Origin of the sequence: Neobacillus drentensis NBRC 102427, assembly GCF_001591445.1 — a bacterium.
In the GTDB taxonomy this organism is placed as follows: domain Bacteria; phylum Bacillota; class Bacilli; order Bacillales; family Cytobacillaceae; genus Neobacillus; species Neobacillus drentensis.
On record NZ_BCUX01000022.1, the window covers coordinates 57,672 to 102,774 of the forward strand.

The following is a 45,103-nucleotide window of genomic DNA, read 5'->3' on the forward strand; positions in this document are numbered from 1 at the left end:
GACGATGGCACGATTTGTGTCGCAGGCAATCATCTGGTTAAGGACGGGGCCTATGCTAAACCGCAGGAGATTAAAGAGATCAACGCAAAAATGGGCATGGTCTTTCAGCATTTTAACCTCTTCCCGCATCTCACAGTGAAAGAAAATTTAGAACTTGCTCCAAAAATGCTGAAGGAAGAATCACCCGCTCAAATTCAACAAAGAAGCAGTGAACTTCTCAAGAAAATCGGGCTTACCGACCGAGCAACTGCCTATCCGGCCAAGCTCTCAGGCGGACAAAAACAGCGAGTTGCCATTGCCAGGGCACTGATGTTAAACCCAGAAATTCTATTGTTCGATGAGCCCACCTCTGCTTTAGACCCGGAATTAACCGGTGAAGTATTAAATGTTATGAAGGATCTGGCGGAAGAACACATGACAATGATTGTAGTGACACATGAGATGGGATTCGCCAAGGAAGTAGCCAACCGGGTTATTTTTATGGATAATGGGGAAATTGTTGAATCCGGTTCGCCCGCCGAGCTGTTTACAAATCCTAAGAATGAACGAACAAAGACTTTCTTGAAACGTAGTTTAAAATAATATCGAACAAATAAAACGGCTGATTCCTCAGCCGTTTTTTATATGCACTTTTCTAGTTTATTTTTCCACAGACTCATCTTTCGGAGCAATCCAGAACGCCACGGCTATAGAGGCAAGCATTACAAGAAATGGTGCATAGAAAAGTAAGAAATCATCCAAAACGTTCATCCCCCCTAAGCATGTTCATCATTCCTATTCCCTTGCACATATTCCTTGTTGAACAGGAACAATTTTAACAGCAGATACAATGAAGGGAGGAGCAATCCCAGCCCTGCAATGAAGGCTACAATCAGGGCAAGCGCCATCGATTTATTGGTAAAACTGTCGTAAAGAGTGAGATAGGGATATAGTAAATAGGGATAATGGGAGGCCCCATAAGCCAAAAAAGCTAGCGCAAATTGCCCTACCAACAGTCCAAATGCCAGCCCATAGGCACGTCGCGTCCAGATCAAATAGACGGTTCCAACAAAAAACAAAACAGACAAGCCGAACAACCACCAGAGGTCGACTAAGCGCTGATAATGTTCTGGATTGTGCGTTCTCATTTCAAAAATAATCCCCGTAGCGGTGATTATGGCTGGTCCTGCCCAACTAAGTGAATATCTTCGCAGGAGGTTGGTTGCCGCCTCATCGTTTGCATGGTGGGCATACCATGTTAAAAATACTGCAGAAATATATAACACCGCTGTCAGACTAAGGACGACAATACTCCATGATAACGGACTGGTAAACAATGCCCAATAATCGAGTACAGGGGCTGAATTTTCCATTGTCACAAAACCGCCCTCTGAAATTGTCAGGACACTCGATAAGGCTGCTGGAATAAGCAGTCCCGTCAAGCCATACAAGATAGTGTAGCGTTTATGCTTAAGTCCCCCGTAGGTCGTAAAGGCATAATACGCCCCTCGAATCGCCAGCAAAATAATCGCAATGCTTGCAGGCACCAGTAAGGTCGTCCCGTAGTAATAGGCCGTTTTTGGAAAAAAACCAACCATGCCGACAAAGAAAAACACTAAAAAGACATTGGTGACTTCCCAAACCGGCGATAGATAGCGTTGAATAATTTTTGTTAAAATATGCTGTTTGGCCGTTATGGTACTATATGCATTAAAGAATCCTGCCCCAAAATCAATCGATGCAATGATAATATATCCAAACAGAAACAGCCCCAGAGCTGAAATTCCGATGATTTCAAGTGTCATAGAGCATCACCCGCTTTCTCAGAAGCCCGATCGGCCAATTCCTGTTCCACAGTGTTCTTCCGGAACATTCGCCAAAGGACAACTACACTGCCAACCCCGAGAACAAGATAAAGTCCCGCAAATAAAACCAACATGAGATCCACTTGACCGCTTGTCGTCGCTGCATCTTTTGTTCGCAAAATCCCACGCAGGACCCAGGGTTGACGGCCGACCTCGTCCAGCCACCACCCAGCCTCGATCGCAAGGATAGAAAGAGGACCGCCGAGCACTAGCAGCCAGCGGAACCATTGCGACAAAACGAAACGCCATTGGCGCCAGGTTCCAATTATGTACAGCAAAGACAAGACGGTCATCCACATCCCAATCGTCACCATTGTATCGAATAAATAGTGGATATACAGGGGTGGCACTTCATCCTTTGGAAACTGATCAAGTCCAATCACTTCGGCATTAGGAACTTCATGAGCAAGAATGCTGAGTGCAAACGGAATCTTTAGCGCATATTTGACTTCTCCATTCTCAAGGACACCATAAAGAATAAGCGGCACACCTTTCCCAGTTTCAAAGTGCCACTCAGCCGCGGCTAATTTTTCTGGTTGATATTCTGCCAAATACTTTCCGGAGAAATCCCCTAATAGGGTGGTTGAGACAGAAAAGACGAATCCAAGTTTCATCGTTAAGAATAAAGCCTTTTTATGATAGATATGGTTTGAACCTTTAAGTAACCGGAAGGCACCAATAGCCGCGAGGACAAACGCCGAAGTCATATAAGCGGTGACAACGACATGGGCCACTTTAGTCGGCATCGCCGGATTAAACATCGCCAAGATCGGACTGACATCCACGAGTTGACCATTGACCACATCAAAGCCCTGCGGTGCATTCATAAATGCATTAACAATCGTAATAAAGACAGCCGAAAATGAGGCGCCTAATGCAACTGGTATCAGCAAGAGCAAATGTTTTTTCTGATTTTCAAATCGATCCCATGTATATATGTATATCCCTAAAAAAATCGCTTCAAAGAAAAAGGCAAAGGTCTCCATAAATAATGGCAAGGCAATCACATTACCGGCCAACTGCATAAAATTGGGCCAGAGAAGTGAAAGCTGTAACCCGATCGCGGTCCCGGTCACAACACCGACAGCCACGGTAATCACATATCCCCTTGTCCATCTTCGCGCTAGTAAAATATAGTGTTCATCCTGTTTCTTGATCCCGACCCATTGGGCAATCATAATCATCAGTGGAATTCCGACCCCAATGGTTGCATAAATAATATGAAAGGACAAAGTCAATTCTGTTAAGACACGACTAAAAAATACTGCTTCCTCATTACCCATTTAATTCCCCCCTTTCTTACCCAGAAAAAAGCCGTCCAATGATCGACAAACCCATGATTGATGCAACAATAAAAGCTAGCCAAATGAGCTTCCGCTCTTGTTTTTTGTAAATAAAAAATCCTCCTAGTTTAATAATTCAGCCACTCTTAGATACCATTCCCAAAATTATCACGGAATATATTGAACCAGATTGGAAAGTTCCTGCATTTTTACACAGAAATAAGGGGAATGGTGATTAATCAACCATTCCCACAACAGTCCCACTATTAACTTTTTTTCCAAGACGCACCGTCAGGATTAATCCAAATTTATGCATTCCGAGCATAAGGATTCCCGCAAACATTTGGTCAAGCCTAGTATTAAATGGTGCAGGCAGGAGATTGAGGGAATCTATTTGGGAGGGTGAGATACAAAGGTTTGCAGTTAATTCGGTAAGAAGAGGATTATTCATTCCACCAATCAAGCCAGTTAGGATGAAAAGCAAACAGGCAGGCATTAAGACAAGACCGCTCAAAAATAGATACCGTTTATTCTGCCTTGTTGAACCATTATGGTTCAACTCAGGCGCTGCGATTGGCCCCCACATCCGAATAGACAGGAGTAATAGCACTAATAAATATCCATTATGGACCACCGTGTTTTGCGAAATAGTCGTTAACACTACTGGGAAATGGTACATCAAGAACAGCACTCCAAATGCATAAAGTGCAGCAATCGGCGCTAAAAAAAACTTGCTCACTCGAACAAATAGGGTGAGATTCTGAATATGATGGAGAAACGAGTCAGGAATTCCTAATAAAAACAGAGGTGGGATAATAAAGTATAAAATGCTCAATTGCAGCATGTGCAAACTAAATGACAGATGACTAATCTTTTCAAATGGACTGCCAAAGGCTAAATACATGATGACTATACTGAGGAAAAATAACAGGGGTTGTTTTTGGTTAAGCTTTATTTCTGTAAAAGAAAGTACTAAGACTACATATAAGAGCGCTATACAAATGAGGAAAGCTAATAATGGTACATTCCACAACGATTGACCTTCAAGGAACATAGCATAGAACATGAAATCCTCCTTCCACTCAGGACACCTAGACTTCAGAAAATTACCCTTGCAACCCATTAAACTAACTTTAAATTTTATGTAAGAATATGTGGAATTATTACAAAAAAAGAGCCCTACTGAAGTTTCGGAGAATGGATTAACGTATCTCACCCACCCTCCAAAATCCTTTCAATAAAAGCTCGAATCACGTTTATATCTTCTTGTAAATCTGCATCGATGGACACGACACAATCTGATTGTTCATTGGCTGTCTTAAGACCCGCAATAAGTGCGTTCTGACGTCCCATATTGGCCGACAGCTTAAGGCCGGTAACAAAAAGATTGTTCTCACTTTCAGCCTCGATTATCCCCCAAGTTCGATCCTTGCTGCCATCATCTACAAATAGTAGTTTACTCTCCTTTGAGACGTGAGCCTCTTCCATTAGCTCGTCTAACACTTTTGACAATTTGAAGATCGTATCCTTCAATACCTCTTCTTCATTGAAGCATGGTACGACTATGGTTAGTACAGGTTTGCTCATCTGGAATTCCCCCGTCCGTTTAGTTCCTATCTTTTTCTAACTAGATGGGTCTTTTTTAATAAATTACTCTCAATTTTCTCATAGTACTCAATGAACCAGATGATCACCTTGTTTATTTCCTTGAATCGATAGAGTATGAAATGGATAGCAAAAGCCACACCTGCACCAATAAGCATCCCTGCGATCACATCTAAAGGATAATGTACCCCTGTCCAAACACGGGATAGAGCAATGCCTGCAGCCAAAACCAACCACATCCAGCCGTCACGTTTTTTCCAAATCCAAATGGCTGTTGCAATCACAAATGCCGCAGTTGCATGGTCACTTGGAAACGAGGCATTTTTCACATGAGGGATTAACCAGTTCACATGATGGGCGACAAACGGACGATTCCGGTAAAAAAAGTGACCTATTTCTCCATTTATACTTAGCGCCACACAAGCGGCCAGAATGGCCTCAACAACCATTTTTCGGTGTTGTGATTTATGGAAAAACCAATAAAAAATGATTCCTGCAAAAAATAGATACTCTGCTTTTTCTGCTAATAATATCATCAAAGGGTTTAAAAACCGTTCACTTACTGCAAAGTGATTGATGATTTGAAAAATATCATAGTCTAGGTGTGACATCTTCGCTAACCTCCAAATTCATGTAGTCCAACAATATTAAATTCTCAAAGGAGATGAATACCTAACCAATCTTGACTGCCTGCTACTTGTTTTTTGGTCAAGAATGGATTCAATCAAATCCACGATTTTTTCAGGCTTCTCAAGCTCCATTCCCCTCTGATATGAATCGATCGCATGCTCCCAGTCATTCATTTTTTTCTGATCCGTTAATACACTGAGCAACTGACTTTCCAAAGGTGTCGTCTGATTCAGTTCAAATACTAGTTTTTGACTCTTTAAGTAGCGAAGATTTATTTTTTCCTGTCCTGGAAGGGCGGAATGAACAAAGATTGGCAGTCTTTTCTGTATCGCTTCACTGATTGTGACCCCGCCTGGTTTTGAGATAATGGCATCCACTTCTTCATAAAGCTGATTCATTTCTGATCTAGATGAAAGATAAGTTAGTGGTTTGATATGATCTAAACCCCATGAATGGATTTCATCATAAAGTTTCTTATTGTTACCACACAATATTAGGAAGTCTAAGCTGGTAGACAGCTTTAACTCTTCCGCTAGTTTCAAAATCCCGCCTAGACCACTATTTCCTCCAGATAATAAGATTTTGAGCCGATTGGTATGTTTTTTTCGAGTGACGGTTTTCGTCATTTCTTGATGAACGGGAATTCCCGTCACAATCAACTGTTGATTCGGTAGTTTTCGGCTGAGCTTTGCTTTAACCTCTTGACTTGGTAGTAAATGGAGATCAATTCCCTCTCTTCCCCAAACGCTATTAATAAAGAAATCCGTGTATACGTTAATAATCGGCAGGTCGCATTTCCCCTTCATTTTTAACTTACTAAGAAGATAAGAAGGGAACCCATGGGTACAAACAAGTAAATCTGGTTGTTCCTCCGCTATCAATTGCTCCATTTTCTTCAAAAAGAGTGGTTCATACCATTTAAAGGAATGTTTTTTAGTTGGCGGTACGTAGAAAAAGCTCTTATAGGCAAAATTATAGGTTTCTGGCGCATAACGAATCCAATTAAGATAGCCATTTGTAATCACCTTTTCTAACGATTTATTTGTATAGCTTAGCAAGTCTATTTTTTTTAAAGAAAGATCGTTTGTATGATTTTTTAAAAGATCCATTAATGCCTCAGCGACTTGATGATGTCCCGACTGCATTTGTAAGAGTGGTAAAAACAAAATTTTCTTCACTTATTCCATCTCCTATTCGAATAGAAATCGTCCCCTGAAAAATGATTTCTAAATTACTCTATCAATGTATCACTCATTTCTTTAAAAACTGGGTTTTTAATCGATTTTTAATCTTACCTTCAGCCTTTTTTTAGCTTGGTATAAAAAAACAAAACCCGAAAAGATGTCTATTCAGGTTTTGTTTTTATCCAATTCGGTTGATTCCTTTTTTCTCTTTTTTATAGACATAAAGAGGACATAGAGCAAAAAAAGAATGAAAAATACCAGTCCTGCATATGGAATATAGTCTGGATTTATATGAAATACCTTTCCTGCATAATATCCACCTACAATAAAAGGGATGGTCCATAGTACAGTGCCTAGCAAGGAAAATAGGAAAAACATTCGAAAAGAAATGTTATTAATCCCAGCAAAGTAGGGGCTTATCTGCCGAATACCTGGTAGATAAAAACCGAAAACGATTGTTTTACGTACGTTTTTCGCATAGATGCGACTTACCTTTTCCCAACGGTCATCCGTAATCCCGATATACTTACCATATTTTTTAATAAATGGGGACCCTACATATTTCCCGACTGAATAGGCAGTCTGCATGCCAAGAAATGCGCCGAGACTGGAACACAGCATGGTTAGCCCCATGGAGAGCTGATGATGAAAACTCAGCACGCCAATTAAAAAGAGCAGCGATTCTTCAGGAGCAGGAATGCCAATAATTCCAAAGAATAAAAAGAGAAAAATAACGAAGTAACCGTATATATTAATATAATTTATGATCGTTTCTACATTCATAGTTCCCTCTAAAAGTTCACATCATTTAATGTGATAAATTTTGTGCCCTTATTTATGTTTTCCTGTAAATAAATTTCTAAACTCTGCAACATATAACGCGGCGCAAGCCGATCGGCACCCCATGTTTCCCCACAATCATGAAGCAGCAGCACAGAGCCTGCTTCTGTCGCTTGGAGAAATTGTTCCAGCAGGCCGTTCTTACCTTTTGCTACCTTCCAATCACCAAAAATGTCCGACCATATGATCACTTTAAATTGTTTACTCAAAAATAGGCTGGCGATATTAAAGCTTCCCCATGGCGGCCGGTAAAAGGTCACTTTTTCATGGGTGATCTCGCTGATTGCCTGTTCTGTCATTTTCAGCTGTTTCTTTAATTGAAAGGGCGAGAGAATCCAGCTCGAAATATGGTCATAATGATGAATGCCAATCGTATGACCCTCCTGACTCATCCGTTTAATAATAGCAGGATTGGCTTTCACTTTACTGCCCACCACAAAAAAAGAAGCCTTTACACCGTACTTTTGCAAAAGATCTAGCAATTGCGGTGTGTATTCAGGATTGGGACCATCATCAAACGTTAATGCGATCGCCGGGGCATTGATTCGTTTGATAATGCCCCGACCGCTCATCCGTATAATTAGTGTTGGTAGTATGGCATAGATCAGAAAAAAAATGAATAAAAGTATAACGCTCTCGATCACTATTTTAATCACTCAAAAACCTTTCCTTTCTGCTTGGGTAAGAATAGCTCCACCTCTGTTCCCACCCCTTCCGTACTTTTTACAATAATTTCACCATGATGCTGCTTCATGATATTCTTTGCAATCGATAATCCCAGTCCTGTCCCGCCTGTCTCCCTGCTCCTCGCCTTGTCCACTCGGTAAAAACGCTCAAAAATATTTTCTATTTCACACGCTGGTATGCCGATCCCGTAATCTTTTACCGTGATGATGGTCAATTGTTCATTTTCCGTTAAATACACATCGATCGTATCTGTACTGTATTTGATGGCGTTATCGATTAAGATAATAATCGCTTGCTTTAGCTTGACTTCATCCGCTAAAACCGAAATAGCCTGTTTTTGGTAATGGAGGTTAATCTCTCGCTTATAGGCACTTTTTATTTGCTTGAATAAATTCTCACACAAGGATACCAAATTGATTGATTTTGTTTCCAAACGATTTCCTGATTCAGTATCAGCCAAATCCAGAAACCTTTCAGTCATTTTTTGAATCCTCGTTGCTTCTGAATGAATCGATTCAATCGCATCATGGGCAACCTCTTCATTTTTTAATCCCCGTCTTAGCAGTAGGTCTGCATAACTCTTGATCACAGTAAGCGGGGTCTTTAATTCATGTGAAGCATCAGAAATAAATTGCCTCTGTTTTTCGAGGTTTGCTTCTAATCTGCCAATCATCCGATTAAACGTCACCGCCAATTTTTGCAGTTCATCCTTTGTCTCATCTTGGATGATGATCTTTTTCGGAATCCCACTTTGTTCAATATCCTCCATGGTGTTAATCATATTGGAGATCGGTTTCATAATCAGATTCGATAGCCATCTTCCCCCGAGAAGCGATAAAACTGCTCCGAGTATCGTGCAAAAAATTAGAATGGAAAGTAATAGGTCTTTTCCAGTTTCCAATCCGACTAATTTCTCCCCGAACTCAAGGGTTCTGACTACCTGTCCATTGGATTGGATTGGCACCCTGACAATGGCAATTTGCTCTTCTTGATGTTTAAGTCGAATGGTTCGTCTTTGGGTAGTTTTTTCAACAGCGAATTGCGGCTTTATTTTGGCCGCCAATTGCTGGTCGTTCGTAACTTGGTTAACGATTTTCGAATTTGATTGAACGATTCTTATAAAAGAATGGTTCGTTAGGTAGGGGGTTAATTTTTCTTTAACTACAGCTGGGGAATCTTCCTTGTTTATTTGCTTTATCAAATAATTTGCCTTTTGTAATAGTTCACCATCTTCCATATTGACAGTAATCTTCATGAACGAAAAAAAGACAACCGCATTGACAGCTATTAATACACACAGGATCCAGGCCGTTGTAATTAAATTTATTTTTGTGGTAATCTTCATTGGTTTAATTCTCCCTTACGGTATAACCGATTCCCCTCACCGTCTGAATAATCGTTGGCTCTGAAAAACCTTCTTCAATTTTCTTTCGTAAATGTCTGATAAACACATCGATGACGTTCGTTTCCCCTTCATATTCATAGCCCCACACATGCAGGAGGATACCCTCCCTTGTGACAATTTTATTTTTATTGGATAGCAAATAAACGAGTAAATCAAATTCCTTAGGAGTTAACGTGATGGAAGTCTCCCCCCTTATTACTTCTCTCGTATCAAGATTAACGGTTAAATCCCTTAATTCTAATAGAGAGTCATCTTCTTGTGAAGTCTTGACTGCATTGGTAATTTGCCGAAGACAAGAGCGAATTCTTGCTAATAGTTCCTCAATTTCAAATGGCTTGGTGATATAATCATTCGCTCCCTGATCGAGTCCTGCCACCTTGTCAATTGTCATGTTGCGGGCTGTAAGTAAAATAACGGGCAGGAGGTCATTCTCTTTTCGTATTCTCCTTAAAACCTCTATGCCATTCATCTCAGGTAACATAACATCCAATAAAATCAAATCCAACTTTTCATCTAAGGCTGCCTGTAATCCCGATTTCCCATCATAAGCAACCATTACTTCGTATCCCTCATACTCTAGTTCGAGCTTTAATATCTTGGCAATTTGTTTTTCATCCTCTACCACCAAAATCCGCTGTGTCATTGTCAGCCCTCCTTTTTTTGTTCTAACTCGGGTCTAAAATCTTTTATAAAAATGAGCTTATATATCTAGGAATTATCTTATCAATTTAGCATGATTTCTGCTTAGTTTTCTATTTTTCATTGAATTTTAATCTTTTAGACTAACTATAGCATCACGCTAAGTTAAAAAAAAAGAACCACACGGGTTCTTCTTCATTTTTATATGATGTCATTCTTTTGGTGTCAGGCACCTATTGAATTGGATTCGTTGGTTCATCGGTAATAAGATCCTGTAAGGAATGTTTCCTGATGGCTAAGACGAGGTCGGCCAGGAAGTATAATCCTACAGCTGACCAAATCCATGCCCAATAAGGTTCAATGTCTCCGTACATCGATACAATGGCAGGATGGATCCATTTTATGCAAAGTAGCGAGAGAATACTCCAGCAGACAGAAAAAGGCAGACAAATATGACCATGAAGCTGCAGAGGTGAATCAGAATAATCCCACCATTGCCGGTTAAATAGCTTCTGTAATAATGACCCCGTCAGATATTCCACCATGGAAGGGATCAAGGAGCAAAGCAGAATCACCACTCCCCAATTGGTTTCCGGTGAAATCAAATATACCAAGAGGACAGGAGTAATGCCGTACATCGGTTTAAAGGGCCCGAATAAAAAATTCGGCTTAAAGAACTCTCGCTTTGTGAAGAAATTATAACTGTTTTCCAGCAGCCAGCCTATCAACGAATATGTGGTGAAATAGAAAATAATCGCTGCTGCTCCTTCAAGATTAAAAATATCCATATTTTTAAACTCAATACCATTCAGCAAGTTAATGATCATGGCTAAACCACCTTTCATGGATAAGAATTTCCCACATTAGGATTAACAGCGGGGCTGCCAAATATACAAAAAAATTCCTATTTGTGATTCAACTGAATTTGACAGCGGCCGGGATGGATTCCGCCAATTTGGGCCGGGATTCCGCCAACTTTCGGAGTTATTCCGCCAAACTAGGCCGGGATTCCGCCGAACTTCTGAATGATTCCGCCGAATTCCCTATTAATTCCGCCAAACCCCTTTTGATTACCTTTTTTAATAGGGGCACGAGCCTGTTCACTGTCGAACCAGTCGACGATAAACAACACATTGTTGCTTTTTGTATATTGCTAATCTCCCACTGAGTTGTAAAATAAAATTATAACCGCGTCAACAATCCTAGGGGGAATGATTGATGGACTCAACCATTAAAGTGGAACAAGTAAGCAAAAGCTTTGGAAAAAAAACAGTTTTAAATAATGTCAACTTAACGATCGAGAAAGGGCAATTATTTGGCTTAATTGGTCCTTCGGGGGCTGGGAAAACCACCCTTGTCAAAATGATTGTTGGGATGGAAAAGGCAGATACAGGAGCCATTCATGTCTTAAATGAGAAAATGCCGAACCTTGCTTTACTTCAAGAAATTGGCTATATGGCCCAAGCCGATGCCCTGTATGGCGAGTTAACAGGGGAAGAGAATCTGAAATTTTTCGCTTCTCTCTTCGGGTTAACTAAAGAAGCACAGAAACAGCGGCTTACTTATGTGGCCAATTTAGTAAACCTGACAGACGACTTAAAAAAACGGGTCGCTGCTTATTCCGGTGGGATGAAACGACGCTTATCCTTAGCGATTGCACTAATCCAAGATCCTAAAATATTAATCTTAGATGAACCAACTGTCGGCATCGATCCCGAATTAAAGTTATCCATTTGGAAAGAATTTTTACGATTGAAAAATGAAGAGCAAAAAACTATCATTGTCACCACCCATGTCATGGATGAAGCGGTGAAATGCGATTATGTAGCCATGGTTCGTGATGGCCGCATTTTAACGAGTGGAACGCCAACCGAATTAAAGGCGTTATACAAAACAGACGATTTTGATGAGGTATTTTTGAAGGCAGGGGTGAAACATCCATGAGAGTGATTGCGCTAATTAAAAGAATTTGTCAGCAGATGTTTCGGGACAAACGCACCTTAGCCTTGTTATTTGTAGCACCCCTACTAATTCTGACCCTGATGTACTTTTTGTTCAACGGCAATACCGTCGACCCAAAATTAGGGGTTTCAGGTGTAGATAGTGATTTAGCAACGGCCTTTAAAAAGGCAGACATTCAGGTGAAAGAATACAAATCAGTAACAAATCATACCATTCTAGACGATGATCTTGACGGGCTGCTGCAGCTGGAGAATGGCAAAATAAAACTGACACTTCGGAATGATGATCCTACAAAAGCAAAAGCACTGCAAATGAAGGTAAACCAGGTAACTGCGGCACAGTTCCAAGCACAGATGATGATGCAAAGCGCGGGAAAAGCACCAGCTATGACGCCGAAAAGTATCGATATTAGCTACGTTTATGGTGATTCGGACACCGTCTTTTTTGATGTATTAAGTCCGATATTAGTTGGTTTCTTTGTATTCTTTTTCGTATTTATTATTTCAGGAATTGGTTTATTACGTGAGCGGACAACAGGCACCTTGGAGCGGTTAATGTCTACCCCGATTCGGAGATGGGAAATCGTTACTGCCTACTTGGTGGGTTATGGACTATTCGCGGTGATTCAAACGATAATTGTTGTTTTCTATGCTATTAATGTATTAGATATCGTCCTTGTCGGGTCGATATGGAGTGTGCTCCTGACGAACTTACTATTAGCTTTAGTGGCACTCTCGCTAGGAATCCTGTTGTCGACCTTTGCAGCTTCCGAGTTCCAAATGATTCAATTTATCCCGATTGCCGTCATACCGCAAATCTTTTTTGCAGGAATTTTCCCGCTAGAAGGGATGGCCGATTGGTTACAAGCAGTAGCGAAGGTGATGCCAATGTATTATGCAGGAGACGCATTAAAAGGTGTGATGTATAAAGGGTTTAGTTTAAGCGATATAAGCGGAGACCTTCTCGCCTTAGTAATCTTCGCTGCCCTTTTCATTGTTTTGAATATCTTCTCATTGAAAAAATATAGAAATTTATAGGTAAATAAAAATGGGAGCGATGATTGATTAATCATCGCTCCCTATTTTCATTTTATCGAATTGTTTTTAATGCACCGCTCCATGAAACCACTTCATCAAGCATTGCATTTACATTTGTAAGGTGTAATTCAGCTGGTTTGAACTCGCTGCCGTTTACAAAGTCTGTGAATAATGACAATGTTGGATGTGTACGAACGTCTGCAATTTTTAATTCACCCATGATGCCGCGTAAATGTTCAGCTGCACGAGCACCGCCTGTTGAACCATAGCTTACGATTCCTGCTGCTTTGTCATTCCAAGCTTCACGCGCAAAATCAAGAGCATTTTTTAATGCACCAGTGATGCTGTGGTTGTATTCTTGAGTAATGAATACAAAACCATCTAAGTTGGCAAGTTTGCTATTCCATTCTGCAATCCCTGGCTCTGAACCATCAGTTGTTCCTAAGAATGGTAAATTGAAGTCTGCGATATCAACGATTTCATAATTTGCATCGCCGCGTTTATCCGCAATCCCTTTTACCCATTCCCCAACTTGTGGGCTTACTCGTCCTTGACGTGTGCTTCCTAAAATAATACCGATGTTTAATTTTGTCATTGTTTTTTCCTCCCTTGTGTTTGAATCACCAAATAGTCTACCTAAAAAACCCAACTTCAACACCACCTATAAAAAAGTTTTTTATCTAAAAAAGTTACGTAGTGTTCATGAATTAACAAAACACATTTTGGCAGGATTTTCTCCTACACAATATTACGAATTAGTCTTGAATTAAAATATTATAAATTTATATATCTTTAATTCAAAGTAATCTTATAATATTAAAAGCATTTTGTCAACGAAATAATCTTTTATTTTTTACATAATTAGATTGCCCAAGATGGATAATAAAAAACCACTCAGCAAATTTTTTTCTGAGTGGTTTTTTTGATGGTGTCAGGCACCAAGGTTATCCTATTTTCTCATCGTATTTGCGGTCATCCTGGACAAAAAGAATGCCTAGTTCGTGGTGGTCTCCTTCGTAAAGAGCACGTTGGACGAAGCGGATTTCTCCATTGGTATCGAGAACCTCGAGCTTGCAGTGGGCACGGTTTTTTTGAAGTGCTTCGTAAAACACCTTTTCGTCACGAACCAACACGCCATTCACTTTTGAAACAATCTCACCGACCTGCAGACCCATTTTACTTGCCGGTGATTCGGGAATCACTCCAATAATCATCAGACCCTGATTCTTTTTTGAAAAATAAAATGGAAGATTATCGTCTTTTATCGTTGCCATTAATGAAATCATTTCACGGCCTAGAATCGCCAGTGCAGCTACCACAACCGAACTAAGCGGGAACCAATAGCCTGCAATAGCAAGAAGTGACACGAATACGCCAAGGGTGATGACCTTGCGTCCATGAAGCTGAATAGCGACTTTAGGCAGCATTCCTTTGATTTGCTGATGAAATCCAATCGCAAATGGCACGAGAATCAATGAATACTCTTTTGAGCCCAAATGAAATACCGGCCACCAGTCAAATGGAAGCTGCAGCGCATTTCCTGGAATAAGAAGGAACAACGGAACCATCCAAAGGCGCCTTCCTTCATGCAATCCAATGTTTTGACCACGTTTGCTTTTAGCCAGTTTAGGTGAGGTTCCTTTGCTGCCATTTTTTAAAATTAGCGTTCCTTCTGCTATTAACATAAATCCAAGCATAACCACCACCGAAGGATAAATCTTATCACCTAATGACTGAAGCGATTTTGAAAACAGTGGGATCGACCAATTATTTTCAGCAATCAAGATCATTGTGAAAAAAGCGGCCCCAATCGTATATGCGGGTGAAATCCATCGTACATTTGTGGTCAATGACCATAAAACCGTAAATAGAGCAATAAGTAGAATCGTCGCAAACGGAACTGCGATTCCTGCAGCAATAATAATAATAGAAAAAACCAGTCCAATTAGTATTCCTTGCGGAAATAACTGGCGAAGTTCATAGTAAGCATCATGTGCTCGAATATGAAAGTTTTTTCGCTCGCGTTTCACTCTTGTAACGCCCAAAATCGCTGTTAGGAAAACAAGATAGTATAAAACAGGATGAAGAAATAACTTGCCTGTCCCTTTTAGAAGTTCTACAAGCCATATTTGCACCAATTCCTGCCACCTGCCTCTATCAAAATTTCTAGTAATCTATTATGGAAAAGTCTCCTAAAGAGTATTTTACCAAATTGGAACCATAAAACATATTGCTAGTTTTTAGAAAAGGGTAAAAATGTTGAAACATTTCAAGAAACGAGAAGAAAAACAGAGGCATGATGCCCCTGTTTTAATCTTTCGTAATTAACCTCAATGCCGTTTGCAGCTGAAGGTCGTTTTTCTCCTTTTTCATTTCAGCAATTGCTGCTTCTTCTAGTTTGGCCGCTGTTTTGGGGCCAACTTTTCCTGATGGTTCCATGTTCACATGGAGTTGGAAGCCCTTTACGGCCATTGTCGTTTCCTTACTGAAGTATCCGTCCGTTCGGCCTGGAGCAAATCCTAAACCAGCTAGTACTTCTTGCACATTCTTAACCTGCTCATTGTTCATATCCTCTTCCAGAGGCTTTTCGACTTGAATCGGATGGGTGGCAAAGATGGCTGGTTGTTTGACGGCCACATCTGGCTGGATTCCTTTTTTGTGGATCCAATTTCCATCTGGAGTGAGCCATTTAAATAAAGTTAGCTTGATATTGCTGCCATCCCCCATTGGTACAGCTTGCTGAACCGTGCCTTTTCCAAACGTGGTTTCACCAACAAGCTTGTAACCAACCGCCTCTTGCAGGGAGCCCGCAAGAATTTCCGATGCGGAGGCACTGCCTTTGTTGACCAGCACAAGCACGGGATAATCCTTTTTCTCGGATAACGATGAGAAATAACGTTTTTTCTTACCGTTCCGCTGCTCAATTTGAACGTATGGTTTATCCTTTGGAACAAATTCTTTTAATATTTCACCCACACTATCTAAAAGACCGCCAGGGTTTCCACGTACATCAATAATTAACCCTTTAATATCATCGTTTTCTAACGCAGTTAATTCCTTTTCAAAATCAGCTGCCGTATCTTCTGAGAACGAGGTTAGTTCAATATAACCAATATTTTTGCCATCCTGCTTCTTCACCTGAGCATGGACTGTCTCCAGTGGAATTTCATCCCGTGTGACATCAATCGCTAATGGGTCTCTTAAGCCTTTTCTTGCAATTAATAACTCCACCTTTGTCCCTTTTTTGCCGCGAATTTTTAGCGTGGCTTTATTCAAGTCTAGCCCCTCTATACTTTTTCCATTTACCTTTAAAATTTGATCATTCGGCTTGATGCCTGCTTTTTCAGCTGGGGAATTTTTGAATGGTGAAACGATAACTATTTTCCCATCAACCATTCCTACTTCGGCTCCAATCCCTTCAAACGACGATTGCAGGGTCTGGGTAAATTGTTGAGCGGTTTCCTTATCCATATAGACCGAATAGGGATCCTTTAAAACGGAAAGCATTCCTTGGATTGCGCCTTCTACCAACTTTTTATCATCCACTTTTTCTACATACCTGCTTAAAATAAGATCATAGGCCTGCTCTACTTTTTCAAGATGTGCTGTATTTTCTTCTTTCGCAGATTGCATGAGTTCAAGTTTCTTGTTTCCATCCTTTTTATCCATTAACTGCATTCCTGCATAGGTGCCCCCCGCTCCTGTCAAAAGCGAACCCGTCATCAACAGGGCAATCCATCTACGATTCATCTCAGGTCCTGGTTACTAAAATCTATAAAAATCTACCCTTCGTCTCCGAACCAAGAAAAGAGACATACCGTGACGATTCTCACGTCATTCCATCAGGAAAGGAATTGAACCCTTGTCATGAACCTATTTGTTCAAGACACCCCGCGGTGCTCTGTTAGAGCCGGCGTTTTGCAACAGACCATTCCTTCCATTGGTCAGCCTGCCGCAAAGATTGGATTTTAGTACCAGGACTTCACCTCCTTAAATTGTAATTCCTGGTTCTTTATTATTAATGTTTGATGGATCACGTTCCATAGCTTCCAACTATGGTTTTCTTTGAATGTTTCTATATTTCTTAACAACATCCCCATATACTTCCGTCTATGCTTGCCGTTTTTTGACCTTTTCTCGGATTCTTCCATTGACCCAAGAATGGAAATCAGTTTTGGCTTTACTAGTGTACGGACCTGGTTTAGGATTTCTTGCGGTATTCTTTCATCAAAACCAAGACCTCTTCTTCCAATAACAAAAGCAGCCGCTTCATGAACGGATAAGCCATATTTTTTACTATATTTAAACCGTCCAATGACAGATGTGTAAGCCGGGTTAACTTTTTTTATTTTAAACCCGAATTTAATTCCTCTTGAGATGATGGATTTTTGTATCTTTGTTTTTGCAAACGAATGGACAAGGCGATTGAATCGTTTATTTGTGTCATGATCTTGTTTTAATGTGATATCTTCTATGACCATAGCTCCCACGTTCCAATTCAAGAGATACTGAATGATGTCTTTAGCGATTTCTCCTGAAATATTGGATCGGCGGTTGCTTTTTACATATTCCATTTCATGACAATAAAAGGTTTTGGATTCTAGTAAATTTCCCTGTTTCGTTAAAATAGACACCGCTATTCGATCAATATTCACATCAATCCCCGCCACTAGATCAGACAGAATAATTTCATTCCCATTCCGTATTGAACCATGTACAACCTCACCGTAAGTGATATGTACATAGACCTTATTATTTTTCCGCTTTAACTCAATAGAATAGGGGCTATATTCCTCGAGAGTTTTTTTCTTTGAGGTAACACCAACTTCATTGGGGAACACGATCTCGACTATTTCATTGAAAAATTTGTCCGGAATTAGAAGTTTTAATCGTAATCTTGGACTTTTTTTTCGCCCCTCAACTTGCAGTGGATTTGCCACTTCCAGATAAAATTGCTGCTCCTCATCATCGAATACGATTCGGGTATTCAAATTCCCCTTTTTAGACTTGTCACCACGAGAATAAAGAGTATTCGAACGTAAATCCCTCCATTCATCTCTCGAAATGTTGCCTTTCAATCGCTCATAAAAGTTCCTTTTTCCACCAAAGATGACGGTCGGAATCGTCTGATCATTCTGTTGTTTTAATAAAATAGATTTCTTTATTTGAAGCTTTTCTAAGCGGGCACTCAACCCTTTTAAACAGATCTCAAGTGGGACTTTTTTCGGTCTTTTCCTACCTGACTGATAATCTTCTATTTTCTTGCAGGTTTTTTTAATTTTTCCTTGTATGCCTTCGATTCTTAAGGGGAGAAGTTCTTTTTGACTTGAAATGATGGCTTGGGCTTGCATCACGGCATCTTCAGCATATCTTTTGTTCAAATGAAAGAGGGCACTTACCGATTTAATTAATCTACCTGACTGTTCACCCTCTAATAGGCGATTAAAGGAATACCGCCATGCAGCACAAAAAATAGCCATTAATCGATTTAGTTTTTCAAGTTCTTCGGCATTCTCATCATCAATAAGGCAAATTTTCGTTACCTTCATTCCATCAACCCCTTAAGAACAAATGTTCTATATTAATTAAAGGGTTTTACTGGAAGTAAAGCAAGAAGTTAGTCGCTTATATTTGGTAGATTTTGTAGTTTCTACTAGATAATGTTAAGCAGTTGCAACCTCCTTAGTTAAAAAATGCCTGTCCTATCTATTTACATAAAAAGGATCCAAATACCTCCCCGATTATTAACATATATGTTCGAAGTGGACGAGTTATGATAAGAAAAGCGGAAGCGCCCGTTCAGCGGCGTATGGACTCCTCGAAAAAGCTAACGCTTTTTCTTCGTGCGATGCATATGCTGACGAAGCGTTCCTTGTGGAGCACTTTGACTGAGATAAAGGAAACACGGAGAGCGTTAGCGCATCCGTGCTTGACTTATCGTAGGGAAAAGGGCGAAGTACACTAGCCGCTGGGCGCTGGAGCTAGACAATTATCTAAGTTCAAAGTTTTATACTTTTTTATTCGATAAAAAAATGGAAGAAGCAAAAAGCTTCTCCCATTTTTATGGTAGTGGTACGATCCCGACTGGATTAATGGCATAACGCTTATCCGGTGTCCATGGACCCTTATGAAGTTCAAAATGTAAATGCTGCCCTCTTGAGGCTCCGGTATTCCCCATAAGACCAATCTTTTGACCCTTTTTCACAGTAGCTCCACTGCCGACATAACGTGCGGTCATATGGGCATAGATAGTTGTGTACACTTTTCCATTAATCGAGTGAGAAACAAAAATACAGTTTCCATAACTACTAGAATAATAGGATCTATTGACGACCCCATCTGCCGCAGCAACAATTGGCACCTTGATCCCGTTGGCAATGTCAACTCCGTAGTGATTTCCATCCCCACGGCCGCCAAAACCAGAGCTACGATATCCAGTCGTAGGCTGGGTCCAATACCCACTTGAAACGTTTGGTGTTGCATCCGAACGAGGAGCAGAATTATTGTTAGAACCGCTATTACTACTGTTTGATGACGTATTTCTTTTCGCCTCTGCAGCTGCTCTAGCTTGAGCCTCTTTCTCCATTTGAATGGCCTTTTGAATCGCCGCTTCTTGACCGGCAAGAATCTGCTCCTCCTCTTGCATATCCATCATACCCTCATGGACTTCTTCTTCTTTATCTTTTAAGCTTGCTAAAAGTTTATCTTTTTCCTTCTTTTGTGAACTTAATTGCTGATTCATATTTTTTAAATCTGCTAGCATTTTCTGGAGATTAGAAAGATCTTTTTCTACTTTGGCTTGTTTCATCGCAAGCTCATTTTTATCGGCCTCATGCTGCTTAATAATATCTTGGTCCGCCTGCACGATCGTTGCAACCGCATTGGCCCTGTCAATAAAATCATTAAAGCTCGTTGATCCTATTAGCACATCTAAATAATTGACCATGCCGCCATTTTCCTGATAACTGCGGGCCCGGTCTTTTAAGAGTACGTTTCGCTTATTAATGCGCTCTTTGATAACCTTGGTTTCCGCTTGGAGTTTTGTAACCTCTGCTTTTGTATCTTTTACCTTTTCCGTTTTATCATTTATTTTCGTGGTTGTATCTTCAATCGCAAAGTCAATGCGTTTTATTTCGCTCTGTACGCCCGCCTGCTGATTTTTTAATGAATTTATCAGACCGTTTGCTTGATTAATGTCCTCTTTTAAATTGGAACGTTTGTCGTGAATTTTACTTTGTTCACCTTTCAAACTGGAAATCGATTCAGCCTCTGTTTTAATTGTGACACCGCCAAATGTTGTTCCTAGCCCAACCGTCAGTGCAACGGCAACTGTTATTACTGTTTTTTTCATTTTCCGATTTCTCCTCCCATTCTCTCTATGTACAGGTAAAATCGTTCGTTAGCTTTGTGTGAACGAATGTTGTTGTGTACGAAACTTTTGATCTATTCTAGTAATTTGATCGGTCAAAATAAAACAGGAAGGACATGACAATAGCCCTTCCTGACATTAAACGGGATCTTTCGCTTTTGGATTACACCTTTAAGAATTTTCTTACGGACATCAAGCTGCCCCAAACGCCAATTAATGCGCCCATTAAAATCAAAATGCCAGAAACCTGATAGACAAACGGATCAAACGGCAGGATTTTGATAAATGTACCTTCTAGATATGGGGTAACATAATCATAGGCACGGTAGTAGGCAATCGAAATCAGAATAATAGGCAGAATCGACCCTAGGAAACCAAGCCATAATCCTTCCAAAAAGAATGGCCAGCGAATAAACGTATTCGTTGCACCTACTAATCTCATAATCTTAATTTCTCTTCGACGTGCAATAATCGTAATTTTTATGGTATTGGAAATTAGGAAAATCGCTGTAAAGAATAATCCAATGATTAAAACAACTCCAACGTTGCGGCTTGCTTTAATAAACTTAAATAATTTTTCAACCTTGCCTTGGCCATACTTTACCTTGGCAACATAAGTAGATTTTTCAATTTGTTTCGCGACTTTCATCGTATCTGTTGGATTTTTTGTTTTAACGATAAATACATCGTTTAAGGGATTATCTTGTTCAAAGAGTTTAAAAGATTTCCCTTCCTCACCAAGACTACTAACTAAATTATCTAGCTCGTCCTTTTTTGAGGAGAAGGTAACATTTTTCACTTCAGGAATTCGTTCAATCTCACTTTTTAAGGATTGCTGATCTTGTGGTGTAGCTGCCACATCGATGTGAACGCGAATTTGGACATCATCTTCAATCGTTTGTGCGACTCTATTAAGATTCATCATAATAACAAAAAAGACACCAACTAAAATCAGGGTAACAGTTACGGCACTAACTGATGCAAACGTCATCCAGCCATTTCTGCTGATATTCTTAAAACTATCTCGAGCGTGACGGCCAATGGTTCTAATTTTCATAACCGTATTCACCTCTTTCATCATCACGTACTATTTTTCCACCTTCTATGGCAATAACACGATGCTTCATCGTATTAACAATTTCCCGGTTATGGGTTGCCATTACAATGGTGGTTCCTCTTGCATTAATTTCTTCAAAAATTCTCATAATTTCCCATGACGTTTCTGGGTCAAGATTTCCAGTCGGCTCATCCGCAATAACCACTTTAGGAGAATTGACGATCGAGCGGGCAATCGAAACACGCTGTTGCTCCCCGCCGGAAAGCTCGGTTGGCAGCATTTTTATCTTATGCTTTAAATTAACGAGTTCAAGAACTTCCATTACCCGTTTCTTTATGACCTTCGGCTGTGCCTCAATCACTTCTAGGGCAAAGGCCACATTTTCATAGACAGTTAATCTCGGAAGCAGCTTAAAGTCTTGAAAGACGACGCCAAGATTCCGTCGGAAAATTGGTACCTTTTTCATTTTTAGTTTTGCGAGGTTTACACCATTCATGGTGATGGTCCCTGAAGTTGGAACTTCCTCACGATACATCATTTTAATGAATGTCGATTTTCCGGCCCCACTTGGTCCGACGACAAAAACAAATTCGCCCTGGTTAATCCGGACGTCTATCCCATTAATAGCGGAAACCCCATTCGGGTACTTTTTATAAACATCTTGTAGTTCTATCATTTTTATCACCTTTTATTTAAAGACATAACGAACTGTGAATTCGACAATAATCTTTATTTATTTGCAAAATGGACTAGGATTACAAAAAATATGTGCATAATTTCGCATAGTCCTATTATAACATCATAAATCGCTAAAAAAAGCGGTAAATATATTACAGTTTCTTTTCAAAGAATTACATATTATGACATAGTTCGACATCGTTAGTTGTGTTTTTGGTTTTTTGGGAATGGTTTGAGGGTTGGGGTTGGGGTGTTTTGGGGGATGGGTCGGTGGGGTGGGGTCAGATTCCGCCAACTTTTTGATTTATTCCGCCAAACTGGTCTTGGATTCCGCCGAATTTCGTATTTATTCCGCCAAACCTGTCCGGGATTCCGCCAACTCCCCGATTTATTCCGCCAAACTGGTCTCAGATATCTCCGCTAGGCTGCTAAAATAGGTAAATAAAAAAACGCTCTGTTTTTATCAAACAGAACGTTTTTGAAACTATACTCTTATTTTTTAGCTGCTAGCCATTCAGCGATTGTGTTAGCATCATCGCCGGTCACTACGTTTGCAGGCATTTGACCTTTACCATTTTTAAGAATACCTAAGATGTCGTCCTTAGAGTACTTTGAGCCAACCTTTGTAAGGTTTGGTCCCATCCCACCTGTTAGATCACCGCCATGACAGCCAGAGCATTTTTGATCGAAAATCTTAGCAGCTGCATCACTGCTAGCTGTTTCCGTTCCTGTGTTCTTGGTTGTGTCCTTAGAGGTGTCCTTATTTCCGCCTCCGCAGGCAGCTAGTCCCATAACTAACGCAGTTCCCATTAACAATGTAAGCCATTTCTTTTTCACCTGATTACCCCTTTCAGAAATTAATACCATCAATGCATTATTATACCAATCCTACGCTCGTTTGAAACCCTCGCCTAACACTTCGGCCGCATCCATAACGACCACAAATGCAGTTGGGTCAAGGGCTTTAACCAATTGTTTCAATTTTGTGAACTCTGACTGATCAACAACGCACATTAGAACTGGCCGTTCATGGTCAGTAAAACCACCATATGCTGATAGTTTTGTCACACCACGGTCAATTTTATTCAAAATTCCTGCACGAACTTCTTCTTGTTTATCCGTAATAATCATCGCCATCTTTGACCGGCCGAAGCCAACCTGAATCAGGTCAATCGTTTTGCTTGTTACATAAAGGGCAATCAATGCATACAAACCCTTTTCAATATCAAACACAATCGCAGCAGCAAGCACGATTAATCCATCGATCATAACAACGCATCGGCCGAGACTAAAGCCTGTATATTTATTAATGATCTGTGCAGCAAGGTCGGTTCCGCCCGTTGATGCCCTCCCCCTAAAAACAATGCCCAGACCAAGCCCTACACCAATCCCCCCGAACAAAGCTCCGAGCAGCGCATCATTTGTCCAAGGCTCTAAATTTTTTGTTAAAAAAACAATGAATGGTAAAAAAATAGTGCCCGCAAGTGTTTTGACGCCAAATTGCTTTCCTAAAAACAGCACACCAGCAATAAACAAGGGGATATTAAAGGCCCACTGCACATAAGCCGGTTCCCAGCCCAACACCGTTTTTGTAATCGTACTGATACCGCTGACTCCTCCTGAAGCCACTTGATTTGGCAGTAAAAACACGTTAAACGTCAGACCAATAATCGCCGCACCAATCAGTACAAGTAGATAATCTATCGCGATTCTCATTTTAGGATAGGATTGTGTAAGATTACTTAATATATTCATAAAAGCCATTCTCCTCAACATTCATTCTTCTAACCGAAAGTGAGTATAGCATGGGCAAATTTTGGTGTAAATGGCAGTAAATTGACGTGTTAAAGGGTTAAAATTTTTATTAGCTATTGTTAATAACGGGATCTTCATAAGGAATTTTCTTATTTGGATGTTATCATTATTTTGCTAAAAAATTATCAATAAATGTTATAATATGTTGAATAGGGAGGTGAGCAATATGGAGCAGTTGTTAAGACAAATGATGGATCAAATGAATCAACAGTTTGATCAAATGAATCAACAGTTTGATCAAATGAATCAACAGTTTGATCAAATGAATCAGCAGTTTGATAAAATTGATCAGCAGTTTGATAAAATTGATCAGCGCTTTACTGCAATTGACAAGCGGTTTGATGCCGTGGAAGACCGATTTGATAAAATTGAAACACGACTTAATAATATGGATCAGCGATTTGATAAAATTGAAACTCGACTTAATAATATGGATCAGCGGTTTGATAAAATTGAAACTCGACTTAATAATATGGATCAGCGGTTTGATAAAATTGACCTTCGACTCGATTCCATGGATGAACAATTCATTGGTGTAAACCAACGCCTAGATAATATCGATGCAAGTATTCACTCACTCGAAGAAACGGTTAAAAATAATGCAACATAATTTAGAAGTTATTTCAGACACATCGATAACAAATTAGAACATCATGATAAAACGTTCGAAATGCTCTCTGCAGAAGTGTAGCTCCGAATTTTTGATAAATCTTCTCAACCCCAAAGTTACGATCACACAATCCCACCATGATCGGCAAAAAAAATCCCAATAGAAAAGCCTTTGCCGAAAAGGTCGACAAAGGCTTTAAACAACTATTTTATTTTTTCAAAAATGTCACGGTTAGGAAATCCTTGACCTTAGATAAGCATCAATAAACTGATCCAAATCGCCGTCCATTACCGCTTGAACATTGCCGCTTTCTGCACTGGTCCTGTGGTCTTTTACCATCGAATAGGGATGGAAGACGTACGAACGGATTTGACTGCCCCAGCCAATTTCTTTTTGTTCGCCGCGAATTTCCAGTAGCTCTTGTTCTTTCCGTTCAATTTCCAGTTGATACAGCTTGGATTTTAGCATTTTCAGCGCTGCCTCGCGGTTTTTAATTTGCGAACGTTCCGCTTGGCATGTGACCACCACGCCGGTTGGGAGGTGGGTAATCCGGATGGCTGAATCGGTGGTGTTAATATGCTGCCCGCCCGCACCGGTCGCACGGTAGGTATCAATTTTTAAATCCTCTGTCCGAACTTCTATTTGAATGTCATCATTGAGTTCAGGTATGACTTCACAGGAAACAAACGAAGTATGGCGGCGGCCTGAGGAATCAAAGGGAGAAATCCTGACCAAGCGGTGCACCCCTTTTTCGGCCTTCAGGTAACCATAGGCATTATGCCCTTTGATTGCAAGCGTCACACTCTTAATCCCTGCTTCATCACCAGGCAGATAATCGAGCGTTTCGACCTTAAAGCCCTTTTTCTCAGCCCAGCGAGTATACATCCGCAAAAGCATCGAGCCCCAGTCCTGTGATTCCGTTCCGCCGGCACCTGGGTGAAGCTCCAAAATTGCATTATTTTTGTCGTACTCCTCACTCAAGAGAAGCTGCAGCTCATATTGGCTCAAGCGCCCTGTTAACTGTTGAAGCTCTTCCTCCAGCTCCGCACGCAATTCGTCGTCATTTTCTTCTTTTACAAGCTCATAGGTTAATTCCAGATTTTCAAAGCTCTCGTTCAGTTCATAAAATTCATTGACCTGATCCTTCAGGCCATTTGCTTCACTAATGACGGTCTGAGCGGCTTGCTGATCATTCCAAAAATCGGGATGCAGCATCTCATCGTCTAGTTCAGCAATTCTTGCTTCCTTATTTTCGAGGTCAAAGAGACCCCCTAAAGTCCGCTAATTTCTTAGCTGTTTTTTCAAGATCATTACGAATTTCTGCTAATTCCATTATCTTCACCTCTATAAAAATTAAAAATATGTCGTGTATTATATTTTATTCCGAAATCAATGGCCAGTTCCTTAACCATTATATCTTGATTACCTTATAAATTTCAAAGATTGGCCGAAAAAAGCACAACATATGTTCACAAAGGAAATAATTAACAGGTTTCCAATAGTATCATCCAATAGATAGTTCAAGCAAATTTCATGAGTATCTTTACATTTTTATCTGTCAAAAATGGTACTATTAACTAAGAGTAAAGTGGATGAACAACTTTTTAAAAAGTTAATTTATACATACAAGAATATTTCGAATATAAAAGATTGGTCTTAAAAGGGGATGAACGAGTTGGAGAAAATAAACCGGAATGGTCCTTGTCCATGCGGAAGTGGGAAAAAGTATAAAAAGTGCTGTGGGGCAAATGAGGCTGTATCCATCACCAATTTGATTGATAGTGAAATCGACGGCCTGCAAAAGCATATCCTTCATTTTGCTTTCTATCACTTTGGGCAAGAAATACAAGAAGATTTCGAAGACCTGGATGAAATCATTCAAATCGATTCGGATCAAGAACGGGAATTTTATGAATTTATTCATGCAATCTGGTTTATTCTTTTTGAAGGATTAGATGATGGAGAAACGATTATCGAGAAATTTATTGCTGCGGAAGCAGGGAAAATTAAACGACCTAAACTAAGAAAGATTTTACAAACATGGACGGAAGCAAGAACGATTGCGGGGAAAGTACTTGCCGTTGAAAACAATAAAATCACAGTCGCAGACGGGTTTACCTCTGAAGAATTGGAAGCAATTATTGCAAATGTCCCTATTACAGTAGAAGAGGGTTCTTTCTTCGTTGGAATCCTGGTTCCATATGAGCAAAATTATGTCTTCTTTCCCTCCCCTTTTGATTTACCTGACCTTAAACCCGAGGATGCCTTTACCTATATTGAGGCTAGCAGTTTAGAGTCAGATTACGATTCAGCACAGGAATATTTGACTGACTTCTTCTTGGAGGTCTTAAGTGAACTTCCGATGGTCGGCAATCTATTGGACATTGATGAGATGGATTGGCCAGCCCCCATCTATAAAGAAGTTGCCGATACCTTTAAGCAAACAATGGAATCACACAATGTACCAGCTCCCATTGTCGACACAGGTGTAATTCTTTGGCTGAGTTTTTGCCAGAAAAAGCAAAAGCGAATCCAAAATCCAAAACTTTATGTGGCCGCCCTCCATTATTTAGTGTCAACGATTGCACCGCTAGAAAAGACGTATACGCAAAAAGAGCTCGCCAAGCAGTATGGAGTTTCAACAGGTTCCGTTTCTTCAATATTTACGGAGTTGGAAACGGTCTTACATCAGGAAATTGCTGAGTTGATTGGAATGGTTTATGGGTTTGATGAGGAACAGGTCTCGCCGCCTTCTGAGATGGCACCTGTTATTGAGTTTCCTAGAAGAGGAGCTCCAGCAGCTGTAGAAACCCGGAATCCTGAGGTCTTGCAGGATTCAAACGTACAAACACTTACAGCTGTCGAAACACCAACTAAAAAAGTAAAGAGCTCTGATCGAAAAGTATCAAGACGGGATGAAGAACGCGCAAGAAATTTAATCTACGACGCCTATCAATCGGACGGTCAGCAGCGTTACAAGCTCGCAGAAGAAGCCGTCAAGCTGAACCCTAATTGCTCGGATGCTTACGTTATCCTTGCTGAAAAGACAAAAAGCCTTGAGGAAGCCATCCTGCTCTATGAAAAAGGTATCCAGGCGGGGATTAGAGAACTTGGCAAAGCCTTTTTCGAGGAAAACAAAGGCTATTTCTGGGGATTAATAGAAACTAGACCGTTCATGCGGGCGAAACTTCATTACGCCGAGGCCTTATCTCTGATTGGAGAAAAAACGGAAGCCATCCATCAATATGAAGAATTGCTGGAGCTAAATCCAATGGATAACCAAGGCGTGCGTTACTCGTTGTTTGTGGCCTACATCGATGCAGGCGACTATAAGAAAGCGGAAGACTTGCTCAAACAATATGAAGAGGAGTCAGCCCAAGCTTCATACAACCAGTTGCTGCTCGAGATTCTTAAAAAAGGCTTCACAGCGAAGGCCTTGAAACTGCTAAAAGAAGCAAAAAAATTAAACAAGCATGTGATAACCTACTTAACAGGCAAAAAACGCCTGCCCGCCTATCCACCAGACTATTTCGGCTTTGGCGACGAAAACGAAGCGATTGTCTATGCGGACATGCATTTGCATTTGTGGACGAGAATTGGTGGGCTAAATGAGTGGATGAAGGGTATAAAGTAACATAAAGAAACGAGCGGAGTTCATTAACCCCGCTCGTTTCTTTATTTCGTTATTTTACCAGGTGAATGGGCTGCTTCAATAAACGACTTCGATTGACCACCATGACAGGAGGAACAACTTTCGTCTTTATCTTCAAGAAGTCGATGTCCAATAATAGGTTGATCAGTGTCGTCCTTTTCTTTAAACTGCGCTGTTTTACCATACATTTTTGTAGATTGATTATGACACTTCAAGCAGAAATTTCGTTCATTCGCCACATTCCAGTCTTTACCTGTTGAGATGAATTTTTTTGAGTCATCCTTGATATTAATATTACCAAGTTCTGTTCTTAGCATATTAAGATTCTCGGAACCATGTGTTTCATGACATTCAGCGCATGGCAATTGACCATTTAATTCACTGCCGCTATCTTCAGTCGCTTTAATATTGTGGCCCGATTGGTTAATAAGTGTTGGATCTTTATAATATTTTTCAATATCTGAAACTATTTTATGACTTGTCGTATCTTCTTTGCCATTATGACAACTCAAACATAAAGAAAAGTCATCTGCATTACCATTTGCTGAACTAGCTTTATTGTACGCTTTAAAGTGACTGCCATTACTGTCTGGAGCTGAAACACTGTGCATACTGTTTGGATTTTCTTTCGTTCCAGGAGTATGCGGATTATGACAGCTCGAACAAGAAACGTTAGCATTTTTACTATGTTCATTGTTATCATTATCGATAATCTTTGGAGAACCATTCGTACCATCATGACAGGCCATACACAAATTGTTTCCTTCTGACCCATATTTTCCACCTTCAAGTGTTGGAGAATTACCTTCATGGGTGCTATGGCAGAAAGCACAAGCATTCGTTACATTGGAGAATGGACCGTGGATATAATCATTATCCCTGTCAACATTTCCTTTGTCCGCTGAAAATTGATAACTTCCATAATTTTCACTAACTGTCGTAAATTTAAGGAATCTAGGTATAATTTCTATACCTCGTTCATTCGAGAATTTTGGATTTAAATAAACATAATAGGTCTTACCAGTTTCAAGTTGTTTATCAGGTGTAAAGATAAATGTGTATGCCTTGACACCATTCGATAATTCTGTAGTTTTTATTAACTTTTCCGTTCCTGTTATATCTCCAAAAAACGTTATCAAGGGTTGAGATTCAGATAATGGTTCCTTACTGCGAATATCAATTAAAATTTTATAGTCCAATAAAACACGAGTCATATCTTCAGCAGGAAGAAAACTGCTAGGTGCTGCTTTTCCTGGCTCGTATTGATCTTCAGTACCTTTAGGAATAAGATACATTTTGGCCATATATGGTCGTTTTCCTATCTCATCAGATGGCTGAGTATTATCAGTGGCCCCCGTTGTTGTGCCGTTCTCTTCTGTAGTAGGCTGTGATGGATTCGTTGTTGTATCAGTAATTGTTGACGCTGGAGTATCATCCGTTGTTGTTCCATTACCTGCCGATGCTGGAGAATCATCCGTTGTTGTTCCATTATCTATTGTTGCTGGATTATCATCCGCTTGCACCGTACTAGCCTCTATACTAAAGGACCGCTCTACCTTAGAACTTACCCCCTCCTCATCAGTAACTACAAAAGTTAGGGTATGAACTCCTTCATTAAAATCTTTTGAAAAAGAGAAATCCGCATATTGATTCTGTGGTTTAATTGTAAGTATTCCTTCGCCAGTAATATCAACAGGCTGTTGAGCATCCACCTGTTCAAAAACCTTGACTGAGAGTTTATCAGCAGTAGTTAGATCATCCGAAATGTTTCCTTTAATTTCAACCGTTGGAGTATTAAACTCTGCACCAGCATTCGGGGTAAGTATCTGAATTTCAGGAACAGCCGATGCTGATACAACTATGTTATCAGGAGAACTAAAAAGGAGGGAACTAAGAACAACGCTCCAAATAACAAAGTATGAGATTAGCTTTCGTTTGTAGTTCTTCCTTTTCATGCTATTCATCCTTTACTTTTTGCAAATTAGGTATAGATCTCATAATTTATTATATCAACTGAATTAACATTATTTTTCATAGTTAAGTAAACTTTTTTGACAATTTAGTAACACCATAGTTTCATAAAACAAGGCAGTAATAACTACTATTACCGCCTTGTTTATTTAGATATTAGGGTAAACTCTATTTAATTGGTCACTAATAGTGAAACTATTCGGTTTACCTATTTTATCTAGTTGGTTTTCCAGAGTAGTTTCCACCTTCTACAATAGGTGTGTCCAGCTTATGCGTAGATTGGTGACATGCCCAACATACAGCCATGTTAGTGTATTTCTTGAGAGCTGAACCACCAGCACTAATATCCTTCATATAATCTGTTGCAATTGCTTGTGTCCAGCCTTTGCCGCCTTGGGCAACTGGCTTCATGTAATCAGCAATTGTTTTACCAGCAGTATCTTTTAGAAGTGTAATATCTGTTCCGTGAGCATAGTGACAGCTTGCACAGTTACGGCCAGACTTATAGCTGTTAGTTGTATGTGAGTAATGCCCATCAACACGTTGTGAGCCGCTTGATTTTAAGTAATCTTCGTGACATGTTGAACAGAAATTAGAATAGACACGTTGTGGAACATCTGGTAGGTCTGAGTTTACAAATACAGGACCTTTAGATTGATAAATTTTTAATCCAGTAGGACCAGTACTTGCATTAAAGTCTTTATAAGCAGGGTCTTCAACTAATTCGAGATCAATCGCTGCCGTAGAATATGTCTTACCGTTAACAGTTGTATTTAATAGACGATCGTTTACAGATCCGTGTGGATTATGACAGCTTGAACACTGTAATTCTCCTTCGGTTGGTGTTAGGGCACCTGGTGCTGAACTAATTTTTACTGTACCTACATTGTGCATAGAAGAACTGTTGTGTGTGCTATTGAAAACACCAGCTCCAGAATTTTTCTCTACATTATAAAAGCCCAATGTACCATCATGACAAGTTAAACATAAATCAGATTCAGTTTTTTCAAATTTCAATAATGTTGCACTGTCCCCATTGTGGGTACTGTGGCAGTTAGCACAAGAGTTTGTGTTGTTCTGGAAATTACCGTGCGTTCTGTGTGTTGCTACGTTACCATTGTTATCGATTGTGCCGACATTAATGCCTGGTGCTGGGTTGTTTGGCGTAGGAACAAATGGTTCCTCAGCAGAGGCAAGGGCAGCAAACATGCTTAACATGATAAGTGCAAATAAGGCAGAAAAGCCTATTTTAATCTTACTCATTTTTAAAAACCTCCCAAATTTCTCTCTTTCTCTCTAAGAGTTTTCTCTCTTTTTCTCTTTGAAATAATATTGATAGAAAACAAGGTAGTAAAATATATTACTACCTTGTTTCCATTTCTACTTTTAAAGACCTAACAAATAGTAGGGCTATTTGTTGGCTTTTTATCTAATGTTAGCTTTTTCATTGAATGTAGGGATATTTTTGTTATATCTTGAACTCCATACATAGTTCCACAATTCACCAGTACCAGCGTTTGGATCTCCAACCTGGTCAGGCATCGGAGTATCAAGTGGATGGCTTGATGTGTGACAAGTCCAACATACAGACATGTTAGTGTATTTCTTATTGTGAGAACCGCCAGCACTTACGTCTTTCATGTATGCATTAGCTGTAGCTTCAGTCCAGCCTTTGCCGCCTTCTGCAACTGGCTTAATATAATCTGCAACTGTTTTACCAGCAGCATCTTTTAGAAGCGTAATGTCAGTTCCGTGAGCATAGTGACAGCTTGCACAGTTTCTACCTTGTGAATTGCTGTTTGTTGTATGTGAGTAGTGACCAAGAGCAGTTTTCTTTCCGCTGCTTGTATCATAAGTATCATGACATGTAGAACAGAAATTAGCATAGTTTGTTTTGTCAGCATTATCTTTAGGGCCAACTGATTTGTAAATCTTTAATCCAGAGTTTGTAGAGCTGTTATTGATAGCTGCAAAATCAGGATCCTCAGTTAATGCAAGTTTGATCGGTGTTGTAGAATAAGATACTCCAGCAACAGTATTGTTTAGTAAACGATCGTTAGTCGATCCGTGTGGATTGTGACAGCTAGAGCATTGTAATTCCTCTGTACTTTTATTGTCCAAAGCACCAGGAGCTGCACCGATTTCTACTGTACCCACATTGTGCATAGAAGCACTTTCATGTGTTGTATTGAATGTACCTGCACCTGCACCTTGGCCTTTTACGTTATAGAAGCCTAAAGTACCATCATGACATGATAAGCAAAGATCAGATTCAGTTTTTTCAAACTTTAATAATGTTGCACTGTCTCCATTATGGGTGCTGTGACAGTTTGCACAAGAATTTGTGTTATTTTGGAAGTTACCATGTGTTCTGTGTTGGTTCACTTGGCCATTGTTATCAATGGTTCCAACATTGATTCCTGGTGCTGGATTGCCTGGTGTTGGAGTAAAATCTGCAGCCGAAGCAAGGGCAGCAAACATGCTTAACATAATAAGCGTTAACAATGCTGTAAAGCTAATTTTAATCTTGCTCATTTCTAAAAACCTCCCAAATTTCTTCTCTCTTTTTTCTCTCTAGTATTCTTTTGACTTCTAAAGCGATAGCTCCATCTTTTCTTCGCATCACCACCCTTAAAGAAGATTCAAGAACTGCACGTTATCTACTAATCTCACCCTTATAAGAAGAAACAAATTAGTAGAACACGGATACTCTTTGATTGATTGTATCTGTTACAAATATGGCATCTCGGTCATCAATATATAGTCCATTCGGGAGATAAAGCTTACCATTATCAGTTCCCATTCCACCTAATACCCTGACTTCATTTCCATCTTTGTCATAAGCATAAATGTTATGAGAAAGGTTGCTTACAACATAAACGGTACCATTAGAATCAATAGCAACTCCTCGTGGATTTACAAACAGTGGTGCGCCTTTTCCATCTTTTGAACCGTTAATTACTTTCAGGAACTTACCAGCTTCATCAAAAACTTGGACCCGGTTATTTCCAGAGTCAGTGACATAAATTTGTTTATCTCGGTCGACTGCAACCGCATTAGGAGCAATAAACTTACCTTCATCCTGACCGGCACCGCCGATTTCCATTAGCTTTTTGCCTTCTAAATTAAAGACTAATAACTTGTTAGATTTAATATCTGTAACATATAGCTTCTCATCGTAAATGCGCAGACCGCCTGGTGATTGAATCGCTTTATTCTTGTCAGGGAAATATTTGATAAATTCCCCTTTTGAACTAAAGATTGAAATGTTGCCATTATACAGATCAGCTACATAGATATTTTCGGCTTGATCACCTGCGATTCCGTACGGAAATTGGAATTCGCCTTTTTTCGTTCCTTCTTTCCCGAACTTCAATACAGTATTTCCAGATTGATCAAAAACCTGTATTTGGTTATTCTTGGTGTCTGTAACATAAATATTTTCACCAATCTTTGTTACATCCATTGGCTTATCTAGCGGCGCTTCGAAACTGCCATAGATCGACAGTCTAAATTCAGGTTCGCCTCCTGCTGGGTTAGCTGCAGCCACAATTGGCTTTAGCGTTGGGGCTAGGTCAAAAAAGGTGATGCCTGAGAATAGGGCTACGGAAAGTACAACCATTGTACTCATCCATATATATACAGTTGTCTTTTTCAATTCTAGTCATCTCCTGTTATTAATTTTCCTTATCATTTGAAGCTAATCTAGTTAATGCTTCTGATGCTGGTTTATATAGAGGATCGTAACTTAATGCTTTTTTGTATAGTTCCTCAGCATCTTTAGTCTTTCCTTGGTCTTCAGCCACTCTTCCAATTTCAAAAATAATATCATTATTAACAGGCATCAATTTATCCGCTTCTTTAAGAGAGACCAAAGCTTCTTTATACATCTTAAGTTCTCGGTAAACCATTCCTTGTAGTAAATGGCCCTTATAATCTCTAGGGGCTAAGTCAACTGCTTTTTTAGACTGCTTAAGAGCATCGTCATAGCGCTTCTCTTGGTTATAGACAAGTCCTAAATTAAAATAGGCACTGACATTCTTTTTATCTAAATCAATAGCCACTAACAATTGTTTGACTGCATCTTCACTATCGCCTTTAAGGTAATAGGAGTAACCCAGGTTAACACGGTGCTCAGGTTTGTTAGGCTCTTTACTGACCAGCCCTTCATAATAGGCTACTTGTTGATCTATTCTACCTTGGCCTTCATTTGTCCAAATGTATTTGTCACTAATAAAATAACCGCCAATCAAGCTGACTAGTAACGTACCAATTATTAGTGACAATCCTTGTAGTTTAGTAAAACGATCATTCCTTTTCTTTGTTCGGGTTTCGTTGGTTTGAGCTGGCTTTTCTATAATCGGGAGATCTTGGGCCTCCATAAGTATCCTCCTCATTATTCATCAGTTATTTTCTGTAGGTATAGAGAATCTATTTTGAAACTGAAACCCACAAAAGCTCTAACTCAGAATTTTCTATAGCTTTAATACTTTTTACTAATCCAATGTTCTTGGACTAGTAAGATTAGTTTTTATGGCAGCTTGTGCAGGTTCGTTTGACATGGCAGGTATAGCATCGTTCTTCAGGTTTTTTGATATTTCCAACTGAAATAGGGTGATCTTCGCGCCATTTGTTAAGATGCTTCATCTGATGACAAGATGAACAATTAACGGTATTGTCACTTGCAGTATTCGTTCTATTTTGATCATGACAGGTATAGCATTTTTCTTCATTTTTACTAGCTTGTGCTCCATGACTGCCGATAAAGGTTTTGGTATGGCTTGTCGGGCGCGTTTTATGGCAATCTTGGCAAAAGGTATTTTCTTTTGCATACGTATGTTCATTCTTGTTTGTTGTACTGCTAGACTGGTTCAAATATTTATCCATTGTAGAAGTTTCTTCATACCCTTCAAGCTTTGCAGTGGACATATATTTATGGCAGGAATTACAGTCTTTTAAGTCTGTTTTTGCCTTGAGACCGTGTGTGTTTGTTTTAAAATCAGCTTTTTTATGGCTCTTCGGAACCATCCCCGTCGTATGGCAGGCACTGCATTCTACTGTAATCTTTCTTGAGATATGGCAATCCATACATGTTTCCATCGTTGGGCGTGTGAACTTCAAATCCGCCATCGCCGCTTTTCCAACTTTACTATCCCATTTATCATAGTCGGTTTTAAAGGTCATATTTCGATCGGCAATTTTGCCGTGGGCAACACTGCTGTGGCATTGTGTACATTTGATCTTTTTATCGGAATGCTGCTGATGGGGAATAATGATATCCCCAGATGGTGAAAATTCACGTGTTGAAATATTGTGGCATTTTTCGCATGCACTATCCGGTATTTCGGTTGGCATTCTAATGATTGCAGCCGTAGTGACTTCTTCATTTCTTAAATCCTTTATTACTCCGCCTGCTTTATCCTTCGCTATCTGTTTTAGCCCTGGATCAATATGACAATTAACACAATCGACTTCACTGTGAGTAGAAGCTTTCCACGTATAGACCTCGGGTTTCATCTCATGACAGGATGAACAAAACTTTGAGCTAGAAGTTGCTTCTAGCCCAAAAGCACCGAGTGAAAAGAAGACGATTAAAAATAGTAAAGTTAAAGTCATAAATTTAATTATCTTATAGCGATAACGAGGAGGGGCCGACAGGTCTTGTTTGTTTTCCTCATCCATAAAAGCGTCCCTCCAGATTAATAGTTAACTAGTTTTTCTTATCATCTTTAAAGCCAGTTCTGTGACAGTATTGGCAATAAACATCTGTTGGAGCTTTTACATCAGTTGAGCCAGCTTTTGGTTTTTCACGATCATGACAAACCATACATTCGGATTTCTGATCAGCAGTTTTTGCTTTGCCAGCATGAGCTGTTAACCATTGGTCACTTTCACCATGTCCTTTAGGACGATCAGCATGACATGCGCTACAGAATTTATTTGTACGTGCTTGTTCTTTTACGAGTGTTACGTTTGGAGTGTATTTAACTTTTTGATTGCCCATTTTAAGAAGGGACATGATATCTTCTTTCGGAATTTCTCTAACCCACTTAGAATCTTGGTGACAGTTCACGCACTTATCTAGTTGTTGAACCGCGGTGCCGCCATGATTACTGCTCCAATTAACAGTTTTGTGTGTTTTTGGAATTTCCGTTTGTTTGTGGCAGGTTTTACATTCCATTGAAATCTTAACGTCTTTCTTTTGTTTACCAATTGCTTGTAAAATGATTTCTTGTGTTTTTTGATCATGTTCGACAGCAACTGCTTCAGCTGCTTTCCCTTCATGAGTTGCTTCTTTTGTTGTTTCTTTTGATTTTTCTTCCAATTTTTTCTCAAGTTCTTCCGGATTTGGAGGAACGTTGTAGGCTGCTTCTTTCCAAGGTTTTTCACCATTATTTACTTTGTCATGGCAGTCAATGCATGAACCCATATTAGGTCTCAAGTATTTCTTTTCCATTAATTTTTGGGCGGATTCTTTTGTCCATTTGCCGCGAACTTCTTCAACGTTGATTCCGCGAGTTGCCATCTTCGCGTGGACAACACCGGCGTGACAGGTAATACAAGGAATCTCTTTTTCGATATGGCCTTTATGGTTAACCTTTAAGTCCCCAGAGGCGGTAACTAGTCGGTTCTTCGAGTGACATTGCAGACAGTTTTCGTTTGAAACGGCTTCTTCTTCGGTTTGAACGATTTGTTCAGGAACACCCGTTACGTGATAGTACACTTCTTTAACTGATTTCATTTTGTGGGTAATCATGTTGTTGAAACCAGGCTTGATGTGACACTGGACACATGATATCTGATTATGAGCACTCGCTGTGAAAGATGAGTACTCAGGTGCCATTTCGTGACAGCTTGCACAGAATGTGGGAGAGTTTGTCATGGTAAGAACTCCATAGCCTCCACCAAAAACAACAATACAGCCAACAAGTGAAACGAATAACAATTTCCACCTGTTCACTGGATTCTTCCAGTCAATCCCTCTAAACTTTTGCCATAATCCGCGAATCAGGCCAACTTTTTTTCTATCTTCTCTACTTTCGGGATCTTTATCTTTATTTTTTTTCCCCCAAATGGCCACTTAACTCACCCTTCCCATTTTGGATTGTTTCTCTATATATTTTCCATATTAACCTCTCTAAAGGTAGTATCTAACATTGTAAGAGTATAATCCAATGTACAATTTGTGAATATTTTTTCAAGGAAATTAAGTATGACATTTCCCATTAAAACAACTTAAAAACGTTGTTATCTCAAGAGTCGTTTAACACTATTGATATGTTGTTTAATCCGTATACACTTGAATATATATACAGTGTTACTCTATCTTTATACGAAAATACTGGAATTTGAATGGAAGTCCTTCTAGTTGGGATTCATTATTAAGGCAACGTCATAGGTCTGCCATATTTGACAAAAAAACGAACATCTTTCTGAGCAAGTAGCGGCATTTAATTTGGTCAGATATATAATAGTAAATTGTACAAATCTTGCTCTCCGCTAACATTGTTGTCACTGTATGGAGGAAATGGTAAGATAAGAAAGGTATTTAATGAAATTTTTGACTATGATTTTTTAAAAAAGAGTGCATTTGTCTCTATATAAAGGAGAGTTCATCAAATGATGGGGATTTTAAATAAAGTGTTTGATCTGAACAAGCGTGAGCTGAAGCGGTTAGATAAGCTGGCCACAAAAATTGACGCACTGGCACAAGAAACCGAAAAGCTAACCGATGACCAACTGCGTGAGAAAACGGAAGAGTTTAAGGCTCGCTATCAAAACGGGGAAACACTGGATGATTTACTCGTTGAAGCGTTTGCCGTTGTCCGTGAAGGCGCTCGTCGTGTGCTTGGTTTGTATCCGTATCATGTACAGTTAATGGGGGGGATTTCTCTCCACGAAGGGAACATCTCGGAAATGAAAACGGGTGAAGGTAAAACGTTAACTGCAACCATGCCCGTTTATTTGAATGCTCTTTCCGGTAAAGGTGTCCATGTTGTTACAGTCAACGAATACTTAGCAAGCCGTGACGCCGAGGAAATGGGTCAGTTGTATCAATTCTTAGGATTAACAGTCGGTTTGAATTTAAATAGCATGGATAAAGAAGAAAAGCAGGCAGCCTATGCGGCTGATATTACCTATGGAACGAATAATGAATTTGGTTTCGATTATTTACGCGATAACATGGTCCTCTATAAGGAACAAAAGGTTCAGCGCCCACTTTTCTTTGGCGTAATTGACGAGGTTGACTCGATTTTAATTGACGAAGCCCGTACACCTTTAATTATTTCAGGTTCAGCGGCAAAGTCGGCTGTCCTTTATATTCAAGCGAATGGTTTCGTTCGTATGCTTGCAAAAGATACAGATTATACCTACGATGAAAAAACAAAGGGCGTGATGCTGACAGAAGAAGGGATCAGTAAAGCGGAAAAGGCTTTCGGGATTGATAACCTTTTTGACATGTCACATGTTACCTTAAACCATCATATCAACCAGGCATTAAAAGCCAATGTCAGCATGCACCTCGATGTCGATTATGTCGTTCAAGACGGTGAAATTGTTATCGTTGACCAGTTCACAGGCCGTTTGATGAAGGGGCGCCGCTACAGTGAAGGCTTGCACCAAGCAATCGAGGCAAAAGAAGGTCTCGAGGTTCAAAACGAAAGCATGACGATGGCAACGATTACGTTCCAAAACTATTTCCGGATGTATGAAAAATTAGCCGGTATGACTGGTACGGCGAAAACGGAAGAGGAAGAATTCCGCAACATTTATAATATGAATGTTATCGTGATTCCTACCAATCGCCCGATCGTCCGTGATGACCGAGCTGATTTAATCTACTCTTCCATGGACGGCAAGTTCCGTGCAGTGGTTGAGGATATCGCTGAGCGTAACCAAAAAGGACAGCCCGTACTTGTTGGTACGGTTGCGATTGAAACGTCTGAGCTCATTTCCAAATATTTATTGAAAAAAGGTATTCGTCACAATGTCTTGAATGCAAAAAACCATGAACGTGAAGCAGAGATTATTGCTGAAGCAGGTCATCAGGGTTCGGTCACGATTGCGACAAACATGGCCGGTCGTGGTACCGACATTAAGCTTGGCGAGGGTGTCATTGATTTGGGCGGACTTGCTGTTATTGGTACTGAGCGTCACGAAAGCCGGCGGATTGATAACCAGCTCCGTGGACGTTCTGGACGTCAAGGGGACCCAGGTATTACGCAGTTCTACTTATCAATGGAAGATGAACTGATGCGCCGCTTCGGTTCAGACAATATGAAATCAATGATGGAACGTCTTGGTATGGATGATAATCAGCCTATTCAGAGCAAAATGGTGTCTAGAGCGGTTGAATCGGCACAAAAACGCGTCGAGGGTAATAACTTTGATGCCCGGAAACAGCTCTTGCAATATGATGATGTTCTGCGCCAACAGCGTGAGATCATCTACACCCAGCGTGATGAAGTATTAGAATCGGAAAACCTTCGTGAAATCGTTCAGAAGATGATCATGAACTCCATAGAGCGCAACGTGAATGCCCATGCATCGCGCCATGAAGATGAGGAAGAATGGAATCTACAAGCGATTGTCGATTATGTGCATGCCACTCTTTTACATGAGGGTGACATTACAGCTGAAGATTTGAAGGACAAAGATCCAGGTGAAATTGTTGAGGCCATTTTTGCAAAGGTGAAAGAACGTTACGAGGAGAAAGAACAAATTCTCTCCCATGAGCAAATGCGTGAATTTGAAAAGGTTGTTACGCTCCGTGCGGTTGACTCCAAGTGGATTGATCACATCGATGCGATGGACCAGCTTCGTCAAGGAATCCATTTACGTGCTTACGGACAAATTGACCCGCTTCGTGAATACCAGCATGAAGGCTTTGCGATGTTTGAGGTGATGATTCATTCGATCGAGGACGAAGCGGCCATGTATATCATGAAAGCAGAAATCCGCAATAACCTTGAGCGTCAAGAAGTAGCCAAAGGCCAAGCGGTGAATCCAAAAGAAGAAGGCGAACCCGTTAAGAAAAAGCCGAAAGTAAAGCAAATTGACATCGGCCGTAACGATCCATGTATCTGCGGCAGCGGCAAAAAATATAAGAACTGCTGCGGGGCAGGGAAATAAAGTTGTTTAGTGAGAGCCAGCGATTGTGGTCGCTGGCTCTTTTTGCCGTTTTAGGTATGGATTAAGTGGATATGTAGATAAGTTGTAGGAATTGTGGATATCTTCTGAAAATCTGTAGATATCTATTCAAAATTTGTAGATATGTACCTAGTTTTGGTAGATATCCACAAGGGGATAACTTTTTTATATAAAAGGAGGCTAGAATTTATGTAGTTTTCCCTTAATAAGGTAAACATTTCTTCTGCTAACAACTTAATCGTGGAAAAATAGATGTGTGGAGGATTTAAAAAACTAGTGAGCTAATATTTTCACTTTCTTCTAAAGGTTAGCTTAGCTCAAAAACGCTGCCCCATGAAGGAGCAGCGCTCGTTTTTCTCATATTCCTTATTGTGCTTCGATTAAACCATAGCGGCCATCTCTGCGCTTATAAACAACATTAGTACGGTGTGTGTCTGCATTCGTAAATACATAGAAGCTGTGGCCCAGCATGTTCATTTGCAGGATTGCTTCTTCACTGTCCATTGGTTTTAAGTCAAAACGCTTGGTACGAACTAATTCTAATTCATCTTCGTCTAATTCATTTACTTCTGTGTTTTCAGTGGTGGTAAATGTAACAGGAAAATCGCCTTTTTCACGGAATTTACGGTTAACCTTTGTTTTGTGTTTGCGTATTTGGCGCTCTAGTTTATCAGTAATCAAGTCAATCCCAGCATACATATCAACATTTGTTTCTTCTGCACGAAGGACAAGTTGCGGAAGCGGGATAGTCACTTCTACTTTAGAAGTTTTATCTTGATTGAATCTTAGATTCACATTTACCTTTGCATCAGGTGCTTCTGTAAAATAGCGTTCCAATTTTGCGATTTTCTTCTCTACATACTCTCTAATTGCTGGAGTAACCTCGATGTTTTCACCACGAACGTTATATTTCATTAGTGGACTCCTCCTTTAGTTAAGGCTATGTAATAACATTTCTATTTTACCCTATGAATCTCCTGCTAAATCAGAACAAAAATTTTGTCGATTTATTGACAAAAACAAAGGGGATATAGTGACAATGTTCTGCCCTGCCTTTGACACCATAAGGTAATTTTTACTAAAATGAATAGATATTCAATTTCATTGTAATCTTTAGGGAGACAACTTGCCAGTAAAAAGCCCTCAGAATAGGTTAAATCCTAGAAGTGCTATCGGGCAAGTGTCAGCGATTGAACACTGGCTGCACCGGCCTCCTTTAATAGTTTTGCTGCATGCCGTAGTGTTGAGCCGGTTGTGTAGATATCATCAACCAGAACGACTTTCTTTCCTGCTAGCTGAATATCAGGAAGGAACTGAAATACTTGCGGAAGGTGAATCCGTTCTGACCTTGATTTCTTCGATTGCTTTTCTGAATGAATTCGGCTGAGGAGATGATTGGGTTGATAGCCTGCTTCTAATAGGATGGCGGAAGCTTGATTAAAGCCACGTTCATAAAGCCGTTCTTTGCTTAACGGAATGGGTACAAATATGTCGGGAGTGATTTCGGTCAGCCTCTTTTTAAGAAATTCCGAAAATATCTTCGCTAGTACATAATCACCTCGAAATTTAAACTTAGCAATGATTTCTTTTAAAAAATCATTGTAGAGGAATAGGGAATAGTTTCTCTCAAGGTATCCGTGCCATTCTGGGTCTTCCTCCCAACGAAAACAATCATGGCACAAATCACCTCTGCGAAATTTCTCGTCTATGTTTTGAAACGGCCGGCTGCATATACGACATTGCTCACCTTCGATCCTTTCTAGCTTTCCTTCGCATGTCTGGCAAATAAGCTGTTCTTTTTCTACGGAGAATATAGCTCGCCAGCCAATGTTAGGGAGGATGAACTCATAACAGTTTAAACAGCGATTTTGCATAGAGAAATCCATTATTAAAGCTCCTCTCTACTTTTTATCATCGAGCAAGCCCCTTTTGATCCCTTCCCGGTTCATCAAGACAATTTGCTTTCTTGCCTTTACCATCTCTTCGGTTTTTCCATAATGAAAATAGGTCACAACGCCGTCAGGATGATCCTTGCTCCGTCCAGCTCTTCCGGCAATTTGGACGAGGGCACTTTCTGTAAAAATGGCATCCTCAGCCCCAACCACAGCCACATCGATATTAGGAAAAGTTACTCCTCGTTCGAGAATGGTCGTCGTTAACAGTAGCGGGATCCCTTTCGAACGCATTTGTTGCACCTTTTCTTTGCGGTTAGGGTCTTCGGCGTGGACAGATTCTATCGTTGGGTCCAATTGACGCAGAATAGGAAGAGCTTTTTCCATTAATGGGATATGTGGAAAAAAGACTAAGGCTTGTTTGTTCGATTGGATCCGCGCCGTTATCCAGCGGAGGACATTTGGCGGGAGTTTACTTTTTTGCAGCTGTTTTTGCCAGTTTCCACACCATTCAAATTTGGGAACTGGGAGTGGATGGCGATGGAAACGAGCCGGGATGGTTGTAAACGCTCGTTTCCCTGTCCAGCATTCCCTTTGCCACTTTTGATTGGGTGTCGCCGTCAGGTAAATCATGGCGGAGTTCGGCTTTCGCGCTTGGACGGCTGCATACTGGAGGGATTCCTCGACTGTATAGGGAAATGCATCAACCTCATCTAAAATAATCGCATCAAAGGCATGGTAGAAGCGAAGCAGCTGGTGGGTGGTTGCAATCGTGAGCGGGGCATACAGATGTCTGTCCTCACTTCCGCCGTAAAGGGAAGCGACCTTTATTTCCGGGAAGGCAGCTTTTAGCCTAGGGGTGAGTTCTAAGACAACATCCGTTCTTGGAGTGGCGATACAGATTCTTTTTTTAGCAGCGAGTGCGGCTTCAATTCCAGCGAACAAGACCTCCGTTTTCCCTGCCCCGCACACAGCCCAAACTAAGTGTTCTTGATTCTGTTGAATGGCTGTTGTCACGTGGTCAGACGCTACCTGCTGCCCTTCGGAAAGCGTCCCCTGCCATTGTTTGATTTTTGATGGAAGAATGGTGTCAGGCACCGGGCCATTCCAACCGATGAGTGGTGTACATTCACTGATTCGCCCCATCATGATGCACCGGCGGCAATAGAGACAGGTTTCGCCGCAACGGGAGCATGGGTAGGACGCAAAATGGTGTGGATCCTTATTTCCGCACCGGGTGCAAACGGGCTTTTTCCCTTCGTAGTGGATTCCTTTGCGGTAGGTGATATAGCCATTTTCGTAATGGGATTGTACTTCTTGGAAAGCAATTGGGATATCTTCTAAGAGAAGTTGTTTGCCTGTGAGAAGGAGCTGAAGATCATTGTTGTATGGGAAATTCGGGTTTTGTGGCGGCTGCGGGATGCTTGGAATGTCTGAGATTGGGAGTGAGTTTCCGTCTGTGTTGCTACCGGGAATTAAGACATTGTTTTTAATGACAAAACGCATGAGGGCACCTTCTCCGGGTTTAGATAATAGAGACGATTTTTTGTATTCCCTGTTGTTTGCAGGTTTAATCTGTGAACAACTTTTTGAGTGGTATCCGCGGTTGGAAGAAGTAAAAAATTCCTTAATTCTAGATTGGTAACTGTTGGTTTGTAAAGGTAGAAATAGTGATTGAGGGTTATTAGGATGGCATCTTTTGAGATTGTTAAGCAGGCGGGGCAGTTCCAATTCCCTCTTTTGTAATTCATCGGGATATAGTTACAATTTTCATTTGGGCAGCAAACACCGTTCCGGATATCTTTTTCGGTAAGAGTGTATTCTTTTAAGATATTGATTGGTTTCGGGCTGTGTTGACTTACGAGCAGGTTACCAATTTTGGTCAATGTCTCGGTATTTATTTTTTCTTGAAAGTAGTGTTGTTCGACTGCTTCAATTTTATTAAACACATCTCTTCCCTTACATATTTTGGTCAAGTCGGTTTTATCTCCGGAATTGGTTTTCAAGATCGTACTGGTGCTTTTGAAAAAAATAAGGGTATCTACTGGGAGCACATTGCAGTGGTTTTTAATCAGCCAGTTGCGCATGAGGGATTGGAGTCGTTGGCATTGAACGCGCGGGTCCTCAAAAGATTCCTCTGTTCCGTCGTCATGGTTTCGAATAAGTTGCTTAAAGGTATTATCGAATGTCAGTGTACCAGCGATGTTTTTGGCCTCGATGATTAGAATGTAACTTAGCGAAAGGAGAAGTGTGTCGATTTGGAAATGAATACCGTTGAATTGAAGTTGGAGGTCGTGGAAGATGAGGTACTTCTCTTTTGGCAGCTCTTTTACGTAATTAGCTAATGCCATTTCACCCCGGTACCCTGCCCAGCGTTTGGCGAGGTCTTTTTCTATTTCTTTATATTTGCTATGGCCGATGATTAGTCTTGTTTTTAGGATTTGGGTTAGGAATAGTCTTTGGGGAGGGGTTAATTTTTTCATAATCATTTTATTTATCACTCCTTATACTTTTTGGGGAAATTTCTACAAGGTTTGTAAAAATCCCTGCTTATTTGTCGAAGTTTATTATATTTTTTGTGGATATGTGACGATTTGTTGTCTTTACTATCGTTGCAAGTTTGGGGATTCGGTTGAGTCGGGGAGAGAGATTTGCAGAATTGGGGAGGGCTTCCGCTTAGTTGGGGCGGAATTCCGCCAACTATTGGAGTTATTCCGCCAAACTGCGTATGGATTCCGCCAACTTGGGCCGGGATTCCGCCAACTATTGGAGTTATTCCGCCAAACTGCGT

The 45,103-nt window shown here is 40.3% G+C and carries 40 protein-coding genes and 1 pseudogene (1 of these 41 running past the window's edge); 7 read left to right on the plus strand and 34 right to left on the minus strand.

Annotated elements, in window-relative coordinates; all coding sequences use genetic code 11:
• Positions 1-582: the 3' portion of an amino acid ABC transporter ATP-binding protein gene (locus BDR01S_RS12455; protein ID WP_066258815.1), read on the plus strand. It extends 165 nt beyond the left edge of the window; only the last 582 of its 747 coding nucleotides appear in the window; the start codon falls outside the window, past its left edge; its stop codon occupies positions 580-582.
• A gap of 57 nt (positions 583-639) precedes the next feature.
• Here the strand turns inward: BDR01S_RS12455 and cydS are convergent, their stop codons facing one another.
• From cydS to BDR01S_RS26505, 13 genes and pseudogenes are all read right to left on the minus strand, one after another.
• On the minus strand, positions 640-741 hold the full coding sequence (gene cydS / locus BDR01S_RS26730; protein ID WP_374725401.1) for a cytochrome bd oxidase small subunit CydS family protein: 102 nt from the start codon (positions 739-741) through the stop codon (positions 640-642).
• Between the two features lie 14 nt (positions 742-755).
• Entirely contained in the window at positions 756-1,784 is a 1,029-nt protein-coding gene (locus BDR01S_RS12460; protein ID WP_066258820.1) for a cytochrome d ubiquinol oxidase subunit II, read from the minus strand.
• Entirely contained in the window at positions 1,781-3,127 is a 1,347-nt protein-coding gene (locus BDR01S_RS12465) for a cytochrome ubiquinol oxidase subunit I (protein ID WP_066258823.1), read from the minus strand. The genes BDR01S_RS12460 and BDR01S_RS12465 overlap by 4 nt, the downstream gene beginning before the upstream one ends.
• 235 nt (positions 3,128-3,362) lie before the next feature.
• The gene (locus tag BDR01S_RS12470) at positions 3,363-4,193 is read right to left on the minus strand and encodes a cytochrome c oxidase assembly protein (protein WP_066363179.1); all 831 of its coding nucleotides are present in this window, start codon (positions 4,191-4,193) and stop codon (positions 3,363-3,365) included.
• A 152-nt stretch (positions 4,194-4,345) separates the two neighbouring features.
• Positions 4,346-4,714, minus strand: a pseudogene (locus BDR01S_RS12475) (glycosyltransferase); the annotation flags it as partial.
• 26 nt (positions 4,715-4,740) lie between these two features.
• Positions 4,741-5,343 carry an undecaprenyl-diphosphatase gene (locus tag BDR01S_RS12480; protein ID WP_066258831.1) on the minus strand — a complete coding sequence of 201 codons (603 nt, stop codon included), beginning with the start codon at positions 5,341-5,343 and terminating at the stop codon, positions 4,741-4,743.
• 36 nt (positions 5,344-5,379) lie between these two features.
• On the minus strand, positions 5,380-6,540 hold the full coding sequence (locus tag BDR01S_RS12485) for an MGDG synthase family glycosyltransferase (protein ID WP_066258835.1): 1,161 nt from the start codon (positions 6,538-6,540) through the stop codon (positions 5,380-5,382).
• Between the two features lie 171 nt (positions 6,541-6,711).
• Positions 6,712-7,329, minus strand: a complete 618-nt coding sequence (locus BDR01S_RS12490) for a DedA family protein (protein ID WP_066258837.1) — start codon at positions 7,327-7,329, stop codon at positions 6,712-6,714.
• An 8-nt stretch (positions 7,330-7,337) separates the two neighbouring features.
• Positions 7,338-8,030 carry a polysaccharide deacetylase family protein gene (locus BDR01S_RS12495; RefSeq protein WP_066260383.1) on the minus strand — a complete coding sequence of 231 codons (693 nt, stop codon included), beginning with the start codon at positions 8,028-8,030 and terminating at the stop codon, positions 7,338-7,340.
• Positions 8,031-8,038: 8 nt separating this feature from the next.
• On the minus strand, positions 8,039-9,418 hold the full coding sequence (locus BDR01S_RS12500) for a sensor histidine kinase (protein WP_066258841.1): 1,380 nt from the start codon (positions 9,416-9,418) through the stop codon (positions 8,039-8,041).
• A 4-nt stretch (positions 9,419-9,422) separates the two neighbouring features.
• Entirely contained in the window at positions 9,423-10,121 is a 699-nt protein-coding gene (locus BDR01S_RS12505; RefSeq protein ID WP_066258842.1) for a response regulator transcription factor, read from the minus strand.
• Between the two features lie 229 nt (positions 10,122-10,350).
• Positions 10,351-10,944 (minus strand): putative ABC transporter permease, encoded by a 594-nt coding sequence (locus BDR01S_RS12510; RefSeq protein ID WP_066363182.1) that lies wholly within the window; start codon positions 10,942-10,944, stop codon positions 10,351-10,353.
• Positions 10,945-11,114: 170 nt separating this feature from the next.
• Positions 11,115-11,249: a hypothetical protein gene (locus BDR01S_RS26505; RefSeq protein ID WP_268874675.1), complete on the minus strand. Its 135-nt coding sequence runs from the start codon at positions 11,247-11,249 to the stop codon at positions 11,115-11,117.
• Between the two features lie 86 nt (positions 11,250-11,335).
• On the opposite strand from BDR01S_RS26505, the gene BDR01S_RS12515 reads away from it, so the two are divergent.
• Together BDR01S_RS12515 and BDR01S_RS12520 are read left to right on the plus strand one after the other, a co-directional pair.
• Positions 11,336-12,061, plus strand: a complete 726-nt coding sequence (locus BDR01S_RS12515; protein ID WP_066258844.1) for an ABC transporter ATP-binding protein — start codon at positions 11,336-11,338, stop codon at positions 12,059-12,061.
• The gene (locus tag BDR01S_RS12520; protein ID WP_066258847.1) at positions 12,058-13,116 is read left to right on the plus strand and encodes an ABC transporter permease; all 1,059 of its coding nucleotides are present in this window, start codon (positions 12,058-12,060) and stop codon (positions 13,114-13,116) included. The genes BDR01S_RS12515 and BDR01S_RS12520 overlap by 4 nt, the downstream gene beginning before the upstream one ends.
• Before the next feature lie 52 nt (positions 13,117-13,168).
• Here the strand turns inward: BDR01S_RS12520 and BDR01S_RS12525 are convergent, their stop codons facing one another.
• From BDR01S_RS12525 to BDR01S_RS12565, 9 genes are all read right to left on the minus strand, one after another.
• Positions 13,169-13,765: an NADPH-dependent FMN reductase gene (locus BDR01S_RS12525; protein WP_066258849.1), complete on the minus strand. Its 597-nt coding sequence runs from the start codon at positions 13,763-13,765 to the stop codon at positions 13,169-13,171.
• Positions 13,766-14,060: 295 nt separating this feature from the next.
• The gene (locus BDR01S_RS12530) at positions 14,061-15,254 is read right to left on the minus strand and encodes a PDZ domain-containing protein (protein ID WP_066258850.1); all 1,194 of its coding nucleotides are present in this window, start codon (positions 15,252-15,254) and stop codon (positions 14,061-14,063) included.
• A gap of 172 nt (positions 15,255-15,426) precedes the next feature.
• On the minus strand, positions 15,427-16,866 hold the full coding sequence (locus BDR01S_RS12535; RefSeq protein WP_066258851.1) for a S41 family peptidase: 1,440 nt from the start codon (positions 16,864-16,866) through the stop codon (positions 15,427-15,429).
• A 218-nt stretch (positions 16,867-17,084) separates the two neighbouring features.
• Positions 17,085-18,665 (minus strand): SSO2105 N-terminal domain-containing protein, encoded by a 1,581-nt coding sequence (locus BDR01S_RS12540; RefSeq protein ID WP_066258852.1) that lies wholly within the window; start codon positions 18,663-18,665, stop codon positions 17,085-17,087.
• A gap of 512 nt (positions 18,666-19,177) precedes the next feature.
• Entirely contained in the window at positions 19,178-20,467 is a 1,290-nt protein-coding gene (locus tag BDR01S_RS12545) for a murein hydrolase activator EnvC family protein (RefSeq protein WP_066258854.1), read from the minus strand.
• A gap of 181 nt (positions 20,468-20,648) precedes the next feature.
• Complete coding sequence (gene ftsX / locus BDR01S_RS12550) at positions 20,649-21,542, minus strand: permease-like cell division protein FtsX (RefSeq protein ID WP_066258856.1); 894 nt, start codon at positions 21,540-21,542, stop codon at positions 20,649-20,651.
• Positions 21,532-22,218, minus strand: coding sequence for a cell division ATP-binding protein FtsE (ftsE, locus tag BDR01S_RS12555; protein ID WP_066258858.1), 687 nt, complete (start codon positions 22,216-22,218; stop codon positions 21,532-21,534). Before ftsE ends, ftsX begins: the two co-directional genes overlap by 11 nt.
• A 494-nt stretch (positions 22,219-22,712) precedes the next feature.
• Positions 22,713-23,057: a cytochrome c551 gene (gene cccB / locus BDR01S_RS12560; protein WP_066258860.1), complete on the minus strand. Its 345-nt coding sequence runs from the start codon at positions 23,055-23,057 to the stop codon at positions 22,713-22,715.
• Between the two features lie 51 nt (positions 23,058-23,108).
• On the minus strand, positions 23,109-23,936 hold the full coding sequence (locus BDR01S_RS12565; protein WP_374725404.1) for a YitT family protein: 828 nt from the start codon (positions 23,934-23,936) through the stop codon (positions 23,109-23,111).
• 265 nt (positions 23,937-24,201) lie between these two features.
• Here BDR01S_RS12565 and BDR01S_RS12570 point away from each other — a divergent pair, with 265 nt between their 5' ends.
• On the plus strand, positions 24,202-24,645 hold the full coding sequence (locus tag BDR01S_RS12570; protein WP_066258863.1) for a hypothetical protein: 444 nt from the start codon (positions 24,202-24,204) through the stop codon (positions 24,643-24,645).
• A gap of 231 nt (positions 24,646-24,876) precedes the next feature.
• Here BDR01S_RS12570 and prfB read toward each other — a convergent pair.
• Positions 24,877-25,978 (minus strand): peptide chain release factor 2 gene (gene prfB, locus BDR01S_RS12575; RefSeq protein WP_157406160.1). Its coding sequence is split into 2 segments (ribosomal slippage): positions 24,877-25,905 and positions 25,907-25,978, totalling 1,101 coding nucleotides; the frame shifts between segments, so codons are not numbered across the junction.
• 342 nt (positions 25,979-26,320) lie between these two features.
• On the opposite strand from prfB, the gene BDR01S_RS24890 reads away from it, so the two are divergent.
• Positions 26,321-28,279, plus strand: coding sequence for an SEC-C metal-binding domain-containing protein (locus BDR01S_RS24890; RefSeq protein WP_169801437.1), 1,959 nt, complete (start codon positions 26,321-26,323; stop codon positions 28,277-28,279).
• 41 nt (positions 28,280-28,320) lie between these two features.
• Here the strand turns inward: BDR01S_RS24890 and BDR01S_RS12585 are convergent, their stop codons facing one another.
• Positions 28,321-30,252 carry a cytochrome c3 family protein gene (locus BDR01S_RS12585; protein WP_066258869.1) on the minus strand — a complete coding sequence of 644 codons (1,932 nt, stop codon included), beginning with the start codon at positions 30,250-30,252 and terminating at the stop codon, positions 28,321-28,323.
• Between the two features lie 229 nt (positions 30,253-30,481).
• Positions 30,482-31,162: a cytochrome c3 family protein gene (locus tag BDR01S_RS26270; protein ID WP_235846554.1), complete on the minus strand. Its 681-nt coding sequence runs from the start codon at positions 31,160-31,162 to the stop codon at positions 30,482-30,484.
• 142 nt (positions 31,163-31,304) lie between these two features.
• Between BDR01S_RS26270 and BDR01S_RS26275 the strand changes: the two genes are divergently transcribed.
• On the plus strand, positions 31,305-31,568 hold the full coding sequence (locus BDR01S_RS26275) for a hypothetical protein (protein ID WP_235846555.1): 264 nt from the start codon (positions 31,305-31,307) through the stop codon (positions 31,566-31,568).
• A gap of 125 nt (positions 31,569-31,693) precedes the next feature.
• On the opposite strand, the gene BDR01S_RS12595 is transcribed toward BDR01S_RS26275, so the two are convergent.
• From BDR01S_RS12595 to BDR01S_RS12615, 5 genes are all read right to left on the minus strand, one after another.
• Positions 31,694-32,803, minus strand: a complete 1,110-nt coding sequence (locus tag BDR01S_RS12595) for a cytochrome c3 family protein (RefSeq protein WP_066258875.1) — start codon at positions 32,801-32,803, stop codon at positions 31,694-31,696.
• 157 nt (positions 32,804-32,960) lie between these two features.
• Complete coding sequence (locus BDR01S_RS12600) at positions 32,961-33,926, minus strand: 6-bladed beta-propeller (RefSeq protein WP_066258876.1); 966 nt, start codon at positions 33,924-33,926, stop codon at positions 32,961-32,963.
• A 19-nt stretch (positions 33,927-33,945) separates the two neighbouring features.
• Positions 33,946-34,650 (minus strand): tetratricopeptide repeat protein, encoded by a 705-nt coding sequence (locus BDR01S_RS12605; RefSeq protein ID WP_066258879.1) that lies wholly within the window; start codon positions 34,648-34,650, stop codon positions 33,946-33,948.
• A 142-nt stretch (positions 34,651-34,792) separates the two neighbouring features.
• The gene (locus BDR01S_RS12610) at positions 34,793-35,950 is read right to left on the minus strand and encodes a cytochrome c3 family protein (protein ID WP_066258881.1); all 1,158 of its coding nucleotides are present in this window, start codon (positions 35,948-35,950) and stop codon (positions 34,793-34,795) included.
• 28 nt (positions 35,951-35,978) lie between these two features.
• The gene (locus BDR01S_RS12615) at positions 35,979-37,349 is read right to left on the minus strand and encodes a cytochrome c3 family protein (RefSeq protein ID WP_066258883.1); all 1,371 of its coding nucleotides are present in this window, start codon (positions 37,347-37,349) and stop codon (positions 35,979-35,981) included.
• A 539-nt stretch (positions 37,350-37,888) separates the two neighbouring features.
• Between BDR01S_RS12615 and secA the strand changes: the two genes are divergently transcribed.
• Complete coding sequence (secA, locus tag BDR01S_RS12620; RefSeq protein WP_066258885.1) at positions 37,889-40,402, plus strand: preprotein translocase subunit SecA; 2,514 nt, start codon at positions 37,889-37,891, stop codon at positions 40,400-40,402.
• Positions 40,403-40,786: 384 nt separating this feature from the next.
• Here secA and hpf read toward each other — a convergent pair whose 3' ends face one another.
• The 4 genes from hpf to BDR01S_RS12640 all read right to left on the minus strand — a co-directional run bounded on the left by hpf (position 40,787) and on the right by BDR01S_RS12640 (position 44,801).
• Positions 40,787-41,335 (minus strand): ribosome hibernation-promoting factor, HPF/YfiA family, encoded by a 549-nt coding sequence (hpf, locus tag BDR01S_RS12625; protein WP_066258887.1) that lies wholly within the window; start codon positions 41,333-41,335, stop codon positions 40,787-40,789.
• Positions 41,336-41,589: 254 nt separating this feature from the next.
• A complete protein-coding gene (locus BDR01S_RS12630) occupies positions 41,590-42,294 on the minus strand; it encodes a ComFC family protein (protein WP_066260386.1) in 705 nt (234 codons plus the stop codon).
• Between the two features lie 27 nt (positions 42,295-42,321).
• On the minus strand, positions 42,322-43,818 hold the full coding sequence (locus BDR01S_RS12635) for an ATP-dependent helicase ComFA (RefSeq protein ID WP_066258889.1): 1,497 nt from the start codon (positions 43,816-43,818) through the stop codon (positions 42,322-42,324).
• Positions 43,788-44,801, minus strand: coding sequence for a nuclease-related domain-containing protein (locus BDR01S_RS12640; protein ID WP_066258891.1), 1,014 nt, complete (start codon positions 44,799-44,801; stop codon positions 43,788-43,790). Before BDR01S_RS12640 ends, BDR01S_RS12635 begins: the two co-directional genes overlap by 31 nt.
• Positions 44,802-45,103 lie beyond the last annotated feature (302 nt).

Bases quoted from the DNA above. Each gene is read 5' to 3' on its own strand.
- secA (WP_066258885.1), top strand. From the start codon at position 37,889: ATGATGGGGATTTTAAATAAAGTGTTTGATCTGAACAAGCGTGAGCTG.
- ftsE (WP_066258858.1), bottom strand. From the start codon at position 22,218: ATGATAGAACTACAAGATGTTTATAAAAAGTACCCGAATGGGGTTTCC.
- hpf (WP_066258887.1), bottom strand. From the start codon at position 41,335: ATGAAATATAACGTTCGTGGTGAAAACATCGAGGTTACTCCAGCAATT.
- BDR01S_RS12605 (WP_066258879.1), bottom strand. From the start codon at position 34,650: ATGGAGGCCCAAGATCTCCCGATTATAGAAAAGCCAGCTCAAACCAAC.
- BDR01S_RS12520 (WP_066258847.1), top strand. From the start codon at position 12,058: ATGAGAGTGATTGCGCTAATTAAAAGAATTTGTCAGCAGATGTTTCGG.
- BDR01S_RS12570 (WP_066258863.1), top strand. From the start codon at position 24,202: ATGGAGCAGTTGTTAAGACAAATGATGGATCAAATGAATCAACAGTTT.
- BDR01S_RS12465 (WP_066258823.1), bottom strand. From the start codon at position 3,127: ATGGGTAATGAGGAAGCAGTATTTTTTAGTCGTGTCTTAACAGAATTG.
- BDR01S_RS12565 (WP_374725404.1), bottom strand. From the start codon at position 23,936: ATGAGAATCGCGATAGATTATCTACTTGTACTGATTGGTGCGGCGATT.
- BDR01S_RS12610 (WP_066258881.1), bottom strand. From the start codon at position 35,950: ATGGATGAGGAAAACAAACAAGACCTGTCGGCCCCTCCTCGTTATCGC.
- BDR01S_RS12470 (WP_066363179.1), bottom strand. From the start codon at position 4,193: ATGTTCTATGCTATGTTCCTTGAAGGTCAATCGTTGTGGAATGTACCA.
- BDR01S_RS12515 (WP_066258844.1), top strand. From the start codon at position 11,336: ATGGACTCAACCATTAAAGTGGAACAAGTAAGCAAAAGCTTTGGAAAA.
- BDR01S_RS12630 (WP_066260386.1), bottom strand. From the start codon at position 42,294: ATGCAAAATCGCTGTTTAAACTGTTATGAGTTCATCCTCCCTAACATT.
- BDR01S_RS12595 (WP_066258875.1), bottom strand. From the start codon at position 32,803: ATGAGCAAGATTAAAATTAGCTTTACAGCATTGTTAACGCTTATTATG.
- BDR01S_RS12460 (WP_066258820.1), bottom strand. From the start codon at position 1,784: ATGACACTTGAAATCATCGGAATTTCAGCTCTGGGGCTGTTTCTGTTT.
- BDR01S_RS12505 (WP_066258842.1), bottom strand. From the start codon at position 10,121: ATGACACAGCGGATTTTGGTGGTAGAGGATGAAAAACAAATTGCCAAG.
- BDR01S_RS12585 (WP_066258869.1), bottom strand. From the start codon at position 30,252: ATGAAAAGGAAGAACTACAAACGAAAGCTAATCTCATACTTTGTTATT.
- BDR01S_RS12535 (WP_066258851.1), bottom strand. From the start codon at position 16,866: ATGAATCGTAGATGGATTGCCCTGTTGATGACGGGTTCGCTTTTGACA.
- BDR01S_RS26270 (WP_235846554.1), bottom strand. From the start codon at position 31,162: ATGCACAATGTAGGTACAGTAAAAATTAGTTCAGCACCAGGTGCCCTA.
- BDR01S_RS12490 (WP_066258837.1), bottom strand. From the start codon at position 7,329: ATGAATGTAGAAACGATCATAAATTATATTAATATATACGGTTACTTC.
- BDR01S_RS12500 (WP_066258841.1), bottom strand. From the start codon at position 9,418: ATGAAGATTACCACAAAAATAAATTTAATTACAACGGCCTGGATCCTG.
- ftsX (WP_066258856.1), bottom strand. From the start codon at position 21,542: ATGAAAATTAGAACCATTGGCCGTCACGCTCGAGATAGTTTTAAGAAT.
- BDR01S_RS12480 (WP_066258831.1), bottom strand. From the start codon at position 5,343: ATGTCACACCTAGACTATGATATTTTTCAAATCATCAATCACTTTGCA.
- BDR01S_RS12545 (WP_066258854.1), bottom strand. From the start codon at position 20,467: ATGAAAAAAACAGTAATAACAGTTGCCGTTGCACTGACGGTTGGGCTA.
- BDR01S_RS12510 (WP_066363182.1), bottom strand. From the start codon at position 10,944: ATGATCATTAACTTGCTGAATGGTATTGAGTTTAAAAATATGGATATT.
- BDR01S_RS12635 (WP_066258889.1), bottom strand. From the start codon at position 43,818: ATGCGTTTTGTCATTAAAAACAATGTCTTAATTCCCGGTAGCAACACA.
- BDR01S_RS12640 (WP_066258891.1), bottom strand. From the start codon at position 44,801: ATGATTATGAAAAAATTAACCCCTCCCCAAAGACTATTCCTAACCCAA.
- BDR01S_RS12540 (WP_066258852.1), bottom strand. From the start codon at position 18,665: ATGAAGGTAACGAAAATTTGCCTTATTGATGATGAGAATGCCGAAGAA.